The organism is Candidatus Dormiibacter sp., assembly GCF_050999135.1.
GTDB lineage: Bacteria > Chloroflexota > Dormibacteria > Dormibacterales > Dormibacteraceae > Dormiibacter > Dormiibacter spiritus.
Genome location: NZ_JBPCPN010000059.1, coordinates 1 through 56,150 on the forward strand (window position 1 = coordinate 1; position 56,150 = coordinate 56,150).

53 protein-coding genes (1 of these 53 running past the window's edge) are annotated in these 56,150 nt (G+C 67.5%); 23 read left to right on the forward strand and 30 right to left on the reverse strand.

Going from position 1 to position 56,150, the window contains the following annotated elements:
• Positions 1-99 precede the first annotated feature (99 nt).
• Both ACR2MZ_RS14170 and gltB read right to left on the reverse strand, forming a co-directional pair.
• Entirely contained in the window at positions 100-546 is a 447-nt protein-coding gene (locus tag ACR2MZ_RS14170; RefSeq protein ID WP_434005696.1) for a DNA alkylation repair protein, read from the reverse strand.
• Positions 547-604: 58 nt separating this feature from the next.
• Entirely contained in the window at positions 605-4,927 is a 4,323-nt protein-coding gene (gltB, locus tag ACR2MZ_RS14175) for a glutamate synthase large subunit (RefSeq protein ID WP_434005697.1), read from the reverse strand.
• 458 nt (positions 4,928-5,385) lie between these two features.
• Here gltB and ACR2MZ_RS14180 point away from each other — a divergent pair, with 458 nt between their 5' ends.
• Entirely contained in the window at positions 5,386-6,636 is a 1,251-nt protein-coding gene (locus tag ACR2MZ_RS14180; RefSeq protein WP_434005698.1) for a peroxidase family protein, read from the forward strand.
• A gap of 132 nt (positions 6,637-6,768) precedes the next feature.
• On the opposite strand, the gene ACR2MZ_RS14185 is transcribed toward ACR2MZ_RS14180, so the two are convergent.
• Both ACR2MZ_RS14185 and ACR2MZ_RS14190 read right to left on the reverse strand, forming a co-directional pair.
• Positions 6,769-7,710, reverse strand: coding sequence for a DMT family transporter (locus ACR2MZ_RS14185; protein WP_434005699.1), 942 nt, complete (start codon positions 7,708-7,710; stop codon positions 6,769-6,771).
• 125 nt (positions 7,711-7,835) lie between these two features.
• Positions 7,836-9,635 (reverse strand): PucR family transcriptional regulator, encoded by a 1,800-nt coding sequence (locus ACR2MZ_RS14190; RefSeq protein ID WP_434005700.1) that lies wholly within the window; start codon positions 9,633-9,635, stop codon positions 7,836-7,838.
• Positions 9,636-9,886: 251 nt separating this feature from the next.
• On the opposite strand from ACR2MZ_RS14190, the gene ACR2MZ_RS14195 reads away from it, so the two are divergent.
• Positions 9,887-10,051, forward strand: coding sequence for a hypothetical protein (locus tag ACR2MZ_RS14195; protein WP_434005701.1), 165 nt, complete (start codon positions 9,887-9,889; stop codon positions 10,049-10,051).
• A gap of 133 nt (positions 10,052-10,184) precedes the next feature.
• Here ACR2MZ_RS14195 and ACR2MZ_RS14200 read toward each other — a convergent pair whose 3' ends face one another.
• The 12 genes from ACR2MZ_RS14200 to malQ all read right to left on the reverse strand — a co-directional run bounded on the left by ACR2MZ_RS14200 (position 10,185) and on the right by malQ (position 24,399).
• Positions 10,185-10,694, reverse strand: coding sequence for a hypothetical protein (locus ACR2MZ_RS14200; protein ID WP_434005702.1), 510 nt, complete (start codon positions 10,692-10,694; stop codon positions 10,185-10,187).
• Between the two features lies 1 nt (position 10,695).
• The gene (locus ACR2MZ_RS14205) at positions 10,696-10,998 is read right to left on the reverse strand and encodes a hypothetical protein (RefSeq protein ID WP_434005703.1); all 303 of its coding nucleotides are present in this window, start codon (positions 10,996-10,998) and stop codon (positions 10,696-10,698) included.
• On the reverse strand, positions 10,995-11,561 hold the full coding sequence (locus ACR2MZ_RS14210) for a hypothetical protein (protein WP_434005704.1): 567 nt from the start codon (positions 11,559-11,561) through the stop codon (positions 10,995-10,997). The genes ACR2MZ_RS14205 and ACR2MZ_RS14210 overlap by 4 nt, the downstream gene beginning before the upstream one ends.
• Positions 11,562-11,622: 61 nt before the next feature.
• Positions 11,623-12,930: an RNA polymerase sigma factor gene (locus ACR2MZ_RS14215; RefSeq protein WP_434005705.1), complete on the reverse strand. Its 1,308-nt coding sequence runs from the start codon at positions 12,928-12,930 to the stop codon at positions 11,623-11,625.
• Positions 12,869-13,213 carry a YciI family protein gene (locus tag ACR2MZ_RS14220; RefSeq protein ID WP_434005706.1) on the reverse strand — a complete coding sequence of 115 codons (345 nt, stop codon included), beginning with the start codon at positions 13,211-13,213 and terminating at the stop codon, positions 12,869-12,871. The genes ACR2MZ_RS14215 and ACR2MZ_RS14220 overlap by 62 nt, the downstream gene beginning before the upstream one ends.
• Before the next feature lie 199 nt (positions 13,214-13,412).
• The gene (acnA, locus tag ACR2MZ_RS14225; protein WP_434005707.1) at positions 13,413-16,145 is read right to left on the reverse strand and encodes an aconitate hydratase AcnA; all 2,733 of its coding nucleotides are present in this window, start codon (positions 16,143-16,145) and stop codon (positions 13,413-13,415) included.
• Between the two features lie 41 nt (positions 16,146-16,186).
• Entirely contained in the window at positions 16,187-17,692 is a 1,506-nt protein-coding gene (locus tag ACR2MZ_RS14230) for an ArnT family glycosyltransferase (protein ID WP_434005708.1), read from the reverse strand.
• Positions 17,693-17,730: 38 nt separating this feature from the next.
• Positions 17,731-18,534, reverse strand: a complete 804-nt coding sequence (locus ACR2MZ_RS14235) for a polyprenol monophosphomannose synthase (RefSeq protein ID WP_434005709.1) — start codon at positions 18,532-18,534, stop codon at positions 17,731-17,733.
• A gap of 61 nt (positions 18,535-18,595) precedes the next feature.
• On the reverse strand, positions 18,596-20,107 hold the full coding sequence (locus ACR2MZ_RS14240) for an LLM class flavin-dependent oxidoreductase (RefSeq protein ID WP_434005710.1): 1,512 nt from the start codon (positions 20,105-20,107) through the stop codon (positions 18,596-18,598).
• Between the two features lie 78 nt (positions 20,108-20,185).
• Positions 20,186-20,524, reverse strand: a complete 339-nt coding sequence (locus ACR2MZ_RS14245) for a hypothetical protein (protein ID WP_434005711.1) — start codon at positions 20,522-20,524, stop codon at positions 20,186-20,188.
• Between the two features lie 123 nt (positions 20,525-20,647).
• Positions 20,648-22,522 carry a glycoside hydrolase family 15 protein gene (locus ACR2MZ_RS14250; protein ID WP_434005712.1) on the reverse strand — a complete coding sequence of 625 codons (1,875 nt, stop codon included), beginning with the start codon at positions 22,520-22,522 and terminating at the stop codon, positions 20,648-20,650.
• 29 nt (positions 22,523-22,551) lie between these two features.
• On the reverse strand, positions 22,552-24,399 hold the full coding sequence (gene malQ, locus ACR2MZ_RS14255; RefSeq protein ID WP_434005713.1) for a 4-alpha-glucanotransferase: 1,848 nt from the start codon (positions 24,397-24,399) through the stop codon (positions 22,552-22,554).
• Between the two features lie 605 nt (positions 24,400-25,004).
• Here malQ and glgX point away from each other — a divergent pair.
• The 4 genes from glgX to ACR2MZ_RS14275 are packed head-to-tail and all read left to right on the forward strand — an operon-like array spanning position 25,005 to position 31,816.
• Entirely contained in the window at positions 25,005-27,110 is a 2,106-nt protein-coding gene (gene glgX / locus ACR2MZ_RS14260) for a glycogen debranching protein GlgX (RefSeq protein ID WP_434005714.1), read from the forward strand.
• Positions 27,107-29,725 carry a malto-oligosyltrehalose synthase gene (gene treY / locus ACR2MZ_RS14265; protein WP_434005824.1) on the forward strand — a complete coding sequence of 873 codons (2,619 nt, stop codon included), beginning with the start codon at positions 27,107-27,109 and terminating at the stop codon, positions 29,723-29,725. Before glgX ends, treY begins: the two co-directional genes overlap by 4 nt.
• Positions 29,722-31,242 (forward strand): malto-oligosyltrehalose trehalohydrolase, encoded by a 1,521-nt coding sequence (gene treZ / locus ACR2MZ_RS14270; RefSeq protein WP_434005825.1) that lies wholly within the window; start codon positions 29,722-29,724, stop codon positions 31,240-31,242. Before treY ends, treZ begins: the two co-directional genes overlap by 4 nt.
• A gap of 52 nt (positions 31,243-31,294) precedes the next feature.
• Complete coding sequence (locus ACR2MZ_RS14275) at positions 31,295-31,816, forward strand: GNAT family N-acetyltransferase (RefSeq protein WP_434005715.1); 522 nt, start codon at positions 31,295-31,297, stop codon at positions 31,814-31,816.
• Positions 31,817-31,827: 11 nt separating this feature from the next.
• Here the strand turns inward: ACR2MZ_RS14275 and ACR2MZ_RS14280 are convergent, their stop codons facing one another.
• Together ACR2MZ_RS14280 and ACR2MZ_RS14285 are read right to left on the reverse strand one after the other, a co-directional pair.
• Positions 31,828-32,052 (reverse strand): DUF6582 domain-containing protein, encoded by a 225-nt coding sequence (locus tag ACR2MZ_RS14280; RefSeq protein WP_434005716.1) that lies wholly within the window; start codon positions 32,050-32,052, stop codon positions 31,828-31,830.
• 460 nt (positions 32,053-32,512) lie between these two features.
• Entirely contained in the window at positions 32,513-32,656 is a 144-nt protein-coding gene (locus ACR2MZ_RS14285; RefSeq protein ID WP_434005717.1) for a hypothetical protein, read from the reverse strand.
• 155 nt (positions 32,657-32,811) lie between these two features.
• Here ACR2MZ_RS14285 and ACR2MZ_RS14290 point away from each other — a divergent pair, with 155 nt between their 5' ends.
• Both ACR2MZ_RS14290 and ACR2MZ_RS14295 read left to right on the forward strand, forming a co-directional pair.
• A complete protein-coding gene (locus ACR2MZ_RS14290) occupies positions 32,812-33,987 on the forward strand; it encodes a MalY/PatB family protein (protein WP_434005718.1) in 1,176 nt (391 codons plus the stop codon).
• Positions 33,988-34,166: 179 nt separating this feature from the next.
• Positions 34,167-35,231: a DUF2332 domain-containing protein gene (locus ACR2MZ_RS14295; protein WP_434005719.1), complete on the forward strand. Its 1,065-nt coding sequence runs from the start codon at positions 34,167-34,169 to the stop codon at positions 35,229-35,231.
• Between the two features lie 203 nt (positions 35,232-35,434).
• Here the strand turns inward: ACR2MZ_RS14295 and ACR2MZ_RS14300 are convergent, their stop codons facing one another.
• Entirely contained in the window at positions 35,435-35,935 is a 501-nt protein-coding gene (locus ACR2MZ_RS14300; protein WP_434005721.1) for an inorganic diphosphatase, read from the reverse strand.
• Between the two features lie 87 nt (positions 35,936-36,022).
• On the opposite strand from ACR2MZ_RS14300, the gene ACR2MZ_RS14305 reads away from it, so the two are divergent.
• Entirely contained in the window at positions 36,023-36,781 is a 759-nt protein-coding gene (locus ACR2MZ_RS14305) for an SDR family NAD(P)-dependent oxidoreductase (RefSeq protein WP_434005722.1), read from the forward strand.
• Between the two features lie 55 nt (positions 36,782-36,836).
• Here the strand turns inward: ACR2MZ_RS14305 and ACR2MZ_RS14310 are convergent, their stop codons facing one another.
• Positions 36,837-38,144: an aminotransferase class I/II-fold pyridoxal phosphate-dependent enzyme gene (locus ACR2MZ_RS14310; protein WP_434005723.1), complete on the reverse strand. Its 1,308-nt coding sequence runs from the start codon at positions 38,142-38,144 to the stop codon at positions 36,837-36,839.
• Between the two features lie 224 nt (positions 38,145-38,368).
• Between ACR2MZ_RS14310 and ACR2MZ_RS14315 the strand changes: the two genes are divergently transcribed.
• A complete protein-coding gene (locus ACR2MZ_RS14315) occupies positions 38,369-39,049 on the forward strand; it encodes a pyridoxamine 5'-phosphate oxidase family protein (protein ID WP_434005724.1) in 681 nt (226 codons plus the stop codon).
• A 10-nt stretch (positions 39,050-39,059) separates the two neighbouring features.
• Here the strand turns inward: ACR2MZ_RS14315 and ACR2MZ_RS14320 are convergent, their stop codons facing one another.
• The gene (locus tag ACR2MZ_RS14320) at positions 39,060-39,479 is read right to left on the reverse strand and encodes an SRPBCC family protein (protein WP_434005725.1); all 420 of its coding nucleotides are present in this window, start codon (positions 39,477-39,479) and stop codon (positions 39,060-39,062) included.
• A 185-nt stretch (positions 39,480-39,664) separates the two neighbouring features.
• On the opposite strand from ACR2MZ_RS14320, the gene ACR2MZ_RS14325 reads away from it, so the two are divergent.
• The 5 genes from ACR2MZ_RS14325 to ACR2MZ_RS14345 all read left to right on the forward strand — a co-directional run bounded on the left by ACR2MZ_RS14325 (position 39,665) and on the right by ACR2MZ_RS14345 (position 43,712).
• Positions 39,665-40,507, forward strand: coding sequence for a transglycosylase SLT domain-containing protein (locus ACR2MZ_RS14325; protein ID WP_434005726.1), 843 nt, complete (start codon positions 39,665-39,667; stop codon positions 40,505-40,507).
• 71 nt (positions 40,508-40,578) lie between these two features.
• Positions 40,579-41,016: a coiled-coil domain-containing protein gene (locus ACR2MZ_RS14330; protein ID WP_434005727.1), complete on the forward strand. Its 438-nt coding sequence runs from the start codon at positions 40,579-40,581 to the stop codon at positions 41,014-41,016.
• Positions 41,017-41,051: 35 nt separating this feature from the next.
• Complete coding sequence (locus ACR2MZ_RS14335) at positions 41,052-41,339, forward strand: transglycosylase SLT domain-containing protein (RefSeq protein ID WP_434005728.1); 288 nt, start codon at positions 41,052-41,054, stop codon at positions 41,337-41,339.
• A 478-nt stretch (positions 41,340-41,817) separates the two neighbouring features.
• Entirely contained in the window at positions 41,818-42,714 is an 897-nt protein-coding gene (locus tag ACR2MZ_RS14340) for an N-acetylmuramoyl-L-alanine amidase family protein (RefSeq protein ID WP_434005729.1), read from the forward strand.
• Between the two features lie 38 nt (positions 42,715-42,752).
• Positions 42,753-43,712 carry an ROK family protein gene (locus tag ACR2MZ_RS14345; RefSeq protein WP_434005730.1) on the forward strand — a complete coding sequence of 320 codons (960 nt, stop codon included), beginning with the start codon at positions 42,753-42,755 and terminating at the stop codon, positions 43,710-43,712.
• A gap of 85 nt (positions 43,713-43,797) precedes the next feature.
• Here ACR2MZ_RS14345 and ACR2MZ_RS14350 read toward each other — a convergent pair whose 3' ends face one another.
• The 4 genes from ACR2MZ_RS14350 to ACR2MZ_RS14365 form a co-directional block, all read right to left on the reverse strand.
• Positions 43,798-44,118 (reverse strand): MmcQ/YjbR family DNA-binding protein, encoded by a 321-nt coding sequence (locus tag ACR2MZ_RS14350; RefSeq protein WP_434005731.1) that lies wholly within the window; start codon positions 44,116-44,118, stop codon positions 43,798-43,800.
• Entirely contained in the window at positions 44,118-44,567 is a 450-nt protein-coding gene (locus ACR2MZ_RS14355) for a VOC family protein (protein ID WP_434005732.1), read from the reverse strand. Before ACR2MZ_RS14355 ends, ACR2MZ_RS14350 begins: the two co-directional genes overlap by 1 nt.
• A gap of 61 nt (positions 44,568-44,628) precedes the next feature.
• Entirely contained in the window at positions 44,629-45,300 is a 672-nt protein-coding gene (locus ACR2MZ_RS14360; protein WP_434005733.1) for a TetR/AcrR family transcriptional regulator, read from the reverse strand.
• 138 nt (positions 45,301-45,438) lie between these two features.
• Positions 45,439-46,626, reverse strand: coding sequence for an acyl-CoA dehydrogenase family protein (locus ACR2MZ_RS14365; protein ID WP_434005734.1), 1,188 nt, complete (start codon positions 46,624-46,626; stop codon positions 45,439-45,441).
• Between the two features lie 54 nt (positions 46,627-46,680).
• On the opposite strand from ACR2MZ_RS14365, the gene ACR2MZ_RS14370 reads away from it, so the two are divergent.
• Genes ACR2MZ_RS14370 through ACR2MZ_RS14380 form a run of 3 tightly spaced genes read left to right on the forward strand, consistent with a single transcriptional unit; the run spans position 46,681 to position 49,813 of the window.
• Positions 46,681-47,994 carry a CoA-binding protein gene (locus ACR2MZ_RS14370; protein WP_434005735.1) on the forward strand — a complete coding sequence of 438 codons (1,314 nt, stop codon included), beginning with the start codon at positions 46,681-46,683 and terminating at the stop codon, positions 47,992-47,994.
• On the forward strand, positions 47,991-48,593 hold the full coding sequence (locus ACR2MZ_RS14375; protein WP_434005736.1) for an acetate--CoA ligase family protein: 603 nt from the start codon (positions 47,991-47,993) through the stop codon (positions 48,591-48,593). Before ACR2MZ_RS14370 ends, ACR2MZ_RS14375 begins: the two co-directional genes overlap by 4 nt.
• A complete protein-coding gene (locus ACR2MZ_RS14380) occupies positions 48,593-49,813 on the forward strand; it encodes a phenylacetate--CoA ligase family protein (RefSeq protein ID WP_434005737.1) in 1,221 nt (406 codons plus the stop codon). The genes ACR2MZ_RS14375 and ACR2MZ_RS14380 overlap by 1 nt, the downstream gene beginning before the upstream one ends.
• Here ACR2MZ_RS14380 and ACR2MZ_RS14385 read toward each other — a convergent pair.
• Positions 49,810-50,466 (reverse strand): TetR/AcrR family transcriptional regulator, encoded by a 657-nt coding sequence (locus ACR2MZ_RS14385; protein ID WP_434005738.1) that lies wholly within the window; start codon positions 50,464-50,466, stop codon positions 49,810-49,812. The two genes, ACR2MZ_RS14380 and ACR2MZ_RS14385, sit on opposite strands and share 4 nt — an antisense overlap.
• A 95-nt stretch (positions 50,467-50,561) precedes the next feature.
• Between ACR2MZ_RS14385 and ACR2MZ_RS14390 the strand changes: the two genes are divergently transcribed.
• The 3 genes from ACR2MZ_RS14390 to ACR2MZ_RS14400 are packed head-to-tail and all read left to right on the forward strand — an operon-like array spanning position 50,562 to position 51,504.
• Positions 50,562-50,897: a hypothetical protein gene (locus ACR2MZ_RS14390; protein WP_434005739.1), complete on the forward strand. Its 336-nt coding sequence runs from the start codon at positions 50,562-50,564 to the stop codon at positions 50,895-50,897.
• A complete protein-coding gene (locus ACR2MZ_RS14395) occupies positions 50,894-51,142 on the forward strand; it encodes an LLM class flavin-dependent oxidoreductase (protein ID WP_434005740.1) in 249 nt (82 codons plus the stop codon). The genes ACR2MZ_RS14390 and ACR2MZ_RS14395 overlap by 4 nt, the downstream gene beginning before the upstream one ends.
• On the forward strand, positions 51,139-51,504 hold the full coding sequence (locus ACR2MZ_RS14400; protein WP_434005741.1) for an LLM class oxidoreductase: 366 nt from the start codon (positions 51,139-51,141) through the stop codon (positions 51,502-51,504). Before ACR2MZ_RS14395 ends, ACR2MZ_RS14400 begins: the two co-directional genes overlap by 4 nt.
• A 50-nt stretch (positions 51,505-51,554) precedes the next feature.
• On the opposite strand, the gene ACR2MZ_RS14405 is transcribed toward ACR2MZ_RS14400, so the two are convergent.
• The 4 genes from ACR2MZ_RS14405 to ACR2MZ_RS14420 form a co-directional block, all read right to left on the reverse strand.
• Positions 51,555-52,631 carry a winged helix DNA-binding domain-containing protein gene (locus ACR2MZ_RS14405; RefSeq protein ID WP_434005742.1) on the reverse strand — a complete coding sequence of 359 codons (1,077 nt, stop codon included), beginning with the start codon at positions 52,629-52,631 and terminating at the stop codon, positions 51,555-51,557.
• Positions 52,632-52,698: 67 nt separating this feature from the next.
• Positions 52,699-52,908, reverse strand: a complete 210-nt coding sequence (locus ACR2MZ_RS14410; protein WP_434005743.1) for a hypothetical protein — start codon at positions 52,906-52,908, stop codon at positions 52,699-52,701.
• Between the two features lie 20 nt (positions 52,909-52,928).
• On the reverse strand, positions 52,929-53,375 hold the full coding sequence (locus ACR2MZ_RS14415; RefSeq protein WP_434005744.1) for a VOC family protein: 447 nt from the start codon (positions 53,373-53,375) through the stop codon (positions 52,929-52,931).
• A 101-nt stretch (positions 53,376-53,476) separates the two neighbouring features.
• The gene (locus ACR2MZ_RS14420; RefSeq protein ID WP_434005745.1) at positions 53,477-53,875 is read right to left on the reverse strand and encodes a helix-turn-helix domain-containing protein; all 399 of its coding nucleotides are present in this window, start codon (positions 53,873-53,875) and stop codon (positions 53,477-53,479) included.
• 2 nt (positions 53,876-53,877) lie between these two features.
• Between ACR2MZ_RS14420 and ACR2MZ_RS14425 the strand changes: the two genes are divergently transcribed.
• Complete coding sequence (locus tag ACR2MZ_RS14425; RefSeq protein ID WP_434005746.1) at positions 53,878-54,018, forward strand: hypothetical protein; 141 nt, start codon at positions 53,878-53,880, stop codon at positions 54,016-54,018.
• 73 nt (positions 54,019-54,091) lie between these two features.
• On the forward strand, positions 54,092-56,150 hold the 5' portion of the coding sequence (locus tag ACR2MZ_RS14430) for a xanthine dehydrogenase family protein molybdopterin-binding subunit (RefSeq protein ID WP_434005747.1). Its footprint extends 302 nt past the window's final position; only the first 2,059 of its 2,361 coding nucleotides appear in the window; it begins with the start codon at positions 54,092-54,094; its stop codon lies off the right edge, out of view.

Below are 56,150 nucleotides of genomic sequence, written 5' to 3' on the forward strand. Positions count from 1 at the left end.
TCGCTGAAGGCGGCCCAAGTGGCCATCATCGAGGAGAAGGAGGTGGTGCCAGAGCTGGCGGCGGCCGGCTAAGTGTTGTGGATGACGTGGTCGTCGTTCTTACACCACTTGACAGGACGTGGCCCCCGCCAGGTGCTCCAGCTGGCCACCGTTATGCCGGGCGACGTACCCGCCGACCACTGTTGGGGCGGTCACACCGATGATGTCCCAGCTGTTCAGGCCCACCCCAAGCTGATCCACATACAGCTCGAAAAGCGCTCTCTGCAGATCCTCGTCTGCTTTGGAAAATTGGGCACCGATCGCCAATGCCCCCGCCAGCCGTACTTCATGCCATTCGCTGGACAGCAGTGACGTGATGTCACGAAGCGAAAGGCCTTGGTAGTACCTGCGCACGACGCTTCGGATCAGCGGGACGCGAACTCCTAGAAAGCGATCGCCCTCACCATAGCCACCGGCTTCAGTACGAAAGAAGCGCTGCGAGAAAGCCGCGGTTTCCGCGTTTTGCAGGGCTTCGATGTCGGTTCTGACCCAGGAGGCGGCACTCATCTAAAAGCCCCAACGCTCCGCACCACACAATCGCACCCGCAGAACGCGTAAGAGTGTATTAGCTCGGCCGTGCTGCCTTTGCTGGCTCGGCCCTCGCCGGCTCGGTGACTGCGGCCGCAGCTGCGCCAGAAGCCGCTCCGGCCGCCGGCTCAGTGGGGATTGAAGCCAAGGTTGCCAGCGGCACCACCTGCCTGAATCCGTCCATCGCCGCTTCCCAGTCCGCCAACAGCGCAGATGCCCTGGCGCTGCCGGTTCGCTGCCGATGCTCTTCGACGAGCGCCCTCAGCGCGGGCGAGTCGACGGGCGGCACGGGCCGCACAGTCACGCTGTCGGGATTGTGCTGGGCCCACTCGCGGATGTAGGCCACGCCGCCCGTCATGCCTGCGCCGACGTTCCAACCGACAGGTCCCAGAGCGACCACCACACCGCCCGTCATGTACTCGCAGAAATGGTCGCCGGCCCCTTCCAGGAGTGCGGTGGCACCCGAGTTGCGGACGCCGAAACGCTCCCCCGCCCGGCCGGCCAGGAAGAGCCGGCCGCCAGTGGCGCCGTAGAGGCAGGTGTTGCCGGCCAGCACCGGATCCACGCTGGCATCTTCGGCAAAGGGACGGATGGCTATGACCCCGCCGCCCATGCCCTTGCCCACATAGTCGTTCGCCTCGCCTTCCAGCGCCAGCTCGACGTCTCCGTCCAAGAAGGCGCCGAAGCTCTGGCCGGCGCTCCCCTGGTAGGCGCGGCGCTGGCCCGGGCTGAGATCAGCGCCCACGGTGCGGTCGCAGTTCTGAATCCGACCGCTGCTGGGTGCCGCCGCGGGGGGCTCGCCGTTGCGTCGCCAGAGCCGCCGTCGGGGTGCGGCCGGATCGGCCGGGGGCTGAAGCAGGAATCCCACATCCAGGTCACGTCGATCGCCGCTCGGTTGGAGCAGTTCCACCCGGCCCACCACTTCGTCGATCGAGCGAGCACCCGCCTGGGCCAGATACTCGCGCGCCTCTTCCGCAATGAGCGTCAGGTAGTTGATCACCGACTCGGGCCGGCCCGTGAACTTGGCGCGCAGATCATCGCGCTGGGTGGCGATGCCTGTGGGGCAGGTGTTGAGATGACACTGACGGGCCATGTCGCAGCCCAGAGCTACCAGCACGCCGGTGCCGAAGCCGAATTCTTCAGCGCCCAGCAGGGCGGCGATCACTATGTCCCGGCCGCTCTTCAGACCGCCGTCGGTCCTGACGCTCAGCCGCTGCCGCAGGTCATGGGCGACCAGCACCTGCTGCGTCTCGGCGAGGCCCAGCTCCCAGGGCGAGCCGGCGCCCTTGATGGAAGAGAGCGGCGAAGCTCCGGTACCCCCGTTGTGGCCGCTGATCAGCACGTAGTCGGCCCGGGCTTTGGCCACACCCGCCGCGATGGTCCCCACCCCCGCTTCGCTGACCAGCTTGACGCCGATCCGAGCCCGCGGGTTCACTGTCTTCAGGTCCAGGATCAACTGCGCCAGGTCCTCGATCGAGTAGATGTCGTGGTGCGGCGGCGGGGAGATCAGCTGCTGGCCGGGCTGCGCGTGGCGCAGGCGGGCGATCAGCTCGGTCACCTTTAGGCTCGGCAGCTGGCCACCCTCGCCCGGCTTCGAGCCCTGGGCGATCTTGATCTCGATCTCTTGAGCCCGGCGCAGGTAGGCGGGCGTCACCCCAAAGCGAGCGGAGGCGATCTGCTTGATTCGGTTGTCGCGGACCGGCTCGGGGTCAGAGTAGTAAGCCGGTTCCTCGCCACCCTCACCGGAGTTGGAGCGGGCGCCAATCTGGTTCATCGCCTCGGCGAGCGCAGCGTGCGCCTCGGGTGAGAGGGCGCCCAGGGACATGGCTGTCGAGATGAAGCGCTTGCGAATCTCGCTGGCCGGCTCCACTTGCTCCAGCGGCACAGGTTCGCTCGGCCGCCGGATCTTGAGCAAGTCGCGCACGTCCTGCGGGGGACCCATGCTTGACAGCTCCCGCCAGCGAAGGTATTGCTCCTGGTCGCCGGTCTCAGCCGCCTTCTGCGCCGCCCGCACAGCCTGGGGGTTGTAAGCATGGAATTCGCCTGTCTTCCGGAACCGGACGCGGCCGTAGTCGGGCAGCGCGTCCTTGCCTGCCGGTAGGGCGTCACCTCCCCAGGCCGATTGGCTCCAGGCCTCCAGCTGCGTTTGCAGGGAGGCGAGGTCGTCGCCGCCAAGGCGTGAAGGCACCCCCCGCAGGCAGAGCTGCATCACCTCGGCCCCGAGCCCCAGCGCCTCCAAAACCTGCGCCCCCCGGTAGGAGGCCACGCAGCTGATTCCCATCTTCGCCATCACCTTCAGCAGGCCGTGCTCCAGCGCATGCCTGTACTGCACTTGGCCCGCCTCGCCCTCATCGGTGTTGGCGGTGGCAAAGCCGAGGTAGGGATGCACAGCGCTGGCCCCGACAGTGATGAGGCAGGCGAGGTCGTGCACATCTATCACATCCCCGGCGACGCTCACGAGGTCCTTCTGGAGGCGCTGGCCAGATGCCAGCAAGCGCTCGTGAACGGCGCCGGCGGCGAGGGGGGAGGGAATCGGCAACCGATCGGGCCGCGCGTTTCGATCGCTCAGGGCCAGGATGCCGTCCGGTGCGTGTTCGGCTTGGTCGCAGAGTCGGAGGAGCGCATCGCGCAGCGACTCACCGGGACTGATGGTCGCGTCCAGTACAAGTGCCGAGTCGAGCACTCGGGCGAGTTCGCCGGCGCCCAACACCGGCGACTCCAACTCCAGCAGCGGATGACCTTTGGCGCTGATGGCTGGGTGATGGCGAAGGCCGAGCTCGTCGCCAGCGATGTTGCCGGGCAGCAGAGTTCGGCCCCGAGCGCCGAGCATCACTCGCAGAGACATGACCGAGCGCTCCCGGAGCGAGTCGATCGCCGGGTTGGTGACCTGGGCGAAGCGCTGCCGGAGGCGGTGGCTGACACGGCGGGGCGTGCGACCCAGCGGCGAGATCGGAGTGTCGTCGCCCATCGAGTAAACGGGGTCCTGGCCGGTCGCCGCCATGACCTGGACCACCATCTTCACGTCCTCCGCCCCCCAACCGTGCAGCCGCTGCTGGCGCACCAGGTCCTGAGGCGTTTCCACGTCGCGATGGCGGCGCTCGATCGGCACGAGCACCCGGTCGGCCAGCAGTCCGTAATCGTGCCGCGAGGCGACGAAGCTTTTCGCCTCGGCGTCGCGATGGACTGTGCCTTCACGCACGTCGACGAGCAGGAGCTGGCCCGGCCCCAGACGACCGCGCTCGATTACGTCGGCGGGTTCGAGTGGCACCACGCCGGCCTCCGAGGCGGCGACCACCAGCCCGCTGCGGGTGATCTGATACCTGACCGGCCGCAGACCGTTGCGGTCGAGCGCTGCACCTGCCACCCGGCCGTCTGAAAAAGCCAGCGCGGCCGGCCCATCCCAGGGCTCGAAGCGAGTGGACTGGAAACGGTAGAAGTCGCGCACCCTCGGCGCCATGTCACCCCGCGCTTCCCACGCGTCCGGCACCAGGGTCATTAGCGCTTCGGCGGCGTCGAAGCCGCGCTGAACCAGCAGCTCCAGGACATTGTCCAGCGCGGAGGAGTCCGAACCCGCCGTCACCACCGGGCGCAGCTCCTCAGGGAGTTCGGCCTGGCGAGCGCGCATGAAGGCTCGATTCGCTGTGATGGTATTGATCTCGCCGTTGTGGGCCAGCAGACGGAACGGTTGAGCCAGCCGCCAGTCGGGCAGCGTGTTGGTCGAATATCGCTGGTGGAAAACCGCCAGCTGGCTCTCGGTGGCAGAGTCCTGGAGGTCAAGGTAGAAGGCGGCCAAATGCGTCCCTGCCATCAGGCCCTTGTAGACGATGGTGCGGCTGGAGCAGGATGGGATGTACATCCGCACGCCCTGTTTCGTGGCGCGCGACTCAGCCAGGCGTCGGGCGCGGTAGAGCAGGCCTTCCCACTCGCTTTCGCCGCAGTCAGGCCGGGTGATCACCGCGTGCCAGATCTTGGGGACGGTGGCCCGCGCTCGGCTGCCCAAGCTCTCGAGATCGATCGGCACCAAGCGCCAGTCGACCACGCCCAAACCCTCCTTGGCCAGCCCCTGGGCCAGCGTCGTCCGGGCTCGCTCGTCCCAATCGAAGAGCACAGCGACTGCCGTGTCGGCTGGGAAGAGGCGGCGAGGGATCTGGATCAGGAGCCCGGCGCCGTCGCCACTCTTGCCATCGGCGTCGAGGCCGCCGCGGTGGGCCAGCCTCGCCAGCGCACCTGTGCCGAGAGTGACAACACGATGGCTGGCCGGCCCTCCGGGGGTGGCGACGAAGCCCATGCCGCAGGCTGCTCGATCGGCGCGCAGGTCACCTGGCCAGTGGGCGCGGGTGGAGCTAGCGAAAGGCGCCATCCCGCAGAAGGCTAAGGGCGAGGAATCGCCATCCATGGTGACCGCTCTACAACCGATCGGCAGTAAGCTCGTGGCCGGATTACAGACTGTACCGATGGTTAGGCCAAGACCGCAGGGCGGACGTCAGTTAGCTTTCTGCCGGCGTTTATAGTGAGCCTTGCGCCATTGCTGGCCCCGATCCGGACCAGCGCGGACGGCTGAAACAAGGAGTTGCGTCATGGCCCACGGCGAAGTAGACGCTGGTCACCTGACACCGCGATCCACTTTCTACGACCAGGGCCGGTTCGGAAGGCTTTTCCCGACGCTGCCGCCGTTCGCCGCCGACACACCGTTGATCCGTGCAGCGCTCACTGAATTGGGTGCTCCAGGCGGCGCGATGGACGCCGGCGACGACCTTAGCGATCCGATCACACTGATCACCGATCCGGCGAAGAGCCTGCAATCCCAACAACCCGACCATGACGGCGGGATTCACATTTCTGGGCCAGTTTCTGGATCACGACATGACCTTCGATCCGACCTCGAGTCTCGCCCGGCGTCAGGACCCCGAGTCCATCCGCAACTTTCGAATTCCCCTGCTCGACTTGGACAGCCTGTATGGGAGCGGTCCCGGGGCCTCGCCGCAGCTCTACGATCAGTCGCTCGATGGCGGCCGGACGAGTTTTCTCACCGAGCCGATACCCGGCTCGGAGGCGGTCTCGGTCGACGGCAGCCCACGCCACGACGTGCCTCGCAACAGCCAGCTCATCGCCATCGCGGGTGATCCCCGCAATGATGAGAACCTGATAGTCTCCCAGCTTCACCTGGCCTTCTTGCGTTTCCACAACACGGTGGTGACTGACGTCAGGGCTGAACTGGGGTCTGGTCACACCACTGACGAACTCTTCGCCGAGGCTCAGCGGACCGTGCGCTGGCACTATCAATGGCTCATCCTGCACGAGTTCCTGCCCAAGACTGTCGGCCAGGCAACTATCGACGATGTGCTCAACAACGGGCTCAAGTACTTCAGGTGGCGTCACAACCCCTATATCCCTGTGGAGTTTTCGGTGGCCGCCTACCGCTTCGGCCACTCTCAGGCTCGGCCTAGCTACCGGGCGAACTTCGGCACCAGCGCCACGGATCCGTCACAGCAGTTCTTCGCGCTGTTGTTCGACCCCAGCGCAGTCAATCCCGACGATCCTACGGACCTCCGTGGCGGACGCCGCGCGGCGCGCCGGTTCATTGACTGGCAGACCTTCTTCGACTTCGGAGACAGCCGGGCGCGGCCAAATAAGAAGATCGACACCATCCTCTCGACTGTGCTGTTCCATCTCCTGGGCCAGCCGCCCGATTCGCCAACCTCGCTCCCGACGCGGAACCTGCTGCGCGGCCTGACCATGGGGGTGCCGTCCGGCCAGCGCGTCGCTCAGGCGATGCAGCTGCCGCAGCTGGCGCCCGGCGACCTCGCCGACCTATCGCTGCTGCACCTGCAGCAGAGCACACCGCTGTGGTTCTACATCCTTCGAGAAGCTGCTGTGACCGCCAACGGTGAGCACCTCGGCCCGGTCGGCGGCCGAATCGTAGCCGAAGTGCTCGCGGGGTTGATCCAGGGCGACAGCCAGTCGTACCTCAAACAGCAGCCAGACTGGACCCCGACCTATGGCTCAGGTGGCGCTTTCACGATGGTTGACCTGCTCAAGACGGGGGGTGTCGTGGCGACGATCGCCTAGCGTCACTTCCCTGTACGGCACCGATTGGCGTCAGCCGACAGGCCCGGCCACCTGCTCGCGCCGACGAGCCACAGCGGCCGTGCAGGCGCAAGTGGGTCGAGCGGAGGGATGCAGCCCCCAGCCACGTGACGATCAGCGCCGCAACCAGTGCGGCCAGCCCCCCGGGCGTCCGAGGTCCGCGGTCGGCACCGCCTGGATGACCAGACCCATCGCGATCAAGGCGCCGCCCAGCCAGCCGATCGGTGTGGGCCGCTCATGAAGCAGCAGCAGCCCCAGCGTCGCGGCGGTCAGAGGCTCCGCCAGACCTAGCGTGGTGGCGCGGGCGGCGGGGACCGCTCGAAGGCCGCGTCCGAAGAGCAGGTAAGCGAGCGCCGTCGTGATGAACCCCAGCCAGCCGATCAGGAGCAATCCGGGCAGCCCGGCAAGTTGCTGCAGGTTCTGACCCAGCCAGAACGGCACCAGTAACAGTGCGCCGGCGCCAAAGCTCGCGGCAACCACAGCTCGGCTCGAGTGCCCCGCTCGCAGCAGTCGCCGCGCGCTGACTGTGAAGCAGGCGTAGGCCAGACCGGCGCCGAGGGCGGTGGCGACACCGGCGGGCACGACCCGCGCGCCCGGCCCGACCAGAGCCAGCACGCCCGCCAGGGCGAGCGCTGTGGCGGCCGCCCAGCGAAGGCCGGGACGTTCGCCGATGAGAAGGCCCAACAGTCCGGCGAACACTGGGCCCGAGCCGATGGCGACCACTGTGCCGAGAGCCACGCCAGTGGTCGCCACAGCGGAGAAGAAGAACAGCTGATAGGCGGCCACGCTGACCGCAGCCACTGTTGCAGTCAACGGCCGGCTAAAGAGAACCTGAAGCAGTGGCCGTGGGCCCCCGCTGAGCAGGGCCACAAGTACCAGGGCGAGACCGCCGACGGCTGTGCGCAACGCGCCCACTGCCAGCGGCGCCGCGTGGGCTCCGGCCAGCGCCTGGGCGGTGCCCGTGGTGCCGAAGAGAATAGGCGCGATCAGCAGCAGAAGAGTCGCCTCTCGCAGCGAGAGGCCAGGGCGTGAAGTGGTCTGCGCTCTGCTGCCCACCTCAGCCGTCGGCTGCGGCTGGGCGCCACGTTGGGGCGGTCCAGTTCAACCTGGCCCGCACCCAAATCGCCGATCCGGAGGCAGCGGCGATTTCACTCACGAGCCGGTTCGGGCAGCGCAAAACCTCAAGCAGGACGCGCTGGGGCTGCAGAAGGGGACGCCTGCCGTCCCTCTCTTCTTCGCCTGTCCCGGCCGTCGCCGAGCAAGCTGTGCACCCGCAGCGCGACCGTGAGGTTGAGCCGAATCTCGGGATCCTCCAGGGAGGAGCCGGTGATCTCACGGATCCGCTCCAACCGATAGCGGAGCGTGTTGGTGTGGATCCGGAGCCGGCGGGCCGCCGCCTGCTGCTCACCTTGCTCCAGGTACGCCTTGAGCGTCGCCACCAGGTCGGCGCCCCGTTCCGCGTCGTACTCGACCAGCGTGCCGAGATAGCGTTGAGAGAACTCCACCAGGCGGTCAGGGCTGACGCCGGCCAGGAGCCCCGTCAGACCCAGCTCCGGCACGGCGACGATCTGCGCCCAGCGCCGGAAGCGGGCCAGTGTGTCCATCACGGCCCGCACCTCCCGGTGAGCGGTCGCGACACCGGCCGGGGCCTCGACCGCCGCTGAGTAACCGACGGAGACTGTAAAACCCGGCCGCCAGTCGCCGAGCGCTTCACGGACCTGGACCGCCAGGGCGCGCAGGCGAGCCTGCGGGTCGCCGGGTTCGGGGCCGAGCGGAATCAGCGCGACGACGCTATCGGAGCGGGCTTGGAGGAGAGCGCGGGGATGAGAAGCGCGCACAACGCCTGAGACGCGCCGGTACAGCTCGCGCTTCACCGCTTGGATCGACTCCTCAGTCAGGTTCCGATTGCGCAGGAAGGCCCGAAAGTCGTCGACATCAGTGACCAGCACGACGTGGCGCCCAAGCAGCGGGTAGCGCAGGTGCCGGGAACGCCGCTGGGCGGCCGGCTCGTCCCCGTAGGTGCCGTGGATCAGGTCGTCGACGAACTCGCCCCGCACATGCTCTTCAGCCTCCGCCACCTCTCGCTCCTTGGTCAGGGCGAAAGCCATGACCAGAGCCGCCTGCTCGACGGCCATGTAGGCGAGTTCCTCGTTGTCGGGTGGCTGGTCCAAGATGGAGATGACGCCCAGCAGTTCCCGGGCGGCCATGATCGGCGCGATGATGCGCGGCCGCTGCATTCCGAGGTGGGGGAAAGCCTGCACCTTCATGGGATGCCTGTGCTCGGCAACCTGGCGGAGGACGCTCTGGATCTCGGGGTCGTAGAGCACCCTGGGCGGGGTGCCGTGGTGGTGGATGGTCTCCCGCCGGTGAGCGTCAACGCTGCCACCCGCGTGAGCCAGCAGATGGAAGGAGGCGTCCTCGACCGAGACCGGGCTGCCCAGCAGTTCCGCCAACGTGCGGCAGATCTCGCTCACGCCCTTGCCGTCGAGGAGCAGCTCGGTGAAGCGGCGATGGATATCGAGCGAGCGCTTCAGCCGCCAGTGCTCGGCGTTGATGATGCGCTCCAACAGCGGCTCCATCAGATCTGCCCAAGCCACCTCCTCGCCGACAGTCAGGAGCGGGATGCCGAGGTGGTCCGCCTCCCTGACCATCTCGGGCGGCAGCTGCGTCAGGGAGCGGCCGAGCTTCACGACGAGGCCTGAGCCTCCCGCTGCCGCGATCTTGCTGACAAGGCGCGTCAGAGCGTCGACGTCTTCCTGGAGGCGGAAACCTGTGGTGAGCAGCAGGTCGTGCGGGCGCAACCGGTCCTCTGTCTCTGGTGTCTCCATCACGCGGACCCACTCGATCGACCTGTCGAGACCGGCGCCGCCGCCGACCAAGACCGCCTGCGAGAGGCCGTCGAAGTGCATGGCCTGACGCAGCGTGGGGGGCGGGATCCGCGGCTCCTCCCCAGACTCAGGTTCGCGGGCAGAGGTGACCATGCCTAATTATGGTGTTCGCCACACAAAGCCGGAAGATGTTGATTGTCAACCGCTGCCTATCCGTTCCCTCCAGGCAGTCCTAACCTGAAGCGCGATGGCAGTCTCCCGCATCTCACCGATCGTCGAGCTCCGGCTTGGGCTCCTGATTAGAAAGGCGGGTTTGCCAGTGCCGTAGGAGCGGCCCGGAGAACCCCGCCTCAGTTGACTGGGGCGGGGTTCTTTGTTATCAGGATCAGCCAGAGGTAGACATGATGGAACAGGAACGAGAGACTTACGACCAGCTACGCAGGAGCTTTGCGGAGCTGGACGAAGCTGCGTGCCGTCGGGCGGCGGAGCGGGTTCAGGCCGGCGAGCGACCCCAGGCGGCCTTTGCCCAGGAGTCGGTGATGGTGCAGCTGGTCCGCTGCTACAACTGAGCAGTCAGGGGGAGGACTCCCGGTCCGGCTTGCCAGGAGGCGGAAACTCTGGGTGTTGCAACTCGCCGGCTGACGGCCGGCGAGAGTCAGGGGAGCGGAGGTCTGTCAGGGGAGGCGTGACTCCCCTGACCGCTCAGAACCTGAGGGCCGAGTTGGTCAATGTCACCGCGAGGGCGACCAGCAGGACGAGGCCGAAGCCCCCAGCCAGACAGAGCGCCTGCCGCCGCACCCAGCGCTCCACGTCCGCCTCGGATTCCTGAAGCTCAGCCGAGTACAGCTGATCGAAGAGCTGCTCGCAGAAGCCGCGCAGAAGGTCGCTCGGCGACGACTCCAGATATGCCTCGAGAGTGAACAGCTCGCTGGAGGCGGGCGGCAGCAGAGGCCATCGGATCTGAAGGCGTCGCGGCCAGAGCGCTTTCGCGGCGCAGTAGAGACCGGCCAGCAGGGTCAGTATCGCAAGCAGGCTCACCAACCAGATGAAGGCCGGCCGAGCCGAGCGCTCAGAAGCCAGCAGTCCCAGAAGGATGCCAGTTGCAGCGGCTCCCGTGGCAGCTCTCTGCTGCAGCGCCCGCAAGTTCTGGACCCGAGCGTCGACGCCGCGTGAAAGCTCCTGATAGACGGCCTGCAGCTGCGCCAGCTCCACCTCAGAACACTGTTCCGCTGGGATACTTTCGCACAGTCAGAATCCAGACCTCCCGCTCTGCCAGGTCGACTGCAAAGCCCACCACCACATCAGGCGTGAGCCAGAGTAGCCGCTTGCTCATGGGCCTGCCCATGACAATCACCTGGGCGGCCGGCGAGGGCAGGCTGAGGCCGTGGGCCAAGGGGTTGGACTCCAGCTGCAGCCAAGCCTCGGCGGCCTGTGTCGGATACGCAGCCTCGCCGGCCTGCCACTGGGTTTCCGCCTCGGCGCCGGCCCAGGTGACGCGCCAGCGCTCGACGCTCACGCCGGCTGGGCTTGACTTCCCAATCGGCGGCGGCCTGGCTTCCCAGGGCGCGCACTGGCGGTTGCCTTCGGCTGGCGTTGCCCGCTCAGATTCTTCCGCTCGCGAAGGCGGTGGTGGCCGTATTCAGGGTTGATCTCGATGGGTTCCAGCAGCCACTCCCGCATGGCCGGCTCAGCATATAGCCGGGCCGTGACGTTCCAGCTGCGCTCGAGTTGGCCCAGCGCCCCGAACGCTCCAGTGTCGACGGCGGCTTGGGCCGTCTCAGCAAACTCGCGCAGGAACTGCGCGTGCCATTCCACCGGTAGCAGCCGCAGCCAGGGCAGCGTGCCGGGCGCCTTGGCAGTCAATGCTTTCCGCGCAGCGTCACCCTCCAGCCCCGCCAGCAGCAGGGAGGCGGCGGTGCGCAGGCTGTCCCGAATGCCTTCTTCGCGCTTAGCCTCCACAAGCATCAGGTCAGCTCCGTCCCGGCGTTGGAGCAGCACGTCCTGGCCTGACTCACTGACCTTCAGTACCTCACCGCTGCGGCGGACTATGTCACTGAAGTTGCGCTTTGCCATATCCATGGCACCTAGCTTACAACACTAGTTCTGAAGTAGCCGACGGCGTAAGTCTCGGAGATTACGCTCAGGCGCCGTCGGCTACCTTCCCAGCGTTGGCGAGGCTGTCCACGTCTTTAGCGAGGCGCCGCTCGAGGAGAGCCTGCTCAGCCGAGTTTGAAGTCAGGGCCGATGCGCGCCGGCCGGCAGCGACAGCCTCCGCCTCCCGACCCAAATCGCGCAGCAGCACTGCGCGGGTCGCGTGAAGGAGATGGTAGTTGTCAAGCCGGTTTCGGACCTCGTCGATCTCGGCCAGGGCCTTCCCAGGACCTTCGACATGGCTCCGCGCTATCGCCCGGTTGAGCCTCACCACGGGCGATGGATCGAGTGCCAAGAGCATGGTGTAGAGACCGAGGATCTCCCGCCAGTCGGTCTCTTCCCAAGTCGGCCCCTCGCAGTGCACAGCGGCGATCGCCGCCTGCACCTGGTAGGGGCCCAGGCGGTGAAGCGCTGCGGCGCGATGGATGAGCCGGACCGCCTCGGCGATTGCCCGTCGATCCCAGAGCGAGCGGTCCTGATGCTCCAGCAGCACCAGCCGGCCCTGACCGTCAAGTCGCGCAGACCAGCGAGCGAGATGAAGGCGGATCAGGGCGAGCAGACCCAGGGGCTCAGGCACGTCGGGCAGCAGACGTATCAGCAGCTCAGCCAGCCACTCGGCATCGCGGGCCAGGTCGTGGCGGACGGGCGCGTCACCGCCAGTGGCGAGATGGCCTTCGTTGAAGACCATGTAGAGCACTGTGAGCACCTCGTCGAGTCGCGGCCGAAGGTCTTCTGGACCTGGCAGTCGGTAGGGGATGCCGGCGTCGACAATCTTGCGCTTGGCTCGCACAATCCGCTTGGCGAGCGTCGGCTCAGGCACGATAAAGGCTCGGGCGATCTCGGGAGTCGTGAGGCCCACCACGGCGCGCAGCGTGAGGGCGACCTGGGCCTCCCGGGCGAGGGCCGGGTGACAGCAGGTGAAGATGAGCCGCAGGCGATCGTCGGCTTCCCGCCGCGGGCGCTCAGGCAGGGCGCCGATCAGTTCGAGCTTCGCGCGCTGCTTGGCGTCACGCCGAAGCCGGTCCAAGCCCTTGCGGCGCGCTGTCGTCAGGAGCCAGGCGCCAGGCCGCTCCGGCACGCCATCCCTGGGCCAGTGCTCGAGGGCCTCGAGCAGCGCTTCGGAGACCAGGTCCTCCGCCAGGTCGAAGTCGCCGAGAATGCGGACCAGGCTCGCTGTGAGCCGGCCCGCCTCCTCTCGGAAGACTCGCTCGAGCGAGACCTCGCTGCTGGTTGTACTAGCGCTGGATGACAGGTCTGACCTCCACCTTGCTGCTCGGCGAGGGGAAGGTCCGAGCAATGGTCAGCGCCTCGTCGAGGTCGGCGGCTTCCAGGATGCCATAGCCACCAACTGACTCCTTGGCTTCCATGAACGGCCCGTCAACGACGGTCGCCTCCCGGCGGGCGTTCAGAACCAGCGTCGTCGCGGTGTGCGGCGGTTGGAGCTGATGGCCTCCGACCATCTTTCCCTGAGAGGCGAGCTTGGCCCACCACTCGCCGATCTCGGCATAGATCCTCTGCCGTTCGTCCTCAGGGCCGGTGTCCTCCCACTCGCCGCGGGTCAACAAGAGCATGTACTTCATGTCGGTTCCTCCTAGGTGATAAACGTTGATCCTGCACCTACGACGAAGACCGCGGGTCAAAATGGACAGGCCAGCACTCAAATGGTGCTGATGAGGGCGAATAAGTTCTACTCCCGCCGACTCGGTGATCCAGATCGGGTTGCTTTTCGAGAGCGAGGGAGCCGCAGAGCCGTGGCTCCCAGTGAGGCGCCGCCTTAGCTCAGGCGTCGGAGGCTAGCAGCTGCCTGACCACCATGTTCAGCACGCCGCCGTGGCGGAGATACTGAAGGTCCTTCTCATTGTCAAGCCGGGCGAGCACCCGGAAGGTCTTGCTCTCGCCGGCGGCCGAGCGCGCCTCGACCTCCAGCTGCTGGCGAGGGCTGAGGTCTTGAGCCAAACCGCGAATCGAGAACTCTTCCTCGCCCGTCAGGCCGAGCTGCTGGCGCCCGTCGCCGGGGCTGAACTGGAGCGGCAGGATGCCCATGCCTACCAGGTTGGAGCGGTGGATGCGCTCGTAGGACTCGGCGATGACAGCTCGGACGCCGAGGAGCTTGGGCCCCTTGGCGGCCCAATCGCGGGAGGAGCCGGAGCCGTACTCCTTACCGGCCAGCACGATAAGAGGTACGCCTTCGGTGCGATAGCGCTCGGCGGCGTCGAAGATGGTCATGACCTCGCCGCTGGGCTGATGTCGGGTCCAGTAGCCCTCCTTGCCCTGGGCGAGCTCGTTGCGGAGACGGATGTTGGCGAAGGTGCCCCGCATCATGATCTCGTGATTGCCCCGCCGGGAGCCGTACGAATTGAACTCCCGCGGCGCGACGTCACGCTCCTGTAGGTACTGCCCGGCCGGGCTGGCGCTTGGGATCGAGCCGGCAGGCGAGATGTGATCGGTGGTCACCGAGTCGCCCAGCACGGCGAGAGCTCGGGCATCCTCGATGTCGCGCAGCGGCTCCAGCTCAGGCACCAGCTTCTCGAAGTACGGCGGCTCCTGGACGTAGGTCGATTCGGCGTCCCAGGCGTACGCCTCACCGACTGGCGCGCGCATCTGCTGCCAGTGCTCGTCGCCGTCATAGATGCGCGAGTACTGCTTGGCGAAGAACTCAGGTTTGACCGACTCCCGGATGGCAGCTTCCACCGCTTCGGAGCTGGGCCAGATCTGGCGGAGGTAGACCGGCTCACCGGTCTTCTCGCTGTTGCCGATGGGTTCCTCACTCAGATCCTTGCGGATGGTTCCCGCCAGGGCGTAGGCGACCACCAGCGGGGGCGAGCCCAGGTAGCTTGCTCGCACCAGAGGATGGATGCGGGCCTCGAAGTTGCGGTTGCCAGAGAGCACAGCCACCACGCTGAGATCCTGCTCCTGGACCTCGGCCTCGATCTCCGGGGTGGCCAGCGGTCCCGAGTTGCCGATGCAGGTAGTGCAACCATAACCGACTGTGAAGAACCCCAGCTGCTCCAGCGGCTGCATCAGGCCTGCCTGCTTCAGATAGTCGGTGACCACCCGGGACCCGGGTGCGAGCGACGTCTTGACATAGCTGGGCACGCGAAGCCCTGCCTCGACCGCGTTCTTCGCCAGCAGACCGGCGGCCAGCATGACAGAGGGGTTGGAGGTGTTGGTGCAGCTAGTGATAGCGGCGATCACGACCGAGCCGTTGCGCAGCTTGGTGGCCGCCCGCTCAGCGATTGCCACTCCGCTTTCGGCAACACCGTAAACCGGCTGATCGCCACCCTCGCCCGCCAATCGCTCGAGATCGTCGGCGGTCTGAGCCGCATCCGCGTCCGCCGGGTGGAAGGCGGCGCAGAAGCTGTCCCAGACCATGTCCAGCGAAACGCGATCCTGCGGCCGCTTGGGGCCGGCCAGGCTGGGCTCGACCTGGGCCAGATCCAGCTCCAGCAGCTCGGAGAACTGCGGGATTGGCTGACCGTCCTCGCGGAAGAGGCCCTGCTCCTTCGTGTACCGCTCGACCAGGTCCAGCACGTCACCTCGGCCGGTGGTCTCCAGGTAGCGAAGGGTCTGGGCGTCCACCGGGAAGAGCGCGGAAGTGGCCCCGTATTCAGGGCACATGTTGGAGAGCGTCGCCCGGTCGGCAACCGTCAGGCTGGAGAGACCGTCGCCGCAGAATTCCACAAACTTGTTCACCACCCCGTGCTTGCGCAGCATCTCGGTCAGCGTCAGCACGAGGTCGGTGGCTGTGGCGCCGGCGCGGAGCGCGTTGTGGAAGCGGACGCCGACCACCACCGGCTGAGAGAGGTACATCGGCTGGCCCAACATGGCGGCCTCCGCCTCGATGCCACCCACGCCCCAGCCGAGCACACCCAGGCCGTTGACCATTGTCGTGTGCGAATCGGTGCCGACAAGGGTGTCGGGAATGGCCACGCGACCACCGGCCAGCTCGCGGATCTGGACCACGCGGGCAAGATGCTCCAAGTTCACCTGGTGGCAGATGCCCATGCCGGGCGGCACGACTGAGAAGCCGTGGAAGGCCTGTTGGGCCCAGCGCAGCACAGCGTAGCGCTCGAAGTTACGCTCGTACTCACGTTCGATGTTGGCGGTGTAGGAGTGGGCGTTGCCGAACATGTCGACCTGCACCGAATGGTCGATGACGAGATCGCAGGGAATTTCGGGGTCCACTCGAGCCACATCGCCACCCGCCCGTTTCACCGCCGAACGCATGGCAGCCAGGTCCACGACCGCCGGCACGCCAGTGAAGTCCTGGAGCAGCACCCGCGCCGGCAGATAGGGGAGTTCGGCGCCGGCGGGCGGCTCAGCCGGCCAATTGGCCAGGGCGCGGACATTGGCCTCGCCAGACCGATCGGAAGCTGCCTGTCGAAGCACCATCTCGAGCAGCACCTTGACCGTGGCGGGCAGCCGGCCCAGATCTCCCAGCCCCATTTCCCCGGCCGCTTGGAGGGAGACGAAATCGAGGTCAGTGCCGGTCAGCCGGCGGCGGGCATCCACCTTGCAAATGTACTTCCATGCCGGCGAAGTAGGCCCCTTCGCTAGCCACAGGCCTCGATCACCACGGCCGGCCCGGGCCGATCGAGGCTGGCGAAGCCCCAGATCGGCAGGTAGAAGGAGTCGATCGGGTCGTAAACGGCGCCCACGGGCGAATCACCTGTGTAGGGCTTGAAGATCGCTGCCGGCGCTGACGCCGTGTCCCGGGGCGGGGATTGCCAGGGTGGACCTGAGGCTGCCAGTGCGTAGCAGGGCGCCCCTTCACGGTTGACGTTAAAACGGTCCGTGTAGCGACCCATCTGGAAGCTGTCAACTATCGGGTTGCCGGTGGCATAGATCGCGTGCAGCCCACCCTCACCCAGCTCGGAGGCGCCGTAGAAGGGCTGCCACCAGTAAGTTCCGATCCGAATCTGTGAGCCCGGAGGAGCGTTCGTTTGCAGCCACCCCGCCGCCTGCTCACGCGTGTCCTGGGCGCCCAGCAGCCGGTCGGTGGTCACCGAGGCGTAGCCGGCCGGCGCCAGGAGCAACAGCGCCAGCCCGCCCGCGGCCGCCTGCGCCCCGGCTCGGGTGGGCACGGCTCGCACGAGGCCGCCGGCCAGAACGCTCAGGGCCGGCAGCAGAGGCAGGGCATACCGGAAGAACACCTCGTGGGTCAGGCCGGAGGCGAGGAAGTACGCGCCAACAAAGGCGAGCAGCGCCAGGTCGGTGCGAGCTCGTCGAACCACTGCCACCACAATCCCCGCAAGCGCCAGGGCGTAGCTGCCCAAGCCGAGCCCGAACGGCAGGCTGACCGTCGGGTGGTAGACCAGTCCCAGCGGCAGCCCCGCGTACTCCTGGCCGGCGCGGCCGCCGAGAAAAGCCAGGCCGCGGAGAAAGTCGAGCGGGTGACCAGCGGGCACGAACACAGCGGCGAACGCAAGAGCTGCGCTCCCTGCAGCAGCCAGCAGCCGGCCCCAGCGGTCGGGACCGCCGAGAGCGAGGACCAAGAGGTAAACGGCCGCGGCGGCGGAGGTGTACTTGGTCGCCGCCGCCAGGCCGCAGACGATCCCCGCCAGCAGGAAGCCGCCGCGACCGCTGGCCCGCTGTCCGGCCCAGAAGGTGAGCGCCACCAGCGCCATCGCCAGGCTGTCGGTGGTCGCGAAGTGGGCCTGCCTGACCGCCAGCGGGGCGAGCGCCAAGCAGGTGGCGGCCAGAACGCCGCCGGCCGTGCCGTACGCCGATCGGCCGGCCCGATAGACGAGGGCGGTGGCGGCCACCAGGGCAGCCGCGGACACGGCGCGGGCGGCCAGGTATTCGGCGCTGGGATCGATCCGCGTCGCCGGCCCCAGGTGCTGGCCGGGCACCAAGCTCAGAGCGGCCTCAGCCGCGGCAAACACATAGAAGCCTAGCGGCGGGTAGTTGTAAAAGAGCGGGTCGAGGCTGTGCTCGACGACCATCCGCACCGAGCGGCCGACCATCACGTCCTCATCCGAACGGAAGAGGAAGGGCAGCCCGAAGCCCAGGCTCCAGACGGCGAGCCCGGCCGCTGCCGCCACCGGCAGCATCGGCATGACCCCGGCCGCCCACCGGAACCGGTGCCTGGCTGTCGTCACTCCCGCGCTACCGGGCCCTGCCGCGTAGCCGGCTCAGTCGGTTCCGGCGGCGCCTTCGCGGGCTGCGGCCCAGAACCGGTCATCTGCTCCCAGCGCAGCCGCGGGACCAACGCGATTGCCTTGCGGATCTCGGCGGTGGACACCTTCGAGCGGCCCGCCAGCCGGTCCTCGAAGCGGATCGGGATCTCGACCACCGGATAACCCAACCGCAGCGATCGGTACACCATCTCGATCAGGAACGCGTAGCCGTCGGAGACCACTTTGTCCAGATCGATCCGTTCCAGCAGCTCGCGCGGATAGCACCGGAACCCAGATGTGGAGTCCCGCACCTGCACCCCAAGAATGCGGCGGCAGTAGAGGTTGGCCGAGTGGGAGAGGAAGCGACGCCGCCGGTTCCAGCCCGCAATGGCGCCACCGCGGACGTAGCGGGACCCGATCGCCAGCCCGCCAGCGGACGCGGCCGCCTCGACCAGCGCACTCAGCACTGATGCCGGATGGGAGCCGTCGGCGTCCATCCCGGCCAGCAGGTCGTGGTCGAGGGCGAGCCCGCGCCGAAAGCCTTCGACATAGGCGCTGCCGAGGCCCAGCTTGCCGGCGCGATGGAGGACGGCTACTCCGGGATCGACGGCCGCCAGCTGGTCGGCCAGCTCGCCCGTGCCGTCGGGGGAGCTGTCGTCGACCACCAGCACCTGGAACCCCTGCGCCCGGATCGACGCCACCACCCGCGCCAGGTTCGGCAGCTCGTTGTACGTCGGCATAACGACCAGCGTCCGCAGTCCAGCCACGACCGGCGACCCCATCACTGGAGCGGCATTATGACCGCCGCCGAAAAGCCGGCCGCCGCACGGCCGGGCGAGGAAACTAGATTCGAATCCCCAGGCGGCCTATCGGTTCCAGCAGCTGCTCCTCTTCGTCCCTCAAGTGGGCCAGCAGAAGATCCGCCAAGTGGTCGACAGCTGCCTGGGTGTCGCTGAGACGGTTTTCGTCGTCCACCATTGCGACCAGGGCGGCGTCGACCTCGGCCAGAACCCGGGCGATCCCCTCGTGTTCGTGGCGGAGGCGCTCCAGGATCGGGCCCAGTGACTGGTCAGCCGCCCTGAGATCGGCGAACATCTGCTGGTCCTCGATCGCGTGGTGGACGCTCACAACGCGGCAGTAGGCGGCACAGAACGCGCCGAGCGTCCAGTAGTTCTGCCGCATGGTCATCTGGTTCAGATACGACCTGGCTTGGGCCGCAGAGGCCCTGCCCTCCGCGACCTCCGTGATCACTTCGCGAAGCTTCGCCAGCTCCAACCTCAGGTGCTCGTGAACGGCAAGCAGCATCTGCTGTCCCGCACGGCCGACGCGGCTGATCGGCTCCTCTTGGCTCACCAGCCGCTCTGCTTCACGCGCTGCCTCGCGGGCAGGACGATCGGCAGTCGGCTGAGGCCCGGCTGCCGCGACCGCAGGGCTTGCCGGTCCAGTTGGTGGGAGGGCCGAGCGACGCTGCCTCTCTCGGCTGACGGCCTCGCGGACGGCGGGCGCAACCTCTTCAGCGAAGCGCCGCAGGTCCGCGGCGATTTCCGGTCCGGAGCCCAGGATGAACGTGCTCATCCCGTCCAGCAGCGCGAGCTCAGCGAGCTGCTCAGCCCACTCCGTGGCCGGTCCATTCAGGAATCCCGAGCCCGGCGGTCCGAAGGTGCCGCTGATGTTTAGGGCGCGCCGAATCTCGGCCGGATCACGTCCGGCGTCCTGGGCGGCGCTGTCGATGGTCAGGTTCATCCTGCGCAGGTCCTCGGGCGCGGCATAACCGAGGGAGGGAATCCAGCCATCGGCGGTCCGGCCGGTGAGCTGCAGCATCCGCCGCTTGTAGGCCCCGAGCCAGATGCCGATCGGATGCGGGGGGACCGGGCCGGGCCGTGCTCCTTCCAGGAAGTAGTACGAGCCCTTGAAGTGAACCGGCGGTCCGGGCCGCCAGAGGCTGCGGATCACGGTTATGGCCTCGGCCAGCGCTTCCACGTGCTCTGATACGGAGCGGCGGGGTCCGCCCATCGACACTATCGCGTCCAGAAAGCCGCCGGCACCCAGGCCGAGCTCGACACGTCCACCGCTGAGGATGTCGAGAGCGGCGGCGCTGCGGGCCAGGACGGCGGGCGGTCGCAGAGGCACATTGGCGACGTCGGGGAAGAGCCTGATCCGTTTGGTTCGAGCGGCCACGTAGGACAGCAGCGTCCAGACGTCCAGGAACGCCGGCTGATAGGGATGGTCCTGGAAGGCGACGATGTCGAGGCCCAGGTCGTCCGCCGTCTCCGCTGCGGCTACGACCGCCTGCTGGTCACGCGCGTTCGGGAGCAGGAAGGCCCCGAAGAGCAGGTCGTGGTGGTAGTCGGCCACGCTCCGAGTATCCGGCCAGAGGCCGCGCTAACAGTTGCGCCTGGCCGCTGGCTGGGACGGCATGGGCAGACTCAGCGCTCAGGCCGGAGGTCGGCGGTTGCTGAGGATGGCGACCAAGAGGCCGGCCAGCCAGCCGAGTATGCCGTAGCCCATCATCGCCACCAGCACGATGGGCTCGAAGTGGAAGGGCGGGTCGCCCTGGTCCTGCAGCCACCAGATCGGAGGCTTCAGCGGATCGAAGGGCAGCAGCAGCGGCCGGGTCACACTCAGCAGGAGAGTGCTTCCCGGCAGGCCTGTCAAGCCCAGCAGCTCCAGTCCGAAGCGGGCGGCCAGCAGGCTTTGGATGACTGTGCTCAGCGTCCAGGTGAGTCGCTCTGCCCGCTCGTCGTAGGCGTGGTAGCGGCGGCGTGCTAACACGTCCAGTCGCCGAATTCCTGGGCTGGCAAGCGGGCGTTTTTGGCTCCTCCCCCCGCTTGCGGAGGGAGGACCACTCCAGCCAGCAGCGTCTCAACCACTGGGCGCCAGGTCAGGCCCGCTCGCTCAGGCGCGGCTGGCCTCCGATAGCCGCACGGCGGCCGCGATGTGCGCCAGGTGAGTGAACGCTTGGGGGAAGTTGCCGAGCAGCTGACCGCTCTCGGGATCGAACTCCTCGGCAAATAGGCCCAGGTCATTGCCGGCGGCAGTGGCCCGATCGAAGACCTCTCGCGCCTCGGCGAAGCGGCGCTGCCCGGCCAGGCAGTCGACGAGCCAGAACGTGCAGGCGAGAAAGTAGCCCTCCCGGCCCCCCTTGACACCATCGTTGACCTTGTCGGTCCTGTAGCGCAGGATCAGCCCCTCCTGCTCGAGCTCGGCCCGGATGGCTTCCACTGTCGCGACCATGCGGGGATCGTCGTACTCGCAGTAGCCGACGTTGGGCAGCGTGAGCAGCGCGGCGTCCAGCTGCCGGCTCTTGTACGACTGCACAAAGCAGCCGCGCTTTTTGTCCACACCGTTGGCGTCGATCGATTCCCGCATCTCCTTCAGCGTCTTGCGCCAGCGGTCGAGCGGCGCCTGGCGCATGCACTCGACGGCCAGCTGGAGGCCGCGGTCGACGGCCGCCCAGCACATGACCTTGGAATGCACGAAGTGGCGGCGGGGGCCGCGCATCTCCCAGATGCCTGAGTCCGGCTCGCGCCAGCGCTCCGCCGCCACGTCGACCAGCTCGGCCAGGAAGCGCCAGTAGTCATCGTCGGGAGAGTGGCCGCGGCGATGCCAGATCCAGGTCAGCAGGAGCAGCTCCCCGTAGGCGTCCAGCTGCAGCTGCTCAGAGGCGGCGTTGCCGATCCGGACAGGCCGGGAGCCCCGATAGCCCTCCAGCGGCAGCACGATCTCGGTCAGGCGCCGCTCGCCGCCCACGCCGTACATGATCTGCAGCTCATCCGCTGAACCTGCCGAGCTGCGCTGCATGAAGCGGCGGAAGCCGTCGGCCTCCTTGTCGCAGCCGATCAGGGCCAGCGAGTGCACGCTGAGATAGGAGTCGCGGATCCAGCTGTAGCGGTAGTCCCAATTGCGCGGGCCGCCGATCTCCTCGGGCAGCGAGGTGGTCGCCGCAGCCGCGATGGCTCCGGTCGGCGCGTTGGTCAACGCCTTCAGCACCAGCGCGCTGCGCAGCACAGCGGGGCGGTCGGGGCCGCCGAAAGTGGCCCGCTTCGTCCACCGCCGCCACCAGGCAACAGTGCTCTTCAGGTGCTCGTCGATGACGTCGGCCGTCACGGGATCCCAGGCGCCGTCGTCCAACTCGGTGGGCGGTTTGGCTTGGATCACCAGCCTGATCCGTTCTTCGCCGTGGACCGAAACCTGGGCTCGCAGGTCATGGTGATCGCCGAGGCTCAGCTCCACGTCGCTGCTGACCAGCATTCCGTCGTCGCCGCCGATCACCGCCCAGGTGCGGATGCCCGCTCGGCGGAGCCACGGCCTCATCTCTCCGTAGTCGAAGCGGGGAACGATTTCGAGGTCGAAATCGACCCTGCCCCGGACTCCCTCGATGATGCGGATCAGCTCCATCAGCGGCTGCTCGCGGCCGCCGGTGCGCATTGCGAAGCAGTCGATCACCGTCGCCTCGCCGCCACCAGTGGTGAAGGTCGTTTTGAGGACCATGGTGTCCGATACGTACTCGCGGTGGCTGGCGTAGGTCTCGCTGCAGGGAGTGATGGAGCAGTAGCCGCCGGTCTGCCAGTCGAGGAGGCGGCCGAAGCAGCTGCCGGCGTCGACCCGGCGCAGGCAGCACCAGTCGATCGACGCATCGGTGCTGACGAGCGCCGTCGAGTGGCAGTCGCTGATGAAGGCGTAGTCGCCGATGGGCGGATAGGCGTTGGGCGTCTGGCGGTTGCTCTTCCCTGTCGTGCCCTTGGCGTCGACCGGAGCGTCTTGTTGCATGTCCCTCTATCTCACCACGTGGCGGCTGCTCAGCGAGAGTCGCTCAGCTCGCCGGAGCTCAACGCCCTGGCGACTTGGGCGACGCCTGCCTGCGCTTGAATCTGCTCCAGTGATAGCGGCAGGGCCAGGCGCCAGTTCGGCCAGTCAGCGTCCCCGCCGGGATGATTGGGCCGTTCGGCGACGCCTAGAGCATCCTCCAGCGTGGCGCTGAGAATCTGGGCTGGGCTGCGGGCCAGAGCTCTGTGCGCCGGACCTATCACCTCCGCCACTGTCTCCTCGCCGGTCAAGCCGGCGTGCTCGCGAAGCCGGTCTCTGATCTCCGGATCCGTGTCCACGCCGCCCCAGACGCCGGCCAGCGTGGGGAGGTCGTGAGTGGTGAGCGCCGCCAGCGCCCGCGCCGGGTAGCTCTCCGGCGGCTGCTCCTCGAACCAGAGCAGGCGGTAGGAGAGGACTTCCCGGCGGCTCAGTTCCTCACGCGTCCCCGGCTCCACGGTGCCCAGGTCCTCGCCCACGACGAAGGCGCCCGCGCGCTGGGACTCGAGCGCCAGGACGTCGAGCAGGTCACCGAAGGGATAGTGAACGTAGGCGCCCTGGCTGCCGTCTGAGCCGGCTGGGATCCAGAACAGCCTGAACAGTCCCATCACGTGATCGAAGCGCAGTCCGGCGCCGTGGCGGAAAGCTGCCCGCACCGTCTGGATGAAGGGCTCATAGCCCGCCTGCCCGAGCCGCCACGGATGAAAGGGGAGGACACCCCAGTTCTGGCCGGCCGGGTTGAAGGAGTCAGGTGGGGCGCCGACTGAGACGCCTTCTGCGAAAGCGTCGGGCCAGAGCCAGGTGTCAGCTCCGTCGCTCTGCACGCCGACAGCCATGTCATTGATCAGCCCGATCTCGCCGGCGGCTGCCGCCAGCTGCCTGTCTAGCAGCCACTGCAGCCACTCGTGGAACCGCACGCGCTGGCGTTTCGCCTTTGCAAACCGAGCCACGGCAGGGGAGTCAGGTCGGTGCAGCTCCTGGGGCCAGCGCTGCCAGGGCGAGCCGTGCTCCTCGCTCAACACGCAGAAGTGGGCGAAGTCGCGCAGTCCGGCGCCCTCCCGCTCGGCGTAGCGATCCAAGTCGGGGTCGCCGGACCACGTCTCAAAAACGGCCGCCAGCGCTTCGAGCTTGAGCTGGAAGACGCGGTCGCGGTCGATCAGCCGGGCCTGATTCAGCGCCCGGCCCGCACTGGCCAGGGGCTCGAGGCGGCCGCCCAGCCGCTCGGCCCCCGGCGCCTCCTCGACCCGCAGGTAGAGGGGACTGCGGAAGCGCCGGCTGGCCGGGTAGTAGGGGCTGGGCTGCTGAGGCAGAGTCGGCAGAGCGGCGTGCAGCGGGTTGAGCAGGACGCCGCCGGCACCCAGCTCCGCCTTCGACCACCGCCCGAGTTCACGCAGGTCGGCCAGATCGCCCAGGCCCCAGCTGGCGCGCGAACGCAAAGCATAGAGCTGGACCGCCCAGGCCCATGCCCTCGCATCGCTGGGAGAGCGGCAAACGCCCGGGCTGACAATCAGCCGCTGCCGAGCTCCATCGGCAAGGCGGCGCAGCTCGTGGTAGCCGGCGGGCAGGTCAGCCGGCGTCCTGCCTGCGAGAGTCAGCACCGCTCCGTCCTCGGTGAGAAGCTCGTGCGCTTCGTTCAGCGCGAGTGATCGGCCTGGCCGGAGGAACCGAACCGGCCGGCGCGGTGGGGGAAGGTCTGCACCGCCTCCCAAAGCCGCCAGGATGCGCTCGAGCACCTCGGGTGCAGGCTCCTGCCAGCGGCCTTCCTGGTCGTGATAACCCATCGCCACCCGCCAGGCGCGCGCACGAACCTGCTGCTCGGCGACAGGTCTGTGAGCGGAGTTCATGACTCCCGCCGCGCTCGTGGACGGACGTTAGGCTGCCCGGTCCCCGAGTAGCTGAGACGCTCTTGGTTGAGGTCGTCCTCCCCCCGCCCGGGGGGAGGCAGGTGGGGGGCCTTGGATTGCAGGCTGGACCAGAGCCGCCATTTCGGTCCTTGGGCATCTCGCCGCAGCTCCTGGGCCCTCGAGAGGGGTTTGACGGACCTTGGACGCAAAGGTCTCACCACAGGGCGGCGGGGGCAAGGTGGGCCGCTGACGCCCCCCTCCGAGCCTCCCCCCGCAGCTGCGGGGGGAGGACGCAAAATCCCTGCTCGGGTTCTCAAGATCTCGGGGACCGGACAAGTTAGGTCGATGGGCTGGGGGTTCATCCCAGCCGGACCTCGGCGCCGGCCAGTGCGAAGTACACACGGCCGTCCGCCTGAAGTGTTTGGCGCCGAGGGAGGCATCCGTCCAACGCCCACCTGGTGGGGTTTTGGAAGGGGAGGCGTGCCTCCCGTTGCCGTTGATTTTGCTGCTCCGTCACTTCCCTGGACTGTAGCTGGCGCCGGCCGACAAGCCTGATCGACGGCGACGGTGGATCACGCGCTGACCGTACCGTTGCGGACGGACGTATGGAGATTTGGCCGGGACAGCCCTACCCCTTGGGTGCGCATTTCGACGGTGTGGGCACCAACTTCTCGATCTTCTCGGAGGTAGCCGAGAAGGTCGAACTTTGTTTGTTCGACGGAGCCGGCGGTGAGGAGACTCGGCTAGCTCTGCCCGAGGTCACCGCGCATTGTTGGCACGCCTACGTGCCCAACATCAGGCCCGGTCATCGCTACGGCTTCCGCGTGCATGGCCCCTACTCACCTGATCACGGAGTGCGCTGCAATCCCGCCAAGCTCCTGCTCGATCCTTACGCCAAGGCAATCGAGGGTGTCGTGCACTGGAACGCCACCATCTTCGCCTACGACCAGAGCAACCCGGCCCAGGACCTGGCCTTGGACCCCACCGACAGCGGGCCCTATGTGCCCAAGTCGGTGGTCAGCGATCCCTGGTTCAGCTGGGAAGAGGACCGGCACCTGCGCATCCCCTGGCACGAGACAGTCATCTACGAGGTGCACGTCAAGGGCATGACAAAGCTGCATCCGCAACTTCCGCCCGACCTGCGCGGCACCTACGCCGGACTCGGCACGCCCGAAGCGATCCAGTACCTCCAGAACCTGGGGATCACGGCTGTCGAGCTGCTGCCCGTGCACCAGTTCGTGCACGACAACCGCCTGAACCAGCTCGGCCTGCGCAACTACTGGGGCTACAACTCGATCGGCTATTTCGCGCCCCACAACGAGTACAGCTCCAGCGGGCAGCGCGGCCAGCAGGTGCAGGAGTTCAAGCAGATGGTGAAGAACCTGCACAGAGCAGGTATCGAGGTCATCCTCGACGTTGTCTACAACCACACAGCCGAGGGCAACCACCTGGGCCCAACTCTCTGTTTCCGGGGCATCGACAACGCCGCCTATTACCGGCTCATCGCCGACAACCCGCGCTACTGCATGGACTACACGGGCACCGGGAACAGCCTCAACATGCGCCATCCGCACGTCCTCCAGATGATCATGGACAGCCTCCGCTACTGGGTCACGGACATGCACGTGGATGGCTTTCGCTTCGACCTTGCCGCCACCCTGGCGCGCGAGCTGCACGACGTCGACAGGCTGTCGGCCTTCTTCGACCTGGTCCAGCAGGATCCGATCCTCTCTCAGGTGAAGTTGATAGCGGAGCCCTGGGACGTCGGTGAGGGCGGTTACCAGGTGGGCAACTTCCCAGTGCTCTGGTCGGAGTGGAACGGGAAGTACCGCGACTGCGTGCGCGACTACTGGCGGGGCGAGGCAGCCACGCTGGGCGAATTCGCCATGCGTTTCACGGGCTCCTCCGACCTCTATCAACTGGATGGCCGCCGGCCTTACGCCAGCATCAACTTCGTCACCTGTCACGACGGTTTCACGCTTGACGACCTCGTCTCCTACAACCTGAAGCACAACGAGGCAAACGGTGAGGGCAACCGCGACGGCGAGAGCTACAACCGCTCCTGGAACTGCGGCGAGGAGGGGCCCAGCCCCGATCCCGCTGTCAACGCCCTGCGCCAGCGTCAGAAGCGCAACTTTCTGGCCACCATCATGTTCTCCCAGGGCGTGCCCATGCTCCTGGGCGGCGACGAGTTCGGCCGCTCTCAGGGGGGCAACAACAACGCCTACTGTCAGGACAACGAGATCAGCTGGTTCGACTGGAGCAAGGTCGACTACGACCTTCTCGCTTTCTGCACCAAGCTGATCGAATTTCGCCGGGCGCACCCGGTCTTCAGGCGCCGGCGCTGGTTCGCCGGCCGCGAGATCCAAGCCGAGGAGACCAGTGATATCGGCTGGTTTCGACCCGACGGCGGCCGCATGACCTCCGCCGACTGGAATGTCGGCTTTGCCCGCTCACTGGCCGTCTACCTGAACGGCGACGAGATCGCCAGTCCGGACCTGCGAGGCCGCAAGGTGATCGACGATTCGATCTTCCTGCTCTTCAACGCCCACTTCGAGCCCATCCGCTTTTCCCTGCCCCGCGGTTTCGGCCAGCGCTGGAAGCGGGTTCTGGACACGGCCGACCCGCTGGTGCGCTACTACCGGGCGGGCGGCCAGGTGCCTGTGCAAGAGCGCTCAGTGGCGGTGCTGATGAGGGTCGACAAGTCCTGACGCCCCGCTCGACCTATCGCGTCCAGCTCACGCCCGACTTCGGCTTCGACGCTGCCGCCGAGATCGTGCCCTACCTGGCGCGGCTGGGCGTGAGCCACCTCTACTGCTCGCCCTACCTACAGGCGCGGCCGGGCAGCCGCCACGGCTACGACGTGGTCGACCACCGGAGTTTGAATGAGGACCTGGGCGGCGAGGCAGCTCACGCCCGGTTCTGCTCGGCGCTCAAGGAGCAGGGCTTGGGCCAGGTGCTGGACCACGTGCCCAACCACATGGCCATCAACGATCGGCGCAACCGCTGGTGGTGGGACGTGCTGGAGAACGGCCACTCCAGCCGCTATGCCTCCTACTTCGACGTGTTCTGGGATCCGCCCGAGCGCAAGCTGCGCGGTCTGATCCTGCTGCCAGTGCTGGGCGACCACTATGCCCGAGCGCTGGAATCCGGCCAGCTGCAGCTGGTTCGCCGCGGATGGCGCCTCAACGTCGCCTACTTGGAGCAGGAGTTCCCGCTCGATCCGCAGACCTATGCGCTGGTGCTGCCCGAGCCCCTGACCGGCCTGGGCGCTGAGCTGGCCGCCCTGCCCGAGGTGACGCCAGGCGACCAGGACGGCGCCCGCCACCGTCATCGTCTCGCCACCGCCCTGCTGCGACAGCTTGAGCAGCCGGATCTGGCGCTGCTCGTCGACCAGCGCCTCGTCCAGGTAAACGCCGATGCGGAGGCTGTCGACGCCCTGCTGTGTCGGCAGCACTACCGGTTGGCGCGCTGGCAGGTGGCCGCCCACGAGCTGTCCTACCGTCGCTTCTTCGATGTGTCAGAGCTGGCGGCCATGCGCGTCGAGGATCCTGAGGTGTTCGAGCAGACCCACAGGTTGGTCATCGATTGGATCAACGCAGGCGTCCTCGATGGCCTCCGCATCGACCACCCTGACGGCCTGCGGGATCCGAAGGGCTACTTCCAGAAGCTTTCCGCTCAGGCACCTTCGGCCTGGGTGGTGGCCGAGAAGATCCTGGGCACCTCAGAGCAGCTGCCCGAGGACTGGCCGGTGGCCGGCACGACAGGCTATGACTTCCTGAACCTCGCCCTGGGCCTCTTCATCGACCCCCACGGCGAGACGGGGCTGAGCGATGCTTTTCAGGAGTTCACTGGCCTCAGTGAACCGTATGCGGAGGTGGTCTACAACCGGAAGCGGCAGGTGCTGGAGCAGCTGCTGGGTTCGGATCTGAACCGGCTGCTGGTTCACTTCGAGCGGGTTCGCGAGACCGATCGCAGATACCGCGACTACACCAGCCACGAGCTGAGGGCATGCCTTACCGAGCTGATCGCCTGCCTTCCGGTGTACCGCACCTATGTGCGGCCCGGGACCGCGGAGCCGCCTTCCCCGGCTGACCGCGCAGTCATCGAAGCGGCCGTGGGGGCGGTCCGACGGCGAAGGCCAGAGCTGGCGCCTGAGCTGCTGGGATTCTTGGGCCGGCTCATCCTCAAAGAAGAACCCTTGAGCGAGGACGCGGTCGAGCTGATCGCGCGCTTTCAGCAGACCTCCAGCCCAGTCACCGCCAAGGGCGTGGAGGACACGAGCTTCTATGTCTACAACCGGCTGATCGGCCTCAACGAGGTGGGTGGCGATCCCGGCCGGTTCGGCGTGTCGCCGGCCGCCTTCCACGCTGCGTGCGTCCACCGCGCTGAGCGCTGGCCGGCGGCCATGCTTTCCACCAGCACTCACGACACCAAGCGGTCGGAGGACGTCAGGGCCCGGCTGGCACTGCTCTCGGAGCTGCCGCTGCCCTGGTCCGCTGCCGCGGCGCGCTGGTCGGAGCTCAACGAGCGGCAGCGCAGCCCGGACGGCCCGGACAGGTCGGCCGAGTACCTGCTCTACCAGACGCTGGTCGGCGCTTGGCCGCTGGGCCCTGACCGAGCCGTGGAGTACATGATCAAGGCAGCCCGCGAGGCCAAGGCCGAGACCTCCTGGATCCAGAACAACCACGCCTACGAGGCCGCGCTGGAGCGCTTCGTTAGAGGCATCCTGGCTGACCAGAAGTTCGTGACCGACTTGACGGGCTTCGTCCAGCCACTGATCGCGCCCGGCCGGGTCAACTCACTGGCTCAGAAGCTGCTCTGCCTGACAGCGCCGGGAGTGCCCGACTGCTATCAGGGCTGCGAGCTCTGGGACCTGAGCCTGGTCGACCCTGACAACCGGCGCCCAGTCGACTTCACCAGGCGGGCTCGGCTCTTGGCCGAACTGGATGCGATGGGCGATGGCGCGGCCGGCGTCTGGTCCGAAGGCCAGGATTCAGGGCTGCCCAAGCTGCTGGTGGTGACGCGAGCGCTTCGCCTGCGCGAGCGGCGGCCGGAGATCTTCACAGCAGGGTACGAGCCGGTGACGGTGGCGGGTCCCCAGGCGGATCACGTGATTGCCTTCAAGCGCGGCGAGGGTGCGGTCACAGTGGTGCCCAGGCTTGTCTGCGGCCTGGCCGGCGAATGGGGGGCGGCCACTGCGGCCGATCTGCCCGAGGGTCGCTGGCGGAACCTGTTCAGCGCGGCGGAGCACGGCGGTGGCCCGGTGGCGCTGGCTGAGCTGCTTGGCAGGTTTCCGGTCGCCCTACTGGAGCGTATCGGCTGAGCGCTACCTTTCAAGTCTGGGCGCCCAGCCCTGAGCGGGTCGAGCTCTGGTTGCAAGGGCAGCGGCTGCCGCTGGACCGGAACTCCGAAGGCTGGTGGAACTCGACAGTCGTTGCTCGGCCAGGTCAGGACTATGGTTTCGTGCTGGACGGGGCCGAGCCCCTGCCCGACCCCCGCTCGCGCTGGCAGCCAGACGGTGTCCACGGCCTGTCCCGGGTGGACGTTCCGTCGGCCTTCGATTGGTCTGACTCCGAATGGCGCGGCCTACCTCTCAGCGAAGCGGTGATCTATGAGCTGCACACCGGCACCTTCAGCGAAGCTGGCACTTTCGAGGCGGTCATCGAGAAGCTGCCCCACCTGCTCGCCCTGGGCGTGAACTGCCTGGAGCTGATGCCGGTGGCCGAGTTCGCGGGTGAGCGAGGCTGGGGCTACGACGGCGTGGACCTGTACGCCCCGCATCACGCCTATGGTGGTCCGGAGGGTCTGCGTCGGCTCGTCGACGCCTGCCATCAGCAGGGGCTGGCAGTGGTGCTGGACGTTGTCTACAACCACCTCGGTCCCGAGGGCAACTACCTCCCGAGGTACGGGCCCTACTTCACAGCCCGGCGGAAAACCCCGTGGGGCGACGCTGTCGACTTTGACGGGAGGTCCTCTCGGCCGGTGCGCGACTTCTTCATCGACAACGCGCTGATGTGGCTGCAGGAGTACCACGTCGACGGACTGCGTCTGGACGCGGTGGACGCCATCCTCGACTCTTCCCAGCGCCATATTCTGACCGAGCTGGCGGATGGCGTACGCCCGCTGGGGCGGCAGCTCGGAAAGCCACTCTTCCTCATCGGCGAGCAGCCCTTCATCGACCCGCCGCTGCTGGCGCTGGGGCTGGACGCTCAGTGGGAAGACGACGTCCATCACTCCCTGCACGTCCATTTCACCGGCGAGCGCCAGGGTTACTACGCGCCTTACACCGGCAGCACGAGTGAGGTGGCGGGCTTTCTGCTTGCCCCGCGAGAGCTGGGCGTGCCTTACGAGCGGGTCCTGACCTATTCGCAGACCCACGACCAGATCGGCAATCGAGCCCTGGGTGAGCGCCTCTGTCACCTGGCTTCGCCGCAGCAGTGCCGTTCGGCGGCCACCCTGACACTGCTCTCCCCCTTCGTGCCGATGCTCTTCATGGGTGAGGAGTGGGCGGCGTCCACCCCGTTCCAGTACTTCAGCGATCACCACGATCCGAGGATCGCTCGGCTCGCAACGGAAGGACGCATCAGTGAGTTCGCAGGTTTCGGCTGGCGTCGGGATGAAGTGTCCGACCCCCAGGATCCAGCGACTTATCGGCGCTCCAAGCTCAACTGGTCTGAGCTGGAGGCACAGCCACACCAGGCCATGCTGGCCCACTACAGCTCGCTGCTGGCCCAACGCCGCTCACTGCGCGGTCAGCCGTATCAGGTTCGCTGGACCGACCAGCCGGCGGCGATCATTTTCAGCCGCGGCGAGCGTAGCTGGACCTGTCCGCTGGGCTGAGCCGCGATCGCAGTGGTTGCCGCCTCAGCCGGACGGCATGGCTTGAGCCACGATGTCTGGTGTGCCTCACTTTGAGATCCGGCACGCTCAGCCGGGCGACGAGGAGGCCATCGCGCGGGTTCACGTCGCTTCCTGGCAGAGCGCCTACGCCGGCTTGCTGCCAGCCGGGTATCTGGACGCGCTCGACTGGCGGAGGCGAGCAGAGCAGTGGGGGGAGTGGCTTCGCCAGCCACCCGCCGGCAGCATGGCGCTCACAGCCCACTCAACGGCGGGGCTGATCGGCTTCGCCTCCTTGGGCCCATCGCGCGACGTCGCCGAACGCGATCACTATGAGCTCTACGCCATCTACGTGCTGCCCCAGGCTTGGCGCTCAGGTGCCGGCAGCGCACTCTTGACCGCAGGACTGAGCGGTCTGACCGGCCAGGCTGAGCGGGTCGGCCTCTGGGTGCTGCGCGACAAGCTACGTGCCCTCGGCTTCTATGAAAGGCGTAGCTTCGAAACTGATGGCGCCACCAAGGCAATCAGCCTCGGCGGGCGCGATCTGGTCGAGCTGCGCTACGTGAAACGGCTCTGAGCCCGGACAGCTCAGTCGGGTTCTTTGCTGAGCTTCACTCCGTGCTTCTTGGCGGCCTTCTCGATCCGCTGCTTGGCCTGCTTGCGCTCACTTTCGCTGACGCCCTTCACCTGGTTGAACCGCGCCGACGCATTGCGCACATGGCCAGCGTCTGTGAGCGGCTCCTTCCGCTCCTTGGGGAAGGCAAAATCGCTGTCCGGCAGCCTTTGCTTCTTCTTGTCGCTCAGTTCACCCATGGCGAGAGCATAGGACAGGGCCGGCGCCGTGCCGGCCCTCGACGACTTGGCTGAACCTGCGCGCGGTCAGAAGTGCTGGCGCCGGCGCCCGAATGGAGAAGAACGATAGGCCGGCCAGGCCGAGCAGCGCCAAGCCCCCCGCGAGCAACCCGGGAAGTGAGGAGCTGACCGCCGAGCGGACCGCCCAGACTGCTGCAAGGAATGACTGCCGTAGCTAGTGGCGTGACCGGGTTGGCGCCGCAAATAGAAGGCCGAGGGCGTAAGTGTCGCCGTCGAGTTGGTGGGCAGGCAGGGTGAGGTGCCGGTCAACGGGTCCAGGCTGAAGAGTAAGCCCGCGTCGCCCAGTGCGTAGACGCAGCCACTGGCCCTGACCGCATAGCCGTATGGCCGGGTAACGCCCCCCTTTACGAAGGCGGCGCAGGCGGCCTGCGCCGTCCGGTCATAGGAGTAGGTGGTGCTGTTACCCGTCCGACCAGAAGGGGAACAACGACTGCAGGTGCCCGTTGGGAGAGGTGAGCTGAACGGGGTTTCGGAACCGGTTGCCGGCGGCACCTAGGTTGGTGCTGAGCAGGCCGGAGAGGCCTGCCAGCGGGGTCGTCGTCACCCCTCCGAAATCGAAGCAGACGACACTCCCCGGTGGAGGGTGTCGGAGAGCCTTGTCCCAACCAGCCCAAACCTCGCCCGCGGGCAGCCCCGGTGCCGGCTCAGCCGAGAGGGCGGCACAGCCCGCGACGTGGACGGCTTACCATCGAGGCCTGTATGCAGGTCTCGACAGCCCAGGCCATCGAGCGGCGTTTCGACGACATCTCCCTGGCCGAGCTGCGGCAGCGTCACAGCTACAAGTGGCGGGCCTATCCGGAGGATGTGCTGCCCGCGTTCGTGGCCGAGATGGACTTCCGGCCGGCCCCTGCGATCGTTCGCGCGCTCACGGCCGCCGCCGAGCTCGGCGACACCGGCTACGCCTGTCCGCAGCCGGAGCTGGGAGAGGCCTACAGCCGCTTCGCGCTGAGGCGCTTTGGCTGGAGGGTCGAACCAACCGACGTGACGCTCGCCCCGGATGTGATGTCAGGCATCACCGAGCTGCTCCGCCTCGCGCTGAAGCCGGGCGATGGGGTGGTGATCAACCCCCCGGTCTACCCGCCCTTCTTCCGCCAGGTGGCGGAGGCAGGCTGCCGGGTGGTCGAGTCACCCCTTCTCTTGGACGAGGCAGGCTATCACCTGGACCTGAACGGCCTGGAAGCGGCTTTTCGAGGGGGAGCCCGCGCCCTCCTTCTCTGCAGCCCCCACAACCCCACAGGCATCGTGTACTCGGCGCGGGAGCTGCAGCAGGTGGCCGAGCTGGCTGAGCGGTACGGCGCGCTCGTCTTCTCCGACGAGATCCACGCGCCGCTCGTGCTGCCCGGCCACAGGTTCACGCCTTACCTGGCCGCGAGTCCCAAGGCGGCCGCTCACGGGATTGCCTTCGTAGCTGCCTCGAAGGGCTGGAACCTCCCGGGCCTGAAGTGCGCGCAGATCGTCAGCCAGTCGACGGAGATACGAGCGCTGATTGGCCAGCTGCCGCCCAGCTTCGGCGTCCACGCCGGGCTCTTCGGAATTCTGGCCGCCAGCGCAGCCTACGAGGAGGCCGGGGACTGGCTGGACCAGGTGCTCGGTGCCGTACAGAAGAATGGGGACTTCCTGGCCGAGGCGGTGCGCGAACGCTTCCCGCGGATCCGCTACACGCCGCCCGCCGCCACCTACCTAGCCTGGCTGGACTGCCGCGAGTTGAACCTGCCCGAGGAGCCGGTCGATCACTTCCTGAAGCACGGCCGCGTCGCCCTGGGCGGCGGCCCTCCCTACGGCAGCGCCGGCCGTGGGCACCTGCGGGTCAATATTGGTACCACCGCCGAGATCTTGGCGCAGGTGGTGGAGCGGATGGAGACAGCTCTCAGCTAGCGGTGTCCGGTCAAGTTGGAGCGCTCGCTATCTGTTAAGGGAGCGGCAGTAGCCGGAGAGTCGGTCGAGTATCTCCTCGGCGCGCTCTGGTGTGCCAAGGTAAACGGTCGGGGGTTGTCGTTCCGATGGCTAGAGTCGTCGTGAGGATGCCAGGGCCGACCGCAGGAAGCGCCGTACCCGTGGGTGGGGCCCGCACACTCGCTCAGGTGTACCGACACTTCGGTGAGGTCGACGCCGCCGAAACATCGCCGCTGTACGAGCGCGTCGCCGTCGCCCTGAGCAAGTCCGACGAGGCGCTGCGCGCCATCGAGGCGGCGCCGGCGCGCAAGCGGCACCCCACGGTGATCCTCGCCGCGCTGCACGACCTCGCCCTCGCCGGACGCGCCCCTGCGCTTGCCGCGGCCTATGCCGCTTCGGACGGCGACGGTGCCGCCGGCGCGGCGATCGACACCCTGCTGCAAATGACCGACTCGGTCGTGGCCATCGCCGTGCGCCGGCAGACACGGAGCAACGAGACCGGGCGCTGCGCCGTGCTGTATCCGGCCATCGCCGAGGCGGCGCGCCGGGTAGGCGCGAATTCGGTTGGGCTAATCGACGTGGGCTGTTCGGCTGGACTCAATCTCAATGTCGATCGCGTTGGCATCACGTACAGCAACGGACAATCGCTGGGCGACCCGTCATCCTCCGTCCAGCTGTCATCTTCGATCGTAGGAGACCGGCCCATCCCGACGCGGGCGATGCCGGAGGTCGTCGCACGGATCGGCGTCGACCTCGATCCGGTCGACGTGACCGATGCGGATGACGCCCGATGGTTGCGCGCCTGCCTGTGGCCGGATCAGCCAGAGCGGGTCGCGAGGCTCGAAGCGGAGATGGCGCTGGCGGCGGCGGCCCCTCCGCTGCTGCTGCAAGGTGACGCCGTCGAGGTGGTGCCCGACGCCTTCGCCCGTGTGCCCGCGGACGCCCTGCCTGTCGTCACCACGACCTGGGCGCTGTCGCACTTCCCGTTCGAGAGCCGCCTGCGCTTCCTGCACCGCCTCGACGAAGCGGCGGCCGGCAGGGCGGTGGCGTGGGTGTCAGCGGAGGGGGTTGGAGTCGCGCCGACGATACCGACACTTGGCGATCGCCGCGCCTCTGGCCACAGCATCATGGGCCTGGCGGTGTTCGGCCGGTCGGCTCTGCGCGTCGAGGCTATTGGCCGCTGCTGGTCGGAGGGCAGCTTCCTGGCGTGGCTGGCAGACTCCTAGTTGTGGTGCCAGGTCGATCCGTCGACGAACTTTCCTGGAATCGGGATTTCGTAGTCTGGAGCTGGTTTCTGAAGAGGCAAGAGCGTCGTCCAGCGCTGGTCCTCAGCCCTAAGCACCAAGAAGCTCCAACGCTCCGCGCACCGCAGCGTCCAAGCCCTCGCCCGGGACATCCGTGACTGGGTCGAGACTTGGAGCGACACCCGCTAGGTCGCCGGCTCGCCCTGAGCGCGGGCGCTGTAGCGCTCCTGAGCCCGCCGGATCTCCTCTTCGGCCCCCTCCCGGCTGGTCCAGTCGCCCACAGTCGTCGCCTTGCCCTCCTCCAGGTCCTTGTAGATGTCGAAGAAGTGAGCGATCTCCTTCAAAAAGGGCCGCGGCACGTCGCTCAGATCGAACCAGCCCTGTCTTTGATCCCAGACCGGAACCGCCAGGATCTTGTGATCGGGCCCCTTCTCGTCATGCATGGCGAAGATGCCGATGGCGCGGCAGCGGATGTGGCAGCCGGGGAAGGTGGGTTCGCGCAGCATCACGAGCACGTCGAGCGGATCGCCATCCTCCGCCCACGTGTGCTCGATGTAGCCGTATTCGGCCGGATAGCGGGTGGCCGTGAAAAGCTCCCGATCCAGGTGGATGACACCCGTCTCATGGTTGACCTCGTACTTGTTGCGGCTGCCCTTCGGCACCTCGACGATGACTTCAAACTCCATTGCCGCTGATTGTGCCTCCTCGTCGGCTCGGTGCCGCGCTCCGACCGTGAGCTTCGTCAGCGGCAGTTGCGGTGATACAGTCCCCCGGTGGAGACGCTGAAGGGGCAAACCGCGCTGGTGACCGGGGGTGGCCGGGGGATCGGGCGGTCGGTCGCCCTTGCCTTCGCCCACGCCGGAGCCCAAGTCGCCGTCGCCGCCCGCACCCAGCGCGAGATCGCTGCCGTCGCCGCTGAATGCGGTGGCCTCGCCGTCCAGCTCGACGTGACAGACGAGAATGGCTGCGTCGAGGCGGTGGCGCGAGTGGAGCGCGAGTTCGGCCGCCTCGACATCCTGGTCAACAACGCAGGCGTTGCGACGTCGCACAAGTTCACCGAGCTGGATACGGCCAGCTGGCGGCGAACTTTGGCGGTCGACCTGGAAGGGCCCTTCTTCCTGACGCGCGCGGCAGTTCCCGGCATGCTCCAGCGCGGCTCGGGCGCTGTCATCGCCATCGCCTCGGTGGCGAGCCGGACCGGCGCTCCCTACATAGCCGCCTACACAGCCGCGAAGCACGGACTGCTCGGCCTGATGCGCTCGCTCGCCGCCGAGTACGCCGCCCGGGGCCTCACTTTCAACTGCGTCTGCCCCGGCTACGTCGACACGCCCATGACCCAGATGACCCTGGACACCATAGTGGCCAAGACCGGCCGGAGCCGGGAGGAGGCGCTGAAGCCGCTTCTGACGCCCCAGCGCCGGCTGGTGAAGCCAGAGGAGGTGGCGGCGGTCTGCTTGCTGCTGGCCTCAGAGGCGGGCCGGGGCATCAACGGCCAGGCGATCAACGTGGATGGGGGCTTGGTCCAGTCTTGAACATCAGTCACTCTCGCCCCTCCGGCAGCGTTTGTAACGGCCCGGGGGAAGGCCCTCAGCCGGAGCGCGTCCTCGGTGCCGGCACCGTCTGCCTCGCCAGCGCCGCCGCGATCGCCTGTGCTTCGCCGGCTTGCATGGCGCCTATCGAGATCCGGACGCCAGGCCCACTGCGAAGGCGGAAGCGTTGCCCGGCCGAGGCCGCCCAGCCGGCTCGGAGTAGGCTGGCCAGGGCCTCAGCTTCGTCGGGCACCTCCACCCACACGTTGAGGCCTGAGCGACCATGGGCGGCGATGCCTTGCTCGGTAAGGGCGGAGATTAGCGCCTCCCGGCGCCGGGCGTACTCGCTGGCGGCCGCCTCGACCAGTCGCTGAACGCCGGGATCGCGCGACATCTCCGCCACCAGTCCCTGGAGGAGACGGCTGACCCAGCCGGCGCCCAGACGCTGGCGGTCCTCCAGCCGGGAGATGGTCACCGCGTCCCCGGCCACCACCGCGACTCGCAGGTCAGGGCCGAGCGCTTTGGAGGTGGAGCGGACCACAGCCCAACGCTCCTGCCCGCCTGTCAAAGTATGGCTCCGGGCTCCCGAGGCAGCGCCGAAATGATCATCCTCGATCAGCAGGAGTTGAGGCCTTTGTGCCAGCACCTCTCGCAGCTCAGCCGCCCGCCCGGCATCCAGCGCGGCCCCCGTTGGATTCTGAGCCCGGGGTGTGACAACAACTGCCGCGAGCTGCCGCAGAGACGCCTCGAGCTCCTCGGGCCGGAGTCCGAGATCGTCGACAACTATCGGCTCGGGGACCAAACCGAGGGCGAGGATAAGGTCGAAGAGGGAGTGGAAGCCGGGATCCTCCACTCCCACGCGAGCGCCAGGGTGAAGGTGGGCAACTAGGGTTCTCTCGATGCCGTCCAGCCCTCCACCGGCGACTGCCAGGGAATTGGGCTCGATGCTGTCCGCTCGGAAGCTTTCGGCGGCCAGATCGAGCAGGTCGGGCACGTAGGGGCTCTCGCCGTAGAGCCACTGCCGGCACCTGAGCTTTTGCAGAAAGTCGGGCAAAGGGGGCAGGAAGGCCGGATCAGGATTGCCTGTGCTGAGATCCCGCACTCCAGCCGGGACGTCGGCCACAGAGCGGGAGGCCAGCGGCGGCCAGGGACTGACCTGAGTGCCGCGCCTCCCCGAAGCGGTAATCAGCCCGCGCCGCTGGAGGTCCCGATAGGCGGCTTGAACTGTCGTCGGGCTGACTGACAGGTCTTGCGCCAGCCGCCGCACAGGCGGCAGCGCGTCGAGAGGGCGCAGCTTGCCGGTTCTGATGGCGTCCTCGACGCTCGAGCTGATCTCGGCCGCCCTGCTGCCTCTGATAGCCGGCAAGGCGGAGGGATCAGAGCCCATGTTTCCCATGGTGTTATGTAACAGCCAGCGCGCGGCCCAGCTCAGTTCCTAGATGAAAGTGGTACAATGTAAGAACAAAGCAATTACGTACTAACACAAGGAGATTTCCAATGTACATGACAGCTGGTTTCCTGGGCATGCTGGCCGACGTTCGCCGTCGCGAGGACCTCGCTCGGCTCGATCGGGACTTGGCTTGCTAAGCGGTGGCCGAGGCCACAGCACCTAGCTCCCGGAGCCGGGTCCGCCGGCATCCGGAGCGCGCCCGCTATGAAGCTCAGCTGGTGGAGGCGATCCTCGACGAATCGATGATCTGCCACCTGGGCTTCATCGCAGACGGCGTTCCTTATGTGGTTCCCACCATGTACGCCCGAGCTGGCAACCAGGTTTACATCCACGGCTCACCAGCTTCCCGAATGCTGCAGAGTGCCTCCGGCGCTGTGGACGTCTGTCTCACAGTTACGCTACTTGACGGCCTCGTCATGGCTCGCTCGGCCTTTCATCACTCTATGAACTACCGGTCGGTCATGATCCTCGGCAGCGCCCGTGAAGTGCTGGATCCTGCGGAGAAGCTGACAGCCTTCGAGCGGCTGGTGGAGCATGTCTGTCGGGGCCGCTGGGGCGAGGTGAGGCAGCCCTCCGACAAGGAGCTGAACAGCACCAAGGTGCTGGCACTGGGCCTTCAGGAAGCGTCTGTCAAGCTGCGCAGCGGTGGCCCCAACGTGCCCGAGGCGGACCAAGGCGTCAGCGTGTGGGCGGGAGAGATCCCCCTCAGGACAGTGGCTCTGCCCCCCTCCGGCGAAGATCAGCCGAACAGCCCTGCTGGCTCGCACATAATGAGCTACACCCGGCCGGGCTGGACGGCGCCACCGCAGCCCGGGGGCTGAAGGTCAGCTACTACTCGACTTCGACCTTCTTCTTGAGCCCCTCGAGCACCGAGGTGAAAGTCTTCAGGATGGTGGCACCCATCAATCGCCCCACCACCGGGCTGAGCAGGCCGCGCGCTTCGAAGCCCTGAGAGATCCGGGTTCCGCTTTCGATCGGCGTGACAGTTGCCCGGATCGCCATCTTGGTTCCGGGCAGGGCGGTGCTCTCCAGCTCGAACGACTTCGCGGGCTCAAATTGAGTCACCACCACGTCGTGCTTGCCACCGGAGCGGGTATCGATCATGCCTGTCGTCCCTACCGCAAGCGGGCCGTCGAGCCGCGACTCTTTCATGTCGGGATTCCATTCCGGCCAGCTGTTCACATCTGACCAGATGCGCCAGACCTCGGTTGGCTCGGCACTCGTTTCTAGGGATGCCTCGCGAAACGCCATCGCCCTCATCTCCTTGGCCGAATCGGCTCGGCCACACCGCCTACTCGTCGTCTTTGGAGGCACAGGCTACCTGGAGGAGGTCAGGGCTGTCGGTCAGCTTGCGGGGCGTCCGCCTCAGCTGACCTTTGGTAAGGTGGGGTTCTGCCCGTCGCTCGAAAGAGAGCGACGGATGGGGGTAGCTGAACTTGCGGAAACTCGTCATCTTTCTCTTTGCCTTCGCGACCCTGGCACGGCCGGTGTCGGCGGATGACGGGCTTGTCGCTCAACAGCAGCAGATCAAGCAGCAGCTGGCCCAGGTGGCGACAGCGATCTCAGCGCTCGACGACAAGATCGCTGGCACGCAGACTGAGATCGACACCACCCAGCAGAAGGTCGACAAGGAGCGCAGCGAGGTGAAGGTCCTCGCTCGCACCGTCTATGCCCAGCCCGCGTCGCCTCTGCTTGCCATCTTCAGCGCCAGCTCGCCGAGCGACGCGCTGACGCGCTACTCCGACCTCAAGGTTGCTGCGGAGAGGGCGGCTGCCACCAAGGCTGCGCTGGACCGGGACACCGACCGGCTCAAAGCTGACAAGGCGACTCTGGAGAGGGATCGCGCTCGGCAGGTGGCCATGCAGCGGGACCTGAGCCAGAAGTATCAGCAGCTGGGCGACGCCATCGCCGCCCAGGCGGTGCAAAGCCAGAAGCCGGTTCCTGATCAGACCCAGACGCCAGCCGCGCCTGCCACCACCGCCAACACCCCGCCTGTGGCACAGGGCTCGATCCAGCAGATCATTCTCGACGCGTTTGCATCGCAGGGCGCTGGTGCCCAGGCCTGGGCGCTCCGCATCGCCAAGTGCGAGTCCGGCTACAACCCTCGGGCGGTCAACGCTTCCAGCGGCGCGGCCGGACTCTTCCAGTTCCTGCCCTCGACCTGGCGCAACATGCCCCAGGGCAGGGCGGGAAAGGATGTCTTCGACCCTGTCGCCAATGCCCAGGCGGCCGCCTACTACTACAGCACCAGCGGGGCCGGCCCCTGGGTCTGCCGCTGAGGACGTAAGGGCAAAGCGACGCTTGCGCCGGTAAGCTGAGCGGGTCGCGTCGGTCTCGCTGGCGGTTGTGGTTGGCCAAGCTTCTGATCTGCTTTGCACTCGCTCTGGCCCTGCTGCGGCCGGTGTCCGCCGACAGCGCCACCCCGAGCCAGCAGGACTTGAAGCAGCAGCTGGCGGATGCCACCGCCCAGGTCCAAGCCCTGGACACGAAGCTGGCGGCTCTCCAAGATGAGATCGACCAGACGCAGGTGCGCATCGCTCACGAGCAGGCAGAGCTGCGCCAGCTCGCGCGCTACCTCGACGGCCAGCCGGCGTCGCCGATCCTCGCGCTGTTCAGCGCCGGCTCGCCGTCCGAGGCGTTGAACCACTACGCCGATCTCCGGGCGGCCGCCGAGCGCGCCGCTGCGACTCGGTCCGCCCGTGACCGCGACCTGAGCCGCTTGCAGAGCGAGAGAGGACCACCCTGGAAGGGGACCGTCAGAGAGCCGACGCCGCACGCAGCACGCTAGCCAATCGCTACCAGCAGCTGCTGCACAGCCTGGGCGTGAGCAGCGCGATCCAGGTGCTGATTCTCGACACCTTTGCGGCCTACGGGGCGGCCGGGCAGGCGTGGGCGCTGCGAGTCGCGGACTGCGAATCGCACTACAACCCCAACGCCGTCAACTCCTCCAGCGGGGCGTCAGGGCTGTTCCAGTTCCTGCCCTCCAGCTGGGCTAGCACGCCTCAGGGACGGCAGGGCCTGTCGGTCTTCGATCCGGCGGCCAACGCGCAGGGGGCCGCCTGGTACTACGGCGCGACAGGCCGCACGGGCGGACCCTGGAGCTGCAAGTAGAGGGCGCCGGCTCTAGCCTGTCCGGTCCCGAGATCTTGAGAAGCCGAGCAGGCATTTTTGCGTCCTCCCCCCGCGGGGCGGGGGAGGCTCGGAAGGGGGGCGTCAGCGGCCCGCCTTGCCCCCGCCGCCTTGTGGTGAGACCTCGCGTCCAAGGTTCGTCAAACCCTCTCGAGCGCTCAGGAGCTGCGGCGAGATGCCCAGGACCGAAATGGCGGCTCTGGTCCAGCCTGCAATCCAAGGCCCCCCACCTACCTCGCCCTGGCCGGGGGGAGGACGACCTCAAACCAAGAGCGTCTCAGCTACTCGGGGACCGGACACACTAAAGGCCGACCGGGAGGGGTTCGTGAAGGGAGGCGCAGCCGCCCCTTGACTGTCTATATTGAAGGCGCCGATCGCGTCTCGCTCTTACGTCCCACCACGACGTCGGCGTGGATCTCGCCGCAGCCGCGGCAGCTCAGCGCTTCGCCCCCTGGGCGCGGTGGCTCTCGCACTTGTTCTGGTTGCGGCTGCGTTCCTGCTCGACCGCGGCCTGGCCGCTCTGCCCAGGCCGCGGGCGACCGGTCCTGTGAAACAGGCGGCTGCGCATCATCCGGTGCCCCCCCAGGGGGTCCCGGTCAAAGGACTCAGCGGCCTCACCGCTGGCACCTGCCTCAGCTTTGCTCCCACCGGCAAGGATCGGCGCCAGACAGTCTTCATCGACCCCGGCCATGGTGGACTCGACCCAGGCGTTGTCGGCCGCACGAGCGCTGGTGCCACCATCAGCGAGAAGACAGCCACGCTCGAGGTGGCTCTGGCGCTGGCGGCCAGGCTGCGCGCCGCCGGCTATCGGGTGGTGCTCTCACGCACCTCTGACACCACGCTCATCGGCGCGGGCGCGGACGGCACGGGAAACGGAGTGCTGACGCGGGACGCGCTGCGGCAGGACCTCATCGCACGCGTTGACTGCGCCAACGCGGCCGGTGCCGACGTGCTGCTCGCCATCCACTTCAACGCCTACGACGGCGTAAGCGCCGGGGGCACCGAGACCTACTACGACTCCGCCCGCGCATTCAATCAGCCGAACGCTCGGCTGGCAAAGGGTGTGCAGGCGCAGCTAGTCGCCGGTCTCGGACTGCCCGATCGGGGGGCGCTCTCCGAGGCCAGTCTGAACGTGCCGGCCGTCGACGCAGCTGCGGAGAGCTATGGCCATCTGGTCGAGCTTGGGCCCGCCCAGCAGGGCTGGCTGGAGCGGCCCAGCCGCATGCCAGGCGCGCTCACTGAACCGCTCTTTCTGACGAACCCCCAGCAAGCCGATCTGGCTGCTTCCGCCTGGGGTCAGCGACGCATTGCTACTGCCCTCAGCGCAGCGCTCGACGCCTATTTCGCGGGTGGCTGAATTGCAGTAGAGGCGGCTTCAGGCCTACGCTGATTGCCGTGGAGAAACTGGTTGCGGGCATCGACCTCGGCGGAACCAAAATCCAGGCTGTCGTGCTGGACAGAGAGCGGGTGCTGGGCAGCGCCCGCGCCGCCACTCCCCAAGAGGGCGCCGACTCCGTCATGGCGGCAGTGGTGGAGGCTGTGAAAACAGCGCTGCACAACGCCGAGGCGAGCGGCTCGGCGCTGGCGGCAGTTGGTATCGGCACGCCAGGCACCATCGATGTGCGGGGCGGGGTGGCCAACGCCCCCAACGTGCCAGGGTTTGAGAAACCGGAACCCGTGCCGCTGGCAGCCGGGCTAAGCAAGCGGTTCGGCGGCATCAAGGTGAAGGTTGACAACGACGTCCGAGTGGCAGTGCTGGGTGAGTGGAAGCGCGGCGCCGGCAGGCAATTCACAGACTTCCTCGGGGTCTTCGTGGGCACCGGCGTGGGCGGCGGCCTGGTCTTGGATGGCAAGATCCGCCATGGTCTGGGCGCAGCCGGAGAGATTGGCCACACCACTGTGAAGCCAGGCGGCCGCAAGTGTGGCTGCGGTCGCGACGGGCACCTGGAGGCTTACGCCGGGCGGCGCATGATCGAGGCGACCGCCCGCCGCTGGCAGTCCGATGGGCGGAAGACGAAGCTGTTCCAGATCATGAAGGACAAGGGTCGAGACCGGCTGACCAGCGGCGTGATCGCCAAGGCGCTGGACAAGCACGACGCGGTTGCCCAGGAGCTGGTGGACCAGGCAGTCTGGGCTCTTGGCGTCGCCCTGTCGAACGCGCAGAACCTGCTCGACGTGGAGGCGATCATAGTCGGCGGCGGGCTCGGCGACCGGCTCGGCAAACCGTTCATCGACCGGGTAGCGGAAGCGGCCCAGCCGCTGCTGCTGGTGCCGGAGCGGCCGCCCCAGTTCCTGCCCACTCAACTGGGCGACCTCTCCGGCGCTGTCGGAGCAGCAGTTCTCGCCGCCAGCTAGCGCGCCCCATCTCGGTGACGGCGCGCATCAGGCCAGGCAGCGGGGCCGCTTGATGCGCAGCGCCCTATGCCTCAGAGCGGGTGCCTCAGACCACTAAATGGCTGGGCGCCTTGCGCCGCCAGGCTTCGGATAACAGGTCCGCGACCATCGGTCGGCCGGCGAGGCCGAGATCGACGCGCACACCGCTGAGCCGTTTGCCCCACCACAGCTCCTCGCAAGTGTCCGGGTAATGCTGGACCGACCAAAACGTCTGATTCGCGTCGAGCATCACATTGAGGTGACCCGGGTCGGGCAGCGTGGCGAAGATTCTGTCGTTTACCCTGAACGAGGGAAAGCCGTGATGATCTTGTTCAGCGGCTTCAGGAAAACCCAGCGCAATTCGGCGTACTTGCGCCGCCGAAAGCATCAGCCGGCGGTGGGACGATAGGTGCCGAAGCTCCAGAGGTAGCCCTCGGGGTCGCGGGCGCCGTAGTCGCGCCCGCCGTAGTCCTGGTCGACCAGTCCCCTGACGATCTCGGCCCCCGCCGCCCGGGCACGGGCGAAGTGAGCGTCCGGATCGGCCACTATCACGTAGGTTCCACCCGTCGTGCCGCCGAGCTGGCCCGGCGCCCGCGTCGGCCAGTCCGGCCGATCGTGGGCGGTGCCGAGCATGATCATCCCGTTGCCGAAGCGCAGCTCCGCGTGGTCAATCGTCCCGCCTTCGCCCTCATAGACCGCGTGAACCTCGAAGCCGAAGGCCTTCTCCAGAAAGTTGATCGCCGCCTTTGCATCCTGGTAGCTGAAGCTGGGGATGACGTCGGGTGCGCTCCATGCTGCTTGGCTGCCGGCCGCCTTCACGCCTCTGCCTGTCTCCATGGGACACCTCCTCTGACCAGTTTGCGTACGCGTACGGAAATACTAACTCAGGGAACGTACATCAAGACCGGTCGCGCCACGCGAGCAGGCCGTCGATGACGGCGGCCAGTCCCACTTGGAATTCGAGCCTTTCCCGAGCGGCTGCCATCGAACCGCGCAGAGCCGCCAGGTGCGGAAAGTCAGTCGGGTCGGCCCGCCGCTGCAGAGTAGTGATCAGCGGCTCGCGCGAGATGGCGGCTCGCCGCTCTGCGCTGGCCTGGCGGACGCTGAGCTCGCCCACCGTGTAGCGCCAGGCGACGTGATAAGCGGCCGCTGCTCGCTCGAGCGGCAGACGAGCGGCCAAAAACGCGCCCAGGATCGCATCCACAATGCCAAAGATGGAAGGCGCGGACAGATCCCCCTTCATCAGAACAGGCACTATCCACGGCTGGTTGGACAGGCTCTCAAACAGCAGCCCATAGAGAACCAGCAGTCGCCCTCGAGGGTCGTCCGGCAGGGCAGGCCGGGGTAGTTCGGCGGCCCGCCGGTCAAGCAAGGCGACCAGCAGTTCTTCCTTGTCGTGTACATAGCCGTAGAGCGCCATCGGCGAGCTGCCCAGATCGCGTGCCAGGCGGCGCATAGTCAGCGCCTCTATGCCTTCGGACGCCAGGATGGCCTCGGCGCGGTCGATGACCACCTGCCGGGAAAGGCGCGCCGGGCGTCCGGCCGCGCGGCTTGTGGCTGGGAGCGTCATCAGGCTAGTCTGCCAGCCCTCCCCGCAGTCCCGGCCGCCGGCGGGTCGCTGGTGATGAACGACGTGGAGCCCTTCACGATAGTCGCCGGACGGCCTGCGAAAATGGTCAGGAGGATCGAGGGCCGCCCCGCGTCGTAATCAGCGGTAGGCGGGGATTCCGGTGATTGCCTCCCCGATGGCGAGCGTGTGGATCTCGTTGGTGCCCTCGTAGGTGAAGACCGACTCCAGGTTGTTCATGTGCCGCATCACCGGGTACTCCAGAGTGATCCCATTGGCGCCCAGAATGCCGCGCGCCTCCCGGGCGATCTCCAGTGCCGCCCGCACGTTGTTCAGCTTGCCGACGCTGACATGCGGGGCGGCGATCCTGCCTTCGTCCTTCATGCGGCCCAGGTGCAGCGCGAGCAGCGTGCCCTTGTTGATCTCCAGCAGCATCTCGACCAGCTTGCGCTGCGTGAGTTGGAAGCCTCCGATCGGCTTGCCGAACTGATGCCGGGTCTTGGCATAGTCGAGCGCGGCCTCGTAGCAGGCGCGTGCGGCGCCGAGCGCCCCCCAGATGATGCCGAAGCGAGCTTCATTGAGGCAGGAGAGCGGTCCCTTGAGTCCGACCACGCCTGGCAGCGCGGCGGACTCCGGCAGGACCACGTCCTCCAGGATCAGCTCAGAGGTGACCGAGGCCCGAAGAGAGACCTTGCGATGGATGTTGCGGATCGAGTAGCCCCGGCTGCCGGTCGCCACTATGAAGCCGCGAATGCCCTCCTCCGCCCGAGCCCAGACCACTGCCAGGTCCGAGATGCCGCCATTCGTGATCCAGAGCTTGTTGCCGTTCAGCACCCAGTCCGACCCACGCTTTTTGGCAGTCGCCCGCATGCCGGCGGGGTCCGAGCCGAAGTCAGGTTCGGTGAGCCCGAAGCAGCCGACCAGCTCGCCCTTCGCCATGCCCGGCAGCCACCGCTGCTTCTGCTCCTCGGAGCCGTAGCGGTGGATGGGAAACATGGCCAGCGAGCCTTGCACGGAAACGAAGCTGCGGAAGCCTGAATCGCCGGCCTCCAGCTCGAGGCAGGCCAGTCCGTAGCTGACGGCACTGGCCCCGGCGCAGCCGTAGCCCTGGAGGTGCATGCCGAGCAGCCCCAGCTCGCCCAGCTCGCGCGCCATCTCCTTCGGAAAGACTCCTTCCTCCCACCACTGCTCGATGCCCGGCAGGACGCGGTCCTTGACGAAGCCGCGCACGGTGTCGCGGATCAGCAGCTCCTCTTCCGAGAGCAGGGAGGCGATGTCCAGGAAGTCCGAGGGGTCCAGCCGCGTGGACGGCTTGGTGGCGGTGCTCACCCGCCCATTGTGCCTCAGCCTCCGCCATGCAGCAGGTGGAAGAATGGTCTGCCCATGGACGCTATCTTCCGGCCGCTGTCCGTGGCCGTCTACGGCGCTTCCCGGAACCCAGCGAAGCTGGGCCACACGCTGCTGCGCAACGTGCTAGGTGGTGGCTTCGAAGGAGACGTGATAGCCGTCAACCCCGCCGGTGGTGAGGTGCTGGGCTTGGCCACCGTGCCCCGCTTGGCGCGGCCGGTGGATCTAGCGCTGATCTCGGTGCCCGCGGACTCCGCCGAAGCCGCTGTCGCGGATGCCGTGCGGGCCCGCTGTGCGGCGGCGATCGTCCTGGCCTCGGGCTTCGGCGAGACGGGAGCTGCGGGGCGCGAAGTGGAGAGCCGGATGGCCGCCCGAGCGCGTGCTGCCGGCATGCGGCTGGTGGGGCCCAACTGTATGGGCGTGGTGAGCCGATCCGCTCCAGGTTTCTTCAATGGGAGCTACTTCTGGCGCCTGCCCCAGCGGCCGGGCAACATCAGCCTGGTTAGCCAGAGCGGAGCCTTTGGCGGCATGTTCCTGGCCGAGAGCCGCCGCCGAGGGCTCGGCGTCGCGCGCTTTCTCTCGGTCGGCAACAGCGCCGAGGTGGTCGAGACCGACGCCCTGGAATGGCTGGCGGAGGACCCCGCGACGGAAGTGATAGGCCTCTTCGTAGAAGCCTTCCAGCAGGGACGCCGCTTCGTCGAGGTGGCTCGGCGCTGCCCCAAGCCGGTGGTGGTGCTGAAGGCTGGCCGGCTGGCAGCCGGAGCTCGGGCAGCTGCGAGTCACACGGGATCGCTCGCCGGCAGCCGAGGCGCGGTGACGGCGGCCTTTCGCCGTGGCGGCGTCATCGAATCGGGTACCTCGGACGACTTCTTCGACAGCTTGCAGGTGCTGTCAGCCCGGCCGCCCACAGCTGGCCGCCGGATAGCCATCGTGACGATCTCCGGCGGCCCCTCAGTGCTCGGCGCCGACGCTGCCGAGCGAGCCGGCCTGGAGCTTCCCGCACTCGCCGCGAAGACGGTGGCTGAGCTCCGCCGGCTGGCTCCGAGCTTCGCCGCCACCGGCAACCCCGTCGATCTGACGCCGCAGTGTCCGCCGGACCACTTTCAGCCGGCGCTGCGGGCGGTGTTCACCGATCCGGCCGTGGAGGGCGTGGTGGCCATCAACTGCGGTCTGGATGTGCAGGAGTTCGGTCTCGGCCTGGCCCAGGCGCAGCGGGAGACGGGCAAGCCGGTCACCGCCTTCCTCCTCGATGTGCCCCAGATCGAGCAGCACCTGCGCAGCGCCGGCCTTCCGGTCCTGCCTACGCCGGAGCGGGCAGTCGCGGCCTACGCGGCGCTGGTTCCGCTGTGAGGGCGCTCAACGAGTGGGAGAGCAAGCTTCTGCTTGGCGACGTGCCGAAGCCGCGCGAGGCTCTCACCCGGACTCTGAATGAAGCCTTGGCCTTCTCCGCCTCGGTGACCGGACCTGTCGTAGCCAAAGCGCTGGGTCTGGCGCACAAGTCGGAGCGAGGCGCGGTCGTGCTGAACGCTGACCTCAGCGCCTGCTGGCAGCGCCTGGCCGCTCTGGGGGACGGCTCGGTGCTGGTCGCTGAGCAGGTGCGGGGCGAGCTGGAGCTCATCGCCGGCGGCTTGCGCGATGCGCAGTTCGGCCCTGTGCTGACGATCGGCCTGGGCGGCGTCACAGCTGAGGTGTTCCGGGACGTGGCGTTTCTGCTCAGTCCGGCCGAGCCAGGGGAGCTAGAGAAGGCGACTGCCAGGCTGCTCTCGGCGCCCCTTTTCCGCGGCTGGCGCGGGCGGCCGCCCGTAAACCTGGGCGCGCTGGGCTCGATCCTCGCCGCCATCGGTGCGCTGCTGGAAGCCGATCCCGAGGTGAGCGAGGTGGACGTCAACCCCATCCTCGTCCGGGACGGTCAGCCGCTGGTGCTGGATGCCCTGGTGGTGAAGGACTGATGACCGAAGCCGTCGACGCCGGGCTCGGCTGGACGGTTCAGCACGCTTATCGGGGCAGCGAGTTCTTTCGCCGCAAGCTCGACGCTGCCGGCGTCGATCCCCATTCGATCCGCAGCGAGGCCGACCTGCCCCGCTTGCCACTGACGACCAAGCAGGAGCTGCGCGAGGCCTATCCGTTCGGCTGGACCTGCGTGCCGCCGGAGCAGGTGGTCAGGATCCACGCCTCGACCGGCACCACGGGTAGGCGCATTCTCGCCACCTACACCGCGAACGATCTCGAGGATTGGGCGGCCATGTTCCAGCGCTGCTACGAATTCGCCGGGGTGACCGCCGCTGACAGAGTCCAGATCACGCCTGGCTACGGCCTCTGGACGGCCGGCATCGGCTTCCAGGCGGGCGCTGAGCGGTTGGGCGCCACTGCAGTGCCCACCGGACCGGGCAATCTGAACCTGCAGTTCGAAGTGATGCTCGACTTGCAGAGCACGGTTCTCTGCGCTACTTCGTCATTCGCCTTGCTGATTGCGGAGGAAACCCAGCGGCGAGGCCTCAACGAGCGGCTGGCGCTGCGGGTGGGGGTGTTCGGCTCCGAGCGCTGGGGTGAGGCGATGCGGAGCCGGATCGAGGAGTTGCTCAAAATCGAGACGTTTGACATCTACGGCTTCACCGAGCTGTACGGGCCCGGCATGGGCCTGGATTGCCGAGAACACGAAGGCATCCATTACTGGGACGACTACTACCTGGTCGAGGTGATCGACCACGCCAGCGAGAAGGTGCTGGCGGCCGGGGAGGAGGGCGAGCTGGTGGTGACCACGCTGCGCAAGCAGGCGCAGCCGCTGCTGCGCTACCGCACCCACGATCTGTCTCGCATCATCCCTGAGCCCTGCCCCTGCGGCAGCCCCTTTCCGCGCATCGAGCGATTGAAGGGCCGGGTGGATGACATGTTCAAGGTGCGCGGGGTGGCTGTCTTTCCGGCCCAGATCGACACAGTGCTTTCGGCGCAGCCCGGGCTGGGCAGCGAATACCAGGTGCTGTTGACCCGGCGGGAAGGCCGAGATCGCTTCCTGATCCGCGTGGAGGCCCCGGAGGTGTCCGGCACTGAGGTGCTGTCGGCGGCGCTGCGGCAGGAGCTGGGGGTTCGGCCGGAGATCGAGATAGTTCCGCCGGGCAGCCTGCCCCGGACCGACCGCAAGACGAAGCGCGTCGTCGACGAACGCGGCTAAGTTGCCTTAGCGGGTCCGGCTCCCGCAGGAGACGAAGGTTCGGTGGACCACCTCCCCGCGAGTATCTCGTTGATCATTTCGGTCAGCAGCGCTGCCACAGCAGCTGCGCTCCTTCCCCTCGTTGACAGCGACTCGTACGCGTCGAATGAGGTGAGGACCAGCAGCAGGTCGGCCAGGTCATCCAGATCCTCGGGGAGCGCGTCTCCACGCTGCTGGGCGAGACGCTGAAGGAGCACCATCAGCGCCTGCCGCCGGCGCTGGTTGCGATCCTCGCGCGCCAGCTCGGGGTCCAGAGTGGTGAGCGCGCGAAGCCGCCGGATGAGGAGTCGCTCCGACTCCCAAAGCCCGACGAAGACGCTGACCAGGATCTCCAGACCCGCCAGAGCGTCGGGAGTTCGGAACGCCTCAGGCAAGCGCTGGATGCCACCACGCAGGGCGAGATCGTCTGACATCGCGTCGACCAGCCCGACCTTGGAGCCAAAACGGTTGTAGACCGTCATCCGGGCCACCCCTGCCTGCTCTGCGACAGCGTCGATCGTGAAGCTCACCGGGCCGTCCGTGCTGAGCAGAGTCCGTGCCGCCTCCAGGATGCGCCGGCGCGTCTCGCTGGCGCCCAGCACTCGAACGTCGGATCTGTAGGACCGCGGACTCAACGCTTGCAGCCTATCTAATATTTGGCTATACTATCCATACAAATAAAGGAGGTGCTGCAACGTTCGGGGTCTTCGCGACCCGCCTGGCGGCGCGGTTGATAGCGGTTGTCCAGATCGCCCTCGGCCTGCTGTTCTGGACCGGCCAGGCCGACTGGCTGGTTCCCGTCCACATGACGATCGGGTTGCTCCTGGTCATCGATCTTTGGGCAGCCGTCGCAGTTGGGCTCAGGGCCAGGGTGCCGATCGCCCTGGCTGCCGTCGCCCTGGTTTGGAGCCTGGTCATGCCGAGCTTCGGGCTGGCCCAGGCGTCCTTGCTGCCAGGCGCGGGACACGTGCTAGTTCAGGTCGCTCACCTGCTGGTCGGACTGGCCGCCGTCGGCCTGATCGAGGCGCTCGGCGGTTGGTCGCAGCGTCGGGCAGTGCTGGCATGAGGCGCCGGCCCTTCCGCTTCGGCGCCGTCGACCTGCCGGCCATGGATTGGTCAGAACAGGCGCGGCGGCTGGAGGATCTGGGCTTCGACGTCCTGCTCATGCCCGACCGCCCGCAGCTGCCCTCCGCCCTGCCGGCGCTGGCGGCGGCGGCGGCCGTGACCAAGCGCCTGCGCGTCGGCACCTTCGTGCTGGCGGTCGCCAGACATCAGCTCGAGGATGTGATCCGTCCGGCCGGCGGGGAATGAAGCTGGCGGGCACGGTGGCTGACACAGTCACCATCAGCCTGCCGCCCCAGGCCACGGAGGCCGAGGTGGCTGAGCGGATCGGCTGGCTTCGGGACAGCGCCGGGGGGCGCGCGGACGAGATCGAGCTCAACTTGAACCTGGCGGCTGTCGGGGATGCGCCCACCCGCTGGCTGGCGGGAATGGGGCTCCAGCCGCGCGACCTCCATGCGGCCGGCTCGCCGATGGCGCTCTGGGGTAGCACCGACGACATGTGCGAGCAGCTCGAGCGCCGCCGGGAAAAGCTGGGCGTCTCCTACTGGTCAGTCCCTGCCGCCACGGCCGGACTGCTGGCACCGGTCATAGCCCTTTTGGGCGGTCGCTAAGGCCAGGACGCGCCCGACGCTCGCCGAGATACCGGATCAGACAGCGCCAGCTAGGCCTCTTCGATTCGAGTAGTCAGTTCCGCCGGAAGGCCATGAAATTGGCTGAACCGCTCGACTGCCCCCTGCAGCTGGACGTTCTCCTCAGCCGAGAGGGGTCGGCCAACGCTCACGTCGACGGTGACTGCTCCTTTGGCCGGTTTGCGCTTCCAGGACCCCAGCGTTCGGCCGGCGATGACCAGGGGCCTGGTCAGCAGCGTGCGATCGGCACCCGAACCGTCTAGGAAGTTCCGGAGACTCTGGTAGGCGACGACCGACTCGTCGTAGGTGGGGAGCAGGAAGGCCTGAGGGTCATCGCTTTGTGGCTCTAGCTCGCCAGGACCGAACCACGCCTTGCCCTCCCGATCTGTCCAGCTTTCCAGCGTCGTCCGGTTCAGCTCGAGGCCGATCCTGATGTCGGCCGTCGTGAGGCTGGACCACCAGCTGAAGTCCCTGATCGCGGCCGGCCCGTGGCTGCGGAAGTAGCGCAAGGTGAGCTCGGCCAGCGCCGCCTCACGATCCGCCTCCAACCCGCTCGTGGATTCGACCTCGAGCAGGGCGTAGGTGTGCTGACGGCCCTGGCGGGGACCGCTGGCGATCACTCCCTCCAGCTCGGCGTGCATGAAGATGAACCCCATCCGCGGGCCGTCGCCCTGGATCCCCGCTGCCAGCAGCCTCTCGACCAGCGCCGCCCGGGTCTGGGCCTGTCCCTCCCGCAGGCTGCTCACGAGCAGATCCGTTGCCTGGTTCAGGTTGGCCGCGTCCAGCTCGGAGTGGCGGTAGTACTGGGCGGTAGCGGCCTGCACCCTGGCGGCGGTCAGCTGCAGCAGCCAGCGGATGTCGGCGCGGCTCACGAAGTGCCAGGTCGGCCGCAGGATGTGCGTGCGCAGAATCGTCCCTTCGGTCAGAGCCCGCTCCACCTCGGACTCCGTCCCGGAGGCGAGCCGCTGGCCGACCGACCACTTGGCTTCCTCATACTCCTGCGCCTGCACGGCGCCCAGCCAGGTCACCATCTCCAACGCGGTCTTCAACGGCTGACCCGTCAGCCGCTGGTTGCGCTGGCGCCGCCTGATGATGTCACGCTCGTTCATGCCCGTCGATATAGCCGCGCTACCAGTGCTCGGGCTGTGTTGACTGCCTCTTCAATGGCCACTGCCCCTACCTTCGGGACATCGCACCCTTGCCGCCGTCAGACGGGTCGGCCCTGCTTTCCCACTGCTCGGGGCCGGCTCCCGGGGTCACGTCGCGCGAGCTGGTGTAAATCCGATCGTGCGGTTCGGTCAGCATGAGGCGTACGCCGAGCTGGGTGACGGGCGAGGGCTGGACGCCCGAGGCGTACCAGGAATGGCTCGAGGAACTGCTGGCCACGATCCTGCTGCCGCCGCGGCTCAGGCGGGGGTACCCTCCCACTTGCCTTCGACGAAGCTGTCGGACATCTGCGAGAAGCGGATGAAGTTTCCGAACGGATCGCGAAGGCCGCAGTCGATGCCGTAGCCGCGGTTGGTCGGCGGCTCGCTGAACTCCACGCCCTTGGCGACCAGCCCGTCGTAGGTCTTCTGGCAATCGTCGATGGTGAAGAAGAGGCTGCCGGCGGTCCGGCCCTTGGTGACCAGTGCCCTCACCTCAGCGGCACCGTTCTCGTCCATCGAGGGCGGCCCCGGCTTCTCTAGAAGAATTGAGCGATCGCCATCGCCGGGCACGCCCACCGTGAGCCAGCGCATGTAGCCGAGGGGGATGTCGTCGATCACCTTCAGCCCCAGCTTGCCGACGTAGAAATCCACGGCCTGATCCTGGTCGAGGACGTAGAGCGATGAGACGCGAAGTGACTTCAGCATTCGTTATTTCCTTCCTTCATAGGTTGTCTGTCGATGGGTTGTCTGTCGAGTGGGTCGTCGGCCCGCCGAGGACCACGCTACCCGTGCGCCGCTGGCGCGGCTTATCCAAAACTGCTCGGTGTCAGCCAGGCCATGGCGAAGCAGTTGGGTACCGGAAGCGGCTTCGTGTGGGACCGAAAGCGGCTCGGAGACTCGCCGACGATCCGGCTGAAAGTGCGGCTGAAGGTACCCAGGCTGGTGAACCCGACATCGAGGCAGATGTCGGTGATGTCGCGCCTGGTCTGGACCAGCATGTACATCGCGCGCTCGACCCGCCGCCGCTGCAGGTAGCGGTGCGGTGTCTCACCGAAGGCGGCGTGGAAGCTGCGAATAAAATGCGCCGGCGAGACGTGCGCGACCTGCGCCAGGCGCGGGATGTCGAGGGGCTCCGAATAGGAGCGGTCGATGGCGTCCCGGGCGCGCAGCAGGCGCCGGTTCAGCTCCTCCTCGGCGCGGCTCACCCGTGCATTCTGGCGAAGCCGGCCGGCGGCGGCGCCCCGCCGGCCTGGGGATTCGCCACCGCCACCCCGGTCTCGGGGCGGGCCGCTACGATCTCACCGCCATGCCGGTCATCGCCTGTCCGACAACCGTCATCCGCGTCTGAGGGCAGCCGAGAGCGAGCCGGCTCCTCACGACCGTAGGGCGAGACGTGCCCTTTGGCCGGTTACGCTTCTGCGGTGAGCGCCCCTCCCGCCAGGTCGGCAGAGAGCGCAGAGCTGCGGATCATCGGCAGGTCGCAGCGGAAGCTCGACGGGCGGGACAAGGTGCTGGGGCGCACGCGCTTCATCTCCGATCTTCAACTGCCTGGTCAGCTCGTCGGACGCATCCTGCGCAGTCCCCACCCGCACGCGCGCATCCTCTCCCTCGACGTAGCCGAGGCTGAGCGGCTGCCCGGGGTGCATGCGGTCCTCCACGCCGGCAACGTCACCCAGCGGCCGTTCGGCTACGGGCTGGACAACCTGCCGTTGAAGCAGGAAAAAGTCCGCTGCGCCGGCGACGAGGTGGCAGCGGTCGCCGCCGAGGACGAGGCGACGGCCGAGCGCGCGCTGGAGTTGATCGAAGTCGAGTACGAGCCCCTGCCAGCCGTCTACGATCCCCACGAGGCTCTGGCAGCCGGGGCGCCGGCGATCCACCCCCAACTGGCGGACCTGGATCCGAACGTCTCCATGCGCTGGGACTTCGACCACGGCGACGTCGAGCAGGCGTCGCGGGCGGCTCACGTCATCGTCGAGGGCACCTTCCAGAGCCCGCTTTCGGCTCCAGCATCCATCGAGACCCATTGCTGCATCGCCGCCTTCGATTCCGAGGGTCGGCTGGATGTGTGGACAGGCGTGCACATGGCCTTCATGTATCGCAAGGCGATCGCTGACACGCTGCAGCTGGACTGGCGGGACATAGTCATCCACCAGCCGCCGATCGGCGGCAGCTTCGGCGGCAAGATCGACATCGATCCCCTCGACTTCATCACTGTGCTGCTGGCCAAGGCGGCCCGCCGGCCGGTCAAAGTCCATCTGAGCCGGGAGGAGGAGTTCGTCGGCTCCCGCGTCCGCCAGCCCATGCAGATCCGGCTTCGCACAGGCGCCGACAAAGCCGGCAACCTCCTCTTTCGCGATGCCGACGTCATCTCCGACAACGGCGCCTACAACGCCTGGGGCTCGCATGCGCTGCTGGTTGTGATGCAGAGCATCAGCTCCCTCTACCGGGTGCCGAACTGTCGAGTGCGAGCGCGAGTCGTCTACACCAACAAGGCATACGGCGGCTCGGTTCGAGGCTTCGGCAACCCCGAGGCCACCTTCGCCATCGAGCAGCAGACCGAGGAAATAGCCGATCGGCTTGGACTGGACCCGATCGACCTGCGCCTCATGAACGCCAACCGCTCAGGCGACGTCACGCCGCAGGGCATGCGGATCACCTCCTGCGGCCTGGCGGAGTGTCTGGAAGAGGTACGCAAGGCGTCAGGCTGGGCAGAGCTGCGAGGTCGCCGGCGGCATCTGCATCGCGGGTTCGGCGCAGCCGCCTACATTCACGTCGGCGGGGGCGCCCGGATTTATCCGTCGGACGGCTGCGGCTCGATCCTGAAGATCGATGAAGCAGGCCGGGTGACGCTGATCAGCGGTGCCTCGGAGCTGGGCCAGGGTTCGGAGACTGTGCTGGCGATGGTCACTGCCGAGTCACTCGGCGTGCCGCTCAGCGCCGTCAGCGTGGTCAACGACTCCACAGAGCTCAAGCCGTGGGATGTCGGGGCTCACGCTTCGCGCACCACTTTTGTGGCCGGCAACTCGGCCCGCCTCGCGGCCGTCGAGCTTCGCCAGAAGCTGCTCGAGACAGCCTCTGAAATCCTCGAGGTTGACGCCGCCGATCTGACCCTTAGCGAGGGCGTCATCGCCGTGCGCGGCGCGCCCGACAGTTCACTGGCCTACGACAAGGTGGCGCGCCGGCGGATGCTGCGCCAGGGTGGCTCGATGCTGATGGCGACGTCCTTCTACGACCCGCCCACCGAGCCCCAGGACCGACTATTCGTGGGCAACATCTCGGCTGCCTACGGCTTCGGCGCTCACGTGGCGGAGGTGGAGGTGGAACCCGACAGCGGGCTCGTGCACGTACTCAACCTCTGGTGCGCTCACGACGTGGGTCGGGCGCTGAATCCAGCCGCGGTGGAAGGCCAGGTGCTGGGTGGAGCTGTGATGGGACTTGGCCTGGCCCTGACGGAGGAGCTCGGTGTGGCCGACGGTCAGC

What these genes read in the sequence shown, in the direction of transcription:
- ACR2MZ_RS14170 (WP_434005696.1), bottom strand. Translation starts at nt 546, where the DNA reads ATGAGTGCCGCCTCCTGGGTCAGAACCGACATCGAAGCCCTGCAAAAC.
- gltB (WP_434005697.1), bottom strand. Translation starts at nt 4,927, where the DNA reads ATGGCGCCTTTCGCTAGCTCCACCCGCGCCCACTGGCCAGGTGACCTG.
- ACR2MZ_RS14180 (WP_434005698.1), top strand. Translation starts at nt 5,386, where the DNA reads ATGACGGCGGGATTCACATTTCTGGGCCAGTTTCTGGATCACGACATG.
- ACR2MZ_RS14190 (WP_434005700.1), bottom strand. Translation starts at nt 9,635, where the DNA reads ATGGTCACCTCTGCCCGCGAACCTGAGTCTGGGGAGGAGCCGCGGATC.
- ACR2MZ_RS14195 (WP_434005701.1), top strand. Translation starts at nt 9,887, where the DNA reads ATGGAACAGGAACGAGAGACTTACGACCAGCTACGCAGGAGCTTTGCG.
- ACR2MZ_RS14210 (WP_434005704.1), bottom strand. Translation starts at nt 11,561, where the DNA reads ATGGATATGGCAAAGCGCAACTTCAGTGACATAGTCCGCCGCAGCGGT.
- ACR2MZ_RS14220 (WP_434005706.1), bottom strand. Translation starts at nt 13,213, where the DNA reads ATGAAGTACATGCTCTTGTTGACCCGCGGCGAGTGGGAGGACACCGGC.
- ACR2MZ_RS14230 (WP_434005708.1), bottom strand. Translation starts at nt 17,692, where the DNA reads ATGCCGATGCTGCCGGTGGCGGCAGCGGCCGGGCTCGCCGTCTGGAGC.
- ACR2MZ_RS14235 (WP_434005709.1), bottom strand. Translation starts at nt 18,534, where the DNA reads ATGGGGTCGCCGGTCGTGGCTGGACTGCGGACGCTGGTCGTTATGCCG.
- ACR2MZ_RS14250 (WP_434005712.1), bottom strand. Translation starts at nt 22,522, where the DNA reads ATGCAACAAGACGCTCCGGTCGACGCCAAGGGCACGACAGGGAAGAGC.
- malQ (WP_434005713.1), bottom strand. Translation starts at nt 24,399, where the DNA reads ATGAACTCCGCTCACAGACCTGTCGCCGAGCAGCAGGTTCGTGCGCGC.
- glgX (WP_434005714.1), top strand. Translation starts at nt 25,005, where the DNA reads ATGGAGATTTGGCCGGGACAGCCCTACCCCTTGGGTGCGCATTTCGAC.
- ACR2MZ_RS14275 (WP_434005715.1), top strand. Translation starts at nt 31,295, where the DNA reads ATGTCTGGTGTGCCTCACTTTGAGATCCGGCACGCTCAGCCGGGCGAC.
- ACR2MZ_RS14280 (WP_434005716.1), bottom strand. Translation starts at nt 32,052, where the DNA reads ATGGGTGAACTGAGCGACAAGAAGAAGCAAAGGCTGCCGGACAGCGAT.
- ACR2MZ_RS14290 (WP_434005718.1), top strand. Translation starts at nt 32,812, where the DNA reads ATGCAGGTCTCGACAGCCCAGGCCATCGAGCGGCGTTTCGACGACATC.
- ACR2MZ_RS14300 (WP_434005721.1), bottom strand. Translation starts at nt 35,935, where the DNA reads ATGGAGTTTGAAGTCATCGTCGAGGTGCCGAAGGGCAGCCGCAACAAG.
- ACR2MZ_RS14320 (WP_434005725.1), bottom strand. Translation starts at nt 39,479, where the DNA reads ATGGCGTTTCGCGAGGCATCCCTAGAAACGAGTGCCGAGCCAACCGAG.
- ACR2MZ_RS14350 (WP_434005731.1), bottom strand. Translation starts at nt 44,118, where the DNA reads ATGCTTTCGGCGGCGCAAGTACGCCGAATTGCGCTGGGTTTTCCTGAA.
- ACR2MZ_RS14355 (WP_434005732.1), bottom strand. Translation starts at nt 44,567, where the DNA reads ATGGAGACAGGCAGAGGCGTGAAGGCGGCCGGCAGCCAAGCAGCATGG.
- ACR2MZ_RS14360 (WP_434005733.1), bottom strand. Translation starts at nt 45,300, where the DNA reads ATGACGCTCCCAGCCACAAGCCGCGCGGCCGGACGCCCGGCGCGCCTT.
- ACR2MZ_RS14370 (WP_434005735.1), top strand. Translation starts at nt 46,681, where the DNA reads ATGGACGCTATCTTCCGGCCGCTGTCCGTGGCCGTCTACGGCGCTTCC.
- ACR2MZ_RS14380 (WP_434005737.1), top strand. Translation starts at nt 48,593, where the DNA reads ATGACCGAAGCCGTCGACGCCGGGCTCGGCTGGACGGTTCAGCACGCT.
- ACR2MZ_RS14395 (WP_434005740.1), top strand. Translation starts at nt 50,894, where the DNA reads ATGAGGCGCCGGCCCTTCCGCTTCGGCGCCGTCGACCTGCCGGCCATG.
- ACR2MZ_RS14400 (WP_434005741.1), top strand. Translation starts at nt 51,139, where the DNA reads ATGAAGCTGGCGGGCACGGTGGCTGACACAGTCACCATCAGCCTGCCG.
- ACR2MZ_RS14405 (WP_434005742.1), bottom strand. Translation starts at nt 52,631, where the DNA reads ATGAACGAGCGTGACATCATCAGGCGGCGCCAGCGCAACCAGCGGCTG.
- ACR2MZ_RS14415 (WP_434005744.1), bottom strand. Translation starts at nt 53,375, where the DNA reads ATGCTGAAGTCACTTCGCGTCTCATCGCTCTACGTCCTCGACCAGGAT.